General features: G+C 71.5%; 45 protein-coding genes (2 of these 45 running past the window's edge). 23 read left to right on the top strand and 22 right to left on the bottom strand.

Going from position 1 to position 57,285, the window contains the following annotated elements:
* On the bottom strand, nucleotides 1–412 hold the 5' portion of the coding sequence (locus ACH4G3_RS28590) for a biliverdin-producing heme oxygenase (protein WP_397627195.1). 236 nt of this gene lie to the left of the window's left edge; only the first 412 of its 648 coding nucleotides appear in the window; it begins with the start codon at nucleotides 410–412; the stop codon falls past the left edge of the window.
* A gap of 108 nt (nucleotides 413–520) precedes the next feature.
* Entirely contained in the window at nucleotides 521–1,378 is an 858-nt protein-coding gene (map, locus tag ACH4G3_RS28585) for a type I methionyl aminopeptidase (protein WP_243380913.1), read from the bottom strand.
* A gap of 58 nt (nucleotides 1,379–1,436) precedes the next feature.
* Between map and ACH4G3_RS28580 the strand changes: the two genes are divergently transcribed.
* Nucleotides 1,437–1,667: a hypothetical protein gene (locus tag ACH4G3_RS28580; protein ID WP_020269684.1), complete on the top strand. Its 231-nt coding sequence runs from the start codon at nucleotides 1,437–1,439 to the stop codon at nucleotides 1,665–1,667.
* A gap of 69 nt (nucleotides 1,668–1,736) precedes the next feature.
* Here the strand turns inward: ACH4G3_RS28580 and ACH4G3_RS28575 are convergent, their stop codons facing one another.
* Nucleotides 1,737–2,339, bottom strand: coding sequence for a hypothetical protein (locus tag ACH4G3_RS28575; protein WP_397627194.1), 603 nt, complete (start codon nucleotides 2,337–2,339; stop codon nucleotides 1,737–1,739).
* 118 nt (nucleotides 2,340–2,457) lie between these two features.
* On the opposite strand from ACH4G3_RS28575, the gene ACH4G3_RS28570 reads away from it, so the two are divergent.
* Genes ACH4G3_RS28570 through ACH4G3_RS28560 form a run of 3 tightly spaced genes read left to right on the top strand, consistent with a single transcriptional unit; the run spans nucleotide 2,458 to nucleotide 4,528 of the window.
* Entirely contained in the window at nucleotides 2,458–3,531 is a 1,074-nt protein-coding gene (locus ACH4G3_RS28570; RefSeq protein WP_397627193.1) for a sialidase family protein, read from the top strand.
* A 33-nt stretch (nucleotides 3,532–3,564) separates the two neighbouring features.
* Entirely contained in the window at nucleotides 3,565–4,284 is a 720-nt protein-coding gene (npdG, locus tag ACH4G3_RS28565) for an NADPH-dependent F420 reductase (RefSeq protein WP_010036956.1), read from the top strand.
* A gap of 4 nt (nucleotides 4,285–4,288) precedes the next feature.
* Nucleotides 4,289–4,528, top strand: a complete 240-nt coding sequence (locus ACH4G3_RS28560; protein WP_397627192.1) for a hypothetical protein — start codon at nucleotides 4,289–4,291, stop codon at nucleotides 4,526–4,528.
* Nucleotides 4,529–4,532: 4 nt separating this feature from the next.
* Here the strand turns inward: ACH4G3_RS28560 and ACH4G3_RS28555 are convergent, their stop codons facing one another.
* A complete protein-coding gene (locus ACH4G3_RS28555; RefSeq protein WP_397627191.1) occupies nucleotides 4,533–5,333 on the bottom strand; it encodes a site-2 protease family protein in 801 nt (266 codons plus the stop codon).
* Nucleotides 5,334–5,435: 102 nt separating this feature from the next.
* On the opposite strand from ACH4G3_RS28555, the gene ACH4G3_RS28550 reads away from it, so the two are divergent.
* Together ACH4G3_RS28550 and ACH4G3_RS28545 are read left to right on the top strand one after the other, a co-directional pair.
* Complete coding sequence (locus ACH4G3_RS28550) at nucleotides 5,436–6,170, top strand: DUF6578 domain-containing protein (protein WP_397627190.1); 735 nt, start codon at nucleotides 5,436–5,438, stop codon at nucleotides 6,168–6,170.
* Between the two features lie 279 nt (nucleotides 6,171–6,449).
* Entirely contained in the window at nucleotides 6,450–9,734 is a 3,285-nt protein-coding gene (locus ACH4G3_RS28545; RefSeq protein WP_397627189.1) for an AfsR/SARP family transcriptional regulator, read from the top strand.
* A 21-nt stretch (nucleotides 9,735–9,755) separates the two neighbouring features.
* Here the strand turns inward: ACH4G3_RS28545 and ACH4G3_RS28540 are convergent, their stop codons facing one another.
* From ACH4G3_RS28540 to panB, 5 genes are all read right to left on the bottom strand, one after another.
* Nucleotides 9,756–10,571 (bottom strand): ABC transporter permease, encoded by an 816-nt coding sequence (locus tag ACH4G3_RS28540; protein WP_397627188.1) that lies wholly within the window; start codon nucleotides 10,569–10,571, stop codon nucleotides 9,756–9,758.
* Complete coding sequence (locus tag ACH4G3_RS28535) at nucleotides 10,568–11,587, bottom strand: ATP-binding cassette domain-containing protein (RefSeq protein WP_397627187.1); 1,020 nt, start codon at nucleotides 11,585–11,587, stop codon at nucleotides 10,568–10,570. The genes ACH4G3_RS28540 and ACH4G3_RS28535 overlap by 4 nt, the downstream gene beginning before the upstream one ends.
* An 84-nt stretch (nucleotides 11,588–11,671) precedes the next feature.
* The gene (locus tag ACH4G3_RS28530) at nucleotides 11,672–15,418 is read right to left on the bottom strand and encodes an AAA family ATPase (RefSeq protein ID WP_397627186.1); all 3,747 of its coding nucleotides are present in this window, start codon (nucleotides 15,416–15,418) and stop codon (nucleotides 11,672–11,674) included.
* Between the two features lie 16 nt (nucleotides 15,419–15,434).
* A complete protein-coding gene (locus ACH4G3_RS28525; RefSeq protein WP_397627185.1) occupies nucleotides 15,435–15,803 on the bottom strand; it encodes a hypothetical protein in 369 nt (122 codons plus the stop codon).
* Between the two features lie 171 nt (nucleotides 15,804–15,974).
* Entirely contained in the window at nucleotides 15,975–16,850 is an 876-nt protein-coding gene (panB, locus tag ACH4G3_RS28520) for a 3-methyl-2-oxobutanoate hydroxymethyltransferase (RefSeq protein ID WP_354745895.1), read from the bottom strand.
* 202 nt (nucleotides 16,851–17,052) lie between these two features.
* Here panB and ACH4G3_RS28515 point away from each other — a divergent pair, with 202 nt between their 5' ends.
* The 5 genes from ACH4G3_RS28515 to ACH4G3_RS28495 all read left to right on the top strand — a co-directional run bounded on the left by ACH4G3_RS28515 (nucleotide 17,053) and on the right by ACH4G3_RS28495 (nucleotide 23,103).
* The gene (locus ACH4G3_RS28515; protein ID WP_397627184.1) at nucleotides 17,053–18,654 is read left to right on the top strand and encodes an MFS transporter; all 1,602 of its coding nucleotides are present in this window, start codon (nucleotides 17,053–17,055) and stop codon (nucleotides 18,652–18,654) included.
* A gap of 47 nt (nucleotides 18,655–18,701) precedes the next feature.
* Nucleotides 18,702–19,337 carry a TetR/AcrR family transcriptional regulator gene (locus ACH4G3_RS28510; protein ID WP_397627183.1) on the top strand — a complete coding sequence of 212 codons (636 nt, stop codon included), beginning with the start codon at nucleotides 18,702–18,704 and terminating at the stop codon, nucleotides 19,335–19,337.
* Between the two features lie 176 nt (nucleotides 19,338–19,513).
* The gene (locus ACH4G3_RS28505; protein ID WP_397627182.1) at nucleotides 19,514–20,575 is read left to right on the top strand and encodes an endonuclease/exonuclease/phosphatase family protein; all 1,062 of its coding nucleotides are present in this window, start codon (nucleotides 19,514–19,516) and stop codon (nucleotides 20,573–20,575) included.
* A 156-nt stretch (nucleotides 20,576–20,731) separates the two neighbouring features.
* The gene (locus ACH4G3_RS28500) at nucleotides 20,732–21,949 is read left to right on the top strand and encodes an MFS transporter (protein WP_397627181.1); all 1,218 of its coding nucleotides are present in this window, start codon (nucleotides 20,732–20,734) and stop codon (nucleotides 21,947–21,949) included.
* Nucleotides 21,950–22,179: 230 nt separating this feature from the next.
* Entirely contained in the window at nucleotides 22,180–23,103 is a 924-nt protein-coding gene (locus ACH4G3_RS28495; protein ID WP_397627180.1) for an NADP-dependent oxidoreductase, read from the top strand.
* 19 nt (nucleotides 23,104–23,122) lie between these two features.
* On the opposite strand, the gene ACH4G3_RS28490 is transcribed toward ACH4G3_RS28495, so the two are convergent.
* From ACH4G3_RS28490 to ACH4G3_RS28465, 6 genes are all read right to left on the bottom strand, one after another.
* Nucleotides 23,123–23,689, bottom strand: coding sequence for an O-methyltransferase (locus ACH4G3_RS28490; protein ID WP_397627179.1), 567 nt, complete (start codon nucleotides 23,687–23,689; stop codon nucleotides 23,123–23,125).
* Between the two features lie 19 nt (nucleotides 23,690–23,708).
* The gene (locus ACH4G3_RS28485) at nucleotides 23,709–24,419 is read right to left on the bottom strand and encodes a haloacid dehalogenase type II (RefSeq protein WP_397627178.1); all 711 of its coding nucleotides are present in this window, start codon (nucleotides 24,417–24,419) and stop codon (nucleotides 23,709–23,711) included.
* 128 nt (nucleotides 24,420–24,547) lie between these two features.
* The gene (locus ACH4G3_RS28480) at nucleotides 24,548–26,302 is read right to left on the bottom strand and encodes an NAD+ synthase (RefSeq protein ID WP_397627177.1); all 1,755 of its coding nucleotides are present in this window, start codon (nucleotides 26,300–26,302) and stop codon (nucleotides 24,548–24,550) included.
* 91 nt (nucleotides 26,303–26,393) lie between these two features.
* Entirely contained in the window at nucleotides 26,394–28,337 is a 1,944-nt protein-coding gene (locus ACH4G3_RS28475; protein ID WP_397627176.1) for a S53 family peptidase, read from the bottom strand.
* 158 nt (nucleotides 28,338–28,495) lie between these two features.
* Entirely contained in the window at nucleotides 28,496–29,116 is a 621-nt protein-coding gene (locus ACH4G3_RS28470; protein ID WP_397627175.1) for a DUF305 domain-containing protein, read from the bottom strand.
* Nucleotides 29,113–29,778: a DUF3105 domain-containing protein gene (locus ACH4G3_RS28465; RefSeq protein ID WP_397627174.1), complete on the bottom strand. Its 666-nt coding sequence runs from the start codon at nucleotides 29,776–29,778 to the stop codon at nucleotides 29,113–29,115. Before ACH4G3_RS28465 ends, ACH4G3_RS28470 begins: the two co-directional genes overlap by 4 nt.
* Before the next feature lie 174 nt (nucleotides 29,779–29,952).
* On the opposite strand from ACH4G3_RS28465, the gene ACH4G3_RS28460 reads away from it, so the two are divergent.
* On the top strand, nucleotides 29,953–30,402 hold the full coding sequence (locus ACH4G3_RS28460; protein WP_397627173.1) for an RrF2 family transcriptional regulator: 450 nt from the start codon (nucleotides 29,953–29,955) through the stop codon (nucleotides 30,400–30,402).
* Here ACH4G3_RS28460 and ACH4G3_RS28455 read toward each other — a convergent pair.
* Nucleotides 30,399–31,589, bottom strand: coding sequence for a globin domain-containing protein (locus tag ACH4G3_RS28455; protein WP_397627172.1), 1,191 nt, complete (start codon nucleotides 31,587–31,589; stop codon nucleotides 30,399–30,401). The two genes, ACH4G3_RS28460 and ACH4G3_RS28455, sit on opposite strands and share 4 nt — an antisense overlap.
* A gap of 295 nt (nucleotides 31,590–31,884) precedes the next feature.
* On the opposite strand from ACH4G3_RS28455, the gene glnA reads away from it, so the two are divergent.
* Together glnA and ACH4G3_RS28445 are read left to right on the top strand one after the other, a co-directional pair.
* Nucleotides 31,885–33,246 (top strand): type I glutamate--ammonia ligase, encoded by a 1,362-nt coding sequence (glnA, locus tag ACH4G3_RS28450; protein WP_010037011.1) that lies wholly within the window; start codon nucleotides 31,885–31,887, stop codon nucleotides 33,244–33,246.
* A 260-nt stretch (nucleotides 33,247–33,506) separates the two neighbouring features.
* Nucleotides 33,507–34,526, top strand: a complete 1,020-nt coding sequence (locus tag ACH4G3_RS28445) for a hypothetical protein (protein WP_397627171.1) — start codon at nucleotides 33,507–33,509, stop codon at nucleotides 34,524–34,526.
* Between the two features lie 82 nt (nucleotides 34,527–34,608).
* Here the strand turns inward: ACH4G3_RS28445 and ACH4G3_RS28440 are convergent, their stop codons facing one another.
* From ACH4G3_RS28440 to ACH4G3_RS28430, 3 genes are all read right to left on the bottom strand, one after another.
* Nucleotides 34,609–35,034, bottom strand: a complete 426-nt coding sequence (locus tag ACH4G3_RS28440) for a hypothetical protein (RefSeq protein WP_397627170.1) — start codon at nucleotides 35,032–35,034, stop codon at nucleotides 34,609–34,611.
* Between the two features lie 61 nt (nucleotides 35,035–35,095).
* Entirely contained in the window at nucleotides 35,096–35,542 is a 447-nt protein-coding gene (locus ACH4G3_RS28435; protein WP_397627169.1) for a VOC family protein, read from the bottom strand.
* A 22-nt stretch (nucleotides 35,543–35,564) separates the two neighbouring features.
* The gene (locus tag ACH4G3_RS28430; protein ID WP_397627168.1) at nucleotides 35,565–36,077 is read right to left on the bottom strand and encodes a pyridoxamine 5'-phosphate oxidase family protein; all 513 of its coding nucleotides are present in this window, start codon (nucleotides 36,075–36,077) and stop codon (nucleotides 35,565–35,567) included.
* 167 nt (nucleotides 36,078–36,244) lie between these two features.
* Here ACH4G3_RS28430 and ACH4G3_RS28425 point away from each other — a divergent pair, with 167 nt between their 5' ends.
* Nucleotides 36,245–39,253 carry a bifunctional [glutamine synthetase] adenylyltransferase/[glutamine synthetase]-adenylyl-L-tyrosine phosphorylase gene (locus tag ACH4G3_RS28425; RefSeq protein WP_397627167.1) on the top strand — a complete coding sequence of 1,003 codons (3,009 nt, stop codon included), beginning with the start codon at nucleotides 36,245–36,247 and terminating at the stop codon, nucleotides 39,251–39,253.
* Nucleotides 39,254–39,271: 18 nt separating this feature from the next.
* Here the strand turns inward: ACH4G3_RS28425 and ACH4G3_RS28420 are convergent, their stop codons facing one another.
* Nucleotides 39,272–39,889: a TetR/AcrR family transcriptional regulator gene (locus tag ACH4G3_RS28420; RefSeq protein ID WP_397627166.1), complete on the bottom strand. Its 618-nt coding sequence runs from the start codon at nucleotides 39,887–39,889 to the stop codon at nucleotides 39,272–39,274.
* Nucleotides 39,890–40,042: 153 nt separating this feature from the next.
* Between ACH4G3_RS28420 and ACH4G3_RS28415 the strand changes: the two genes are divergently transcribed.
* Nucleotides 40,043–41,494: an APC family permease gene (locus ACH4G3_RS28415; protein WP_397627165.1), complete on the top strand. Its 1,452-nt coding sequence runs from the start codon at nucleotides 40,043–40,045 to the stop codon at nucleotides 41,492–41,494.
* 26 nt (nucleotides 41,495–41,520) lie between these two features.
* The gene (locus ACH4G3_RS28410) at nucleotides 41,521–43,092 is read left to right on the top strand and encodes an amidohydrolase (RefSeq protein ID WP_397627164.1); all 1,572 of its coding nucleotides are present in this window, start codon (nucleotides 41,521–41,523) and stop codon (nucleotides 43,090–43,092) included.
* Nucleotides 43,093–43,813: 721 nt separating this feature from the next.
* Here the strand turns inward: ACH4G3_RS28410 and ACH4G3_RS28405 are convergent.
* Nucleotides 43,814–44,692 carry a phosphatase PAP2 family protein gene (locus tag ACH4G3_RS28405; RefSeq protein WP_397627163.1) on the bottom strand — a complete coding sequence of 293 codons (879 nt, stop codon included), beginning with the start codon at nucleotides 44,690–44,692 and terminating at the stop codon, nucleotides 43,814–43,816.
* A 93-nt stretch (nucleotides 44,693–44,785) separates the two neighbouring features.
* Nucleotides 44,786–45,820 (bottom strand): LacI family DNA-binding transcriptional regulator, encoded by a 1,035-nt coding sequence (locus ACH4G3_RS28400; RefSeq protein ID WP_397627162.1) that lies wholly within the window; start codon nucleotides 45,818–45,820, stop codon nucleotides 44,786–44,788.
* Nucleotides 45,821–46,223: 403 nt separating this feature from the next.
* Between ACH4G3_RS28400 and ACH4G3_RS28395 the strand changes: the two genes are divergently transcribed.
* From ACH4G3_RS28395 to pulA, 6 genes are all read left to right on the top strand, one after another.
* A complete protein-coding gene (locus ACH4G3_RS28395; protein ID WP_397627161.1) occupies nucleotides 46,224–47,492 on the top strand; it encodes an extracellular solute-binding protein in 1,269 nt (422 codons plus the stop codon).
* A gap of 118 nt (nucleotides 47,493–47,610) precedes the next feature.
* Nucleotides 47,611–48,615 (top strand): carbohydrate ABC transporter permease, encoded by a 1,005-nt coding sequence (locus ACH4G3_RS28390; protein WP_397627160.1) that lies wholly within the window; start codon nucleotides 47,611–47,613, stop codon nucleotides 48,613–48,615.
* Nucleotides 48,616–48,629: 14 nt separating this feature from the next.
* Nucleotides 48,630–49,481 (top strand): sugar ABC transporter permease, encoded by an 852-nt coding sequence (locus ACH4G3_RS28385; protein WP_397627159.1) that lies wholly within the window; start codon nucleotides 48,630–48,632, stop codon nucleotides 49,479–49,481.
* 145 nt (nucleotides 49,482–49,626) lie between these two features.
* Nucleotides 49,627–51,294, top strand: a complete 1,668-nt coding sequence (locus tag ACH4G3_RS28380) for a glycoside hydrolase family 13 protein (protein ID WP_397627158.1) — start codon at nucleotides 49,627–49,629, stop codon at nucleotides 51,292–51,294.
* Between the two features lie 120 nt (nucleotides 51,295–51,414).
* Entirely contained in the window at nucleotides 51,415–52,788 is a 1,374-nt protein-coding gene (locus ACH4G3_RS28375; protein WP_397627157.1) for an alpha-amylase, read from the top strand.
* Between the two features lie 129 nt (nucleotides 52,789–52,917).
* Nucleotides 52,918–57,285, top strand: partial view of a pullulanase-type alpha-1,6-glucosidase gene (gene pulA / locus ACH4G3_RS28370; RefSeq protein WP_397627156.1) — the 5' portion only. 1,035 nt of this gene lie beyond the right edge of the window; only the first 4,368 of its 5,403 coding nucleotides appear in the window; it begins with the start codon at nucleotides 52,918–52,920; the stop codon falls past the right edge of the window.

Raw genomic sequence — 57,285 nt, 5'->3', positions numbered from 1 at the left:
GGATGATCTGCCCGCCGGAGAGGTCGCCGAGGTAGCGGGTGTAGTGGTGGGCGACGTAACCGGCCGGCCAGGTGCGGGCGCAGTCGGAGATACGTCGCGCGTACTCCAGGGTGGCGGGCAGCGCGCTGATGCCGGCTCGCCAGCCGGGGCCGCGCAGGTACTCCAGGTCCTGCTCCAGCGCGGGCATCCGGAACAGCTCCGGGCGGACGAAGGGGCCGGCCACCGGGTCCCCGGCCAGGCGCTCGGCGCCGGACTCCAGTGCCCCGTACACGAACCACAGCTGCTCCGTGTAGCGGGCGAACGCGTCGACCCCCAGCCTGTGCCCCAGCAGGTCGCTCATGAACGTCGAGCCCCTGACCTCCTCGTGCTGCTCTCGGGAAGCGGTCCGGATGAGGGTCGAGAAGGATTCCATGGGCCCACTCCCTGTTCCCGACACTGTGTCGGTAAAAACCATACTCCGGAGCCATGGAAAAAGCCCGCCCTCCGAGGAGAGCGGGCCATCAGCCGTGGGGCGTGGGTGCTACGGCAGCGTGAGGATCTCCGCGCCCGACTCCGTCACCACCAGCGTGTGCTCGAACTGGGCCGTCCGCTTGCGGTCCTTCGTCACGACCGTCCAGCCGTCGTCCCACATGTCGTACTCGTGCGTCCCGAGCGTCAGCATCGGCTCGATCGTGAACGTCATTCCGGGCTGGATCACCGTCGTCGCGTGCGGGCTGTCGTAGTGCGGGATGATCAGGCCCGAGTGGAACGAGCTGTTGATGCCGTGGCCGGTGAAGTCCCGGACCACGCCGTAGCCGAAGCGCTTGGCGTACGACTCGATGACCCGGCCGATGATGTTGATCTGCCGGCCCGGCTTGACCGCCTTGATCGCCCGGTCGAGGGACTCCCGGGTCCGCTCCACCAGCAGCCGCGACTCCTCGTCGACGTCACCGACCAGGTAGGTCGCGTTGTTGTCGCCGTGCACACCGCCGATGTACGCCGTCACATCCAGGTTGACGATGTCGCCGTCGCGCAGGACGGTGGAGTCCGGGATGCCGTGGCAGATGACCTCGTTGACCGAGGTGCACAGCGACTTCGGGAAGCCCCGGTAGCCGAGCGTGGAGGGGTATGCGCCGTGGTCGCACATGTACTCGTGCGCCACCCTGTCCAGCTCGTCGGTGGTCACCCCGGGGGCGATCAGCTTCGCGGCCTCCGCCATCGCCCGGGCGGCGATCCGGCCGGCGAGCCGCATCGCCTCGATCGTCTCGGGCGTCTGCACCTCCGGTCCGGTGTACGGCGTCGGCGCGGGCTTGCCGACGTACTCGGGGCGGCGGATGTTTCCGGGCACGGGACGGGTGGGGGACAGCTCCCCCGGTACGAGCAGCGACTGGCCAGACATGCCAGCGAGTCTAACCAGCGGCCATGGGGGAACATGACGGTGGCGAGAGGAGCTGGTCATGGCCCTGTTCAAGAAGCGGACGGTCGGCAAGCCGGGTGAGTGGTACTACTGCCTGGAACACAAGAAGGTCGAGGAGGGGCCGGAGTGCCCCAACAAGGACCGGTTCGGGCCGTACGCCTCCCGTCCGGAAGCCGAGCACGCGATGGAGACCGCCCGCGCACGCAACCTCCAGTGGGAGAACGACCCCAAGTGGCACGACGCTCCGGCGGGCGGCCGCAACGACGAGTAGGCGCACCCCGGCGGCTGCGCGGCCGGTCGCGCAGCCGCACCACCGGCACACCCGGTCCGGGACGTGTTCCTACCAGCGTGCCGGCGGAGGCGCCGTCAGGTGTTCCGCCAGTCTCGCCACCCTGTCCCGGAACCGGCGGCGGCCGCGTGGCGTCGGCAGCGCGTTCTCCCCGGCCGCCGCGCTGACCAGGTGCTGGACCGTGTCCAGGTCCAGCTCCGAGCCGTCGGGGACGGCCAGGGCCTCGTGGGCCATCGCCGGCAGCTCGCCCTCACCCGGGCCGAGGGACAGCACCGTCGCCCCGGCGCGCCGGGCGTCGGACACCCGTTCAAGGAGGGGTGAGGCAGGGACCTCGGGGGACACCACCAGCAGCGTCTCGCCCCGCCGGGCCGCCTCCAGCCGCCCGAGGCCCACCGCCAGATGCGCCGGATCCGAGGGGCGCGCGTCATGCCGAACCAGGGTCGGGGCCAGCTCGGGCGTGCCCGACCACGCCGCCTCGTCCACCAGGTGGGCCGCCAGGTGCCACGGCTCGTACTCCGGCGTGCCGACGAGCAGCAGCCCGCCGCCGTGCGGCACCACCGACCCCCGCAGCGCACCGGCGAACCGCCGCGTGGCGCCCAGCCACTCCGTCCCGACGAGCACTTCCCGCAACAGCGCGACCCGAACGGCATCCATACGACCGCATCCTGCCCCAACCGGTCAGTCGTGACGTGGAATTCACCACGCATTAGCCCGGCCTGGGCAGAGGGACCGGTCATCCGTACCCTCGTCGAACATCCGGAGGAAGCCGCCGATGACCGAGACCAGCGTCCCCTTCCGCGCCGGCCGGGAGGGGTACGCCAGCTTCCGCATCCCCGCCGTCGTCGCCACACTCGACGCCACCCTGCTCGCCTTCTGCGAGGGCCGCGTCGGCTCCCGGGACGACTTCGGGAACATCGACATCGTCCTCAAACGCTCCACGGACGGCGGCCGCACCTGGAGCCCGCTGCAGGTCGTCGCGGAGAACGGCGACGCCCTCGCCGGCAACCCGGCACCCGTGGTCCTCGACACCGGCCGCGTCCTCCTCGTACACGTACGCAACGCCGCGCTCGCCACCGAGGACGCCATCCGGCGCGGCAAGGTGAGCGCGGCCGACGGGCGCCGGGTCTGGGTGCGGCACAGCGACGACGACGGCCTCACCTGGTCCGCGCCGAGGGAGATCACCCGGGAGACCAAGGAGCCGCACTGGCGCTGGTACGCCACCACACCCGGCCACGCCCTCCAGTTGAGCACCGGACGGATCGTCGTCCCCGCCAACCACTCCCTGCCGCCCACCGGCACGGACAACGGCACGGAAGGCAGGTACAACGGCGGCCACTGCCTGCTCAGCGACGACCGGGGCGCGACCTGGCGGATCGGCTACGTCGACGACAACACCGACGGCTACATCAACGCCAACGAGACCACCGCCGCCGAACTCCCCGACGGCCGCGTCTACTTCAACACCCGCAACGACTCCCCGTCGCCCGGCACCCGCGCCGACGCCCACTCGGCCGACGGCGGCCAGAGCCTGGTGAAACCCTTCCGTCCGCAGGCCGGCCTGTCCGCTCCCGTGTGCCAGGCGAGCGTCCTCCAGCTCCGCGACCCGGACGTGCTGCTCTACTCCGGCCCCGCCGACCCGGGCTTCCGCGCGCTGATGACGATCCGCGCCTCCACCGACGGCGGCACCACCTGGCGCCCGGCCCACACGGTGGACGGCCTGCCCGCCGCCTACTCCGACCTCGTGCGCGTCGACGCGGACACCGTGGGTCTGCTGTACGAGACCGGTGACTTCGGCGCCTACGAGACCATCACCTTCCGCCGGGTGCCAGTGACGGAGCTGACCTGAGCCGACGGCTGCGGCGGACGTAGAGTCGGGGCCATGACCTCTACCGACAGTGCTGCCACCGACAACGCCCAGAAGGCCCCCGCCAAGGACCCCTGGGACCTGCCCGACGTCTCCGGACTGGTCGTCGGGGTGCTCGGCGGGACCGGGCCGCAGGGCAAGGGCCTCGCCTACCGGCTCGCCCGGGCCGGCCAGAAGGTGATCATCGGCTCGCGGGCGGCCGAGCGCGCCCGGGCCGCCGCGGAGGAGCTCGGCCACGGCGTCGAGGGCGCCGACAACGCCGAGACCGCGCGCCGCAGCGACATCGTGATCGTCGCCGTGCCGTGGGACGGCCACGGCAAGACGCTGGAGTCCCTGCGCGAGGAGCTGGCCGGCAAGCTCGTCGTCGACTGCGTCAACCCGCTCGGCTTCGACAAGAAGGGCGCCTACGCCCTCAAGCCCGAGGAGGGCAGCGCCGCCGAGCAGGCCGCCGCCCTGCTGCCGGACTCCCGGGTCACGGCCGCCTTCCACCACCTGTCGGCCGTGCTGCTCCAGGACCCGGAGATCGACGAGATCGACACCGACGTGATGGTGCTCGGCGAGGTCCGCGCCGACGTCGAGATCGTGCAGGCCCTCGCCGGGCGCATCCCGGGCATGCGCGGCATCTTCGCGGGGCGGCTGCGCAACGCCCACCAGGTGGAGTCGCTGGTGGCGAACCTGATCTCCGTGAACCGCCGGTACAAGGCGCACGCGGGGCTCCGCGTCACGGACGTCTGACGGCATGGGGGACACTGGACGGCACCAGCAGTGCCCGCAGTGTCCCCCGACAGGAGTCGACCGAATGCCCCGCCTCGCCCTCTACGCCCTGATCGTCTGCGTCCTCGCCGTGGCCGCGGCCGTGGTCTCCTTCACGCGGGGCAGCTGGCTGGGCATCGTCTGGGTGCTGCTGGCGGGCCTGTCGTCCAACATGTGCTGGTACTACGTGAAGCGCGGCAAGCAGGAGAAGTCCGTCACGGGCTGACGCCTCAGGGAGCGGCCGAGCAGAACTCGTTCGAGCCCTGCCAGAAGCGGTACAGCTCCTGACCGCAGTACGTCTCGAAGTCGCTGATCCCGAGCGACTTCAGGAGCGAGTCGACGACGTCGAAGAACACGCCGTTGACCGCCGGCAGCCACAGCAGCGCGAACACGAACAGCAGGCCGAACGGCGCGAACGGCTCCACCTGCCGCCGGATGCCGTACGACAGCCAGGGCTCGATGACGCCGTAGCCGTCCAGGCCCGGCACCGGCAGGAAGTTCAGCAGCGCGGCCGTCACCTGAAGCAGCGCGAGGAAGGCCAGGGCGAACCGGAAGTCGGCCGGCACGCCGTCCAGCGCGTCCAGCCAGAACGGGGCCGTGCACACGAGTGCGAACAGCACGTTCGTCAACGGACCGGCAGCCGAGATCAGACTGTGCTTCCAGCGCCCCTGGATCCGCCCCCGCTCGATGAACACGGCACCGCCGGGCAGGCCGATCCCGCCCATGATCACGAAGATCACCGGGAGGACGATGCTGAGCAGGGCGTGCGTGTACTTCAGCGGGTTCAGGGTGAGGTACCCCTTCGCGCCGACCGAGATGTCGCCGCTGTGCAGGGCGGTGCGCGCGTGCGCGTACTCGTGCAGACACAGCGAGACGATCCAGGCCGCCGTCACGAAGAGGAACACGGCGACCCCGGGCTGCTGCGCGAACCCGGTCCAGGTGGCCCACCCCGTGACCGCCGTCACGGCCAGAATCCCGACGAAGACGGGACTGATCCGCCGTTCACTGTGGCGGCTGGTGGCGGTGGTCATGGGACTCCCTGCACTCTCGAACACGCGATGGGACGCCCGACGGTACCGGGCGCAGGGGGAAAACGTCTCGCGCGGGGCGGTCGGTTCCGGGAGGGTGGGGGCATGGGGCTCTGGCACGTGATCTACGAGGACTGGCAGATGGAGTGCTGCGGCACGCCGTTCTCGGTGGGGGACGAGGTGAGCTGGCCGCTGCTGCTCCTGGACGCGGACGATGTGTTCGGCGGCGGCTGGCACGACCAGCTCACGAAGGTCGCCGGACCGGTCGAGGACGTGGGCGGCGTCCGGGTCGTGCGCGAGGAGACGGGCCTCACCGTCGCCCTGGGCGCGGACCCCGACGACGAGGAGGACCGGCGGCCGAAACCGGGGGACCGGGCCCGGTCGGTCGGGCTGCTGTCCGTCGAGCGGCACGGTGCGAGGTGGCCCCACGTCAGCGGTCGGGTGCGGGCCGTGCAGGTGCTGGTCCAGTCGTACGCCGAGAGCGCGCCAGGCTCGCGCTCCTGGGAGCCGGTCGCGGGCAGGCGGCGGCTGCGGAGGGTGGAGCGGTGCCCCGAGTGGTTCTCCGACGGCGAGGTGGAGCAGGAGTCCGACGGCCGGGCACTGCGGCGCAGGGAGTCGGGAGTGGTGGTGGCCCTGGAGGTCCCGGGCACCGACTCGTGGCTCTCGCACGCCGTCCGTGAGGCCCGGGGCATCCCACAGGAGGGTGCCGAGCCGGGCGCGGAGACGCAGGGCATCACGGCGGCCGCGCTGACGGACCTGCTGGAGACGCTGAGCACGGTCGCGGCCCCGCCGGGGAGCCACGACCGGTCCGGCACCACCCGGGCCCGCCGGCATGCCTGAGCACCGCCCCGCCGGACCACGGGGCCGGAAGACCGTGTCCGCCGGCGCCCGTCGCCTGCGGCTCGCTGCCCGGCGGTTCCCTCACGACCGGCCGCCGCAGTCGCCTCCCCCGACGCCGGGCGTCATGACCCGGCACCGGCCCTCATGACCGGGCGCCGGCCCTCACAACTCGGCACCGGCCCGCATGACCTGGCGCCCCGGCCACCGGTGGCCACACACCGGCCCCGCCGCCCGCCGCGCCGCCCGATGCCGTGCCCCGCCCTCGTACCACCGGAGACAATGGACCCCGTGCGCTACCGCATCCTCGGCACCACGCAGGCGCTCCGCACCGACGGCACGGTCGTCCCGGTGGGCGGGGCGCGGCTGCGTGCGCTGCTGACCGTGCTGGCCCTGCGGGCCGGCCGTACCGTGCCCGTGGGGCTGCTGGTCGAGGAGGTGTGGGGCGGTGACCCGCCCGCTGACGCCCCGGGGGCGCTCCAGGCGCTGGTCGGGCGGCTGCGGCGGGCGCTCGGGGCGGACGCGGTCGCCTCCGACGAGGGCGGGTACCGGCTCACGGCCGCGCCCGACGACGTCGACCTGCACCGGTTCGAGCGGCTGGCCGGAGAAGGACTGCGGGCCCTGGCCGACGCAGACCCCGCCAAGGCGGCCGCGGTCCTGGACGATGCCCTCGCCCTGTGGCACGGCCCGGCCCTCGCCGACCTCCCCGACCGCGCCGCAGAGGCGGCCCGCCGGGACACCCGACGCCTGGACGTGCTGCGCGCCCGCCACAGCGCCGCCCTCGCCCTCGGCCAGGCCGAACAGTCCCTGCCCGAACTGACCGCCCTGTGCGACAGCCACCCTCTGGACGAGCCCCTCCAGACCCTGCGCCTGCGCGCCCTGCGCGACGCCGGCCGCACGGCGGAGGCGCTGGACGCTTACGAGGACGTGCGGCGGCTGCTCGCCGACCGGCTCGGGACCGACCCGGGGCCGGAACTGCGCTCCCTGCACGCGGAGTTGCTGCAGCTGGGAGACGGCGGCCCCGGCTCCGCGCCCGTCGCGGACACCCCGGCCGTCGGCAACCTGCGCGCCCGCCTCACCTCCTTCATCGGCCGCGAGAGCGACATCGAGACCATCCGGGGCGATCTCACAGCGGCCCGCCTGGTCACGCTGCTCGGACCCGGCGGGGCCGGCAAGACCCGGCTGTCGCAGGAGGCCGCCGAGACCCTGCGGCACGCCATGCCGGGTGGCGTGTGGCTGGCCGAACTCGCCCCGGTCGACGACCCCGCCGCCGTACCGGAGGCCGTGCTCACCGCCGTCGGCGCCCGCGAGACCGTGCTGTACGGCGCCGGCGCCGAGGGCATCCGGGCCGCCGTGGCCGACCGGCTCGACGACCCCGTCGCACGGCTCGCCGAGCACTGCTCCCGGTCCCGCATGCTGCTGATCCTCGACAACTGCGAGCACGTCGCCGACGCCGCGGCCCGGCTCACCGAGGAACTGCTGGAGCGCTGCCCCGGCCTGACCGTCCTCGCCACCAGCCGCGAACCCCTCGGCGTGCCCGGCGAGTTGCTGCGGCCCGTGGATCCGCTGCCCGAGCCGGTCGCACTGCGGCTGCTCGCCGACCGGGGCGCGGCGGCCCGGCCCGGCTTCCGGACCGAGGACGACCCCGAGGCGTGCGCGGAGATCTGCCGGCGCCTCGACGGCCTGCCGCTGGCCATCGAACTGGCCGCCGCCCGGCTGCGGATACTGACGCCACGCCAGATCGCCGACAGGCTCGACGACCGCTTCCGTCTCCTCACTTCCGGGAGCCGGACCGTCCTGCCCCGCCAGCAGACCCTCAGAGCCGTCGTCGACTGGTCCTGGGACCTGCTCGACGAGGACGAACGGGACGTCCTGCGACGGCTGTCGGTGTTCGCGGGCGGCTGCGACCTGCCCGCCGCCGAGGCCGTGTGCGGGCCGGTCGCCCTGGAGACGCTCGGCTCGCTCGTCGACCGCTCCCTGGTCGTCGCCACACCGCCCGGCGAGTCCGCCGACGGCGAGATGCGCTACCGGCTGCTGGAGACCGTCGCCGAGTACGCCGCCGAGCGGCTGGACGAGTCCGGGCAGCGCGCCGAGGCCGAGCGCGCCCACCTGACGTACTTCCGCGAACTCGCCCGCACCACCGACCCGTTGCTGCGCGGTCCGGGCCAGCTCGCCGCGATCCGCCGGCTGGAGCGGGAGTACGAGAACCTGCGCACCGCCCTGCGCCACGCCGTCGCCCTGCGCGACGAGCAGGAGGCGCTGTGCCTGGCGCTGTCCCTCGTCTGGTACTGGCAGATGCGCGACCTGCGCATCGAGGCCCGCAACTGGTGCCGCGAGGTCATGGCGCTGGGCCCCGACCCCTTCACCGAGCCCGTCCGCCGCGCCGCCCCGGTCTGGCAGCGCTGCACCGACGCCCCGCCCCCGATGACCGGCGAGGTCCTCCAGGAGGCCCGGCGCGGCATCCACCTGGCCCATCTGGCCTGCATGGACACCGAACTGGACGCCTGGCAGAACCCGCGCTCCCAGGAGAAGCTGCGGATCATCTCCCGGACCTACGAGCCCGGCCTCCCGCAGAACTGCCGGCTCCCCGGCCTGCTCTGGTTCTTCGCCGTGATGCTGACCGGCGACATGGAACGGCTGCGCGTCATCATCGACGCGTCCATCCGCACCTGCCGGGAGACCCCCGGCTTCGACTGGGAGCTGGCCGCCGGCCTCCAGATGCGGGCCAACTTCCTCGCCAACCGCACCGACTGGGCGGGCGACGCCGCCCGCGACGCCGACGAGTCGCTGGCGATCTACCAGCGCCTCGGTGACACCTGGGGCACCGCCGATGCCCTGGCCGCGCGCGCCGAGGCCCGCGAACGCAAGGGCGACTACGCGAGGGCCGCCGCCGACTACGAGGCGGCCATCGGGCACGCCGAACGGCTCGGAGCCCGCGCCCAGGCGGCCGTCCTCAGCGCCCGGCTGGCCAGCGCGCTGCTGGAGGCGGGCGAGGGCGAACGCGGCGAGCGGCTGCTGCGCGAGGTGATCGCCCAGCACGAGGACTCGCACAGCGAGGCCATGCCCGCAGCCCGCCTCTTCCTGGCCGGCTGGCTCGGCATGACGGACCGCGCCCCCGAGGCACGCGAGCAACTGCGGCGGCTGCGCCAGGACTTCCGCATCGCCCACTTCATCGTCTTCGACGCGTTCATCCTCGGCACGGAGGCCTGGCTGGACGCCACGGAGGGACGGTACGAGGAGTGCCTGGACCGGATCCGCAAGGCGATGGAGCGGGCCGCCGACCCGCTGACCGAGGCCATCGCGCCCCATATGCGCTCGGGCTACCTGATCATCGGTGCCTCGGCCCTGGCCGCCCTCGACGGCGGGCGGCGCGCCGTGGACGCGGCCCGCTGCCTGGGCGCCTTCGACGCCCTGCTGCCGTCCGGCCACGTCGCCCAGCGGCAGGAGCGCCAGACCCGCGAGTGGGCGGAGCGGCAGGCCCGTGCGCTGCTCGGCGACCAGGCGTACGAGACCGCGTACGCGGAGGGCGGCGGCCTCTCCCTGGAGGAGGCCGCCGCCCTGCTCTGAGGCGGACCAGGGCGCGCCCGGTCAGCTCTTCGTGCGGAACTTGTGGATCGCGACCGGCGCCATCACGGCCGTGATCGCCACCGACCAGCCGAGCGTCACCCACAGGTCGTGCGCGACCGGCCCGCCCACCATGAGACCGCGCGCGGCGTCCGCCAGCGTCGACAGCGGGTTGTAGTCGGTGAACGCCTGCAGCCAGCCCGGCATCGACGTCGTCGGTGCGAAGATCGACGAGCCGAACTGGAGCGGGAACAGCACCAGGAAGCCCATCGCCTGCACGGACTGCGCGTTCTTCAGGATCACGCCCAGGGTGAGGAACACCCACATGATCGACGAGGCGAACGCCGTGGACAGCGCCACGGTCGCGAGCAGCCCCGGCCAGTTGGTGATCTCGAACCCGACCGCGACGGCGACGATCATCAGCACGGCGGTCGCGAACAGCATCCGCAGCAGCTCCACCGAGATCTTCGCGAACAGCACCGAGCCGCGCCCGATCGGCAGGGACCGGAAACGGTCCATGACACCGGAGTTGAAGTCCTGGCTGAAGCCGGTGCCGACGCCCTGGGACAGCGTCATGCTCATCATCGCGATCATGCCGGGGATCACGTACTGCACATACCGGTCCTGCCCGCCGCCCAGCGCCTGCCCGATCGAGCCGCCGAACACGAACACGAACAGCAGGGTGAAGATGACCGGCATCAGCAGCGCGTCGGCCATCGACTCCGGGTCCTTGCGGATCCACAGCAGGTTGCGGCGGATCAGGGCCCCGGTGTGGCGCAGGTGGCCGCGCAGCGAGATACGGGCGTCCGCCTCGGCGTCGTGGACGGTGACGGCGCTCATACGGCGGCCTCCTGAAGGTCTTCGGCGGGCATGGCGTCCTGCGGGGCACTGGCGCGGTGGCCGGTGAGGGACAGGAACACCTCGTCCAGGCTGGGCAGTTCGGTGGTGATGGAGGAGAGCGTGATCCCGCGCGCGGTGACCGCGCCGACCACGGCCGTCAGCTGCTCGTCGCTGAGGATCGGCACGAGGACGTCACCCCGGTCGGTGTCCACGGTCGTGGTGGCGAGCCCGGTGATCCCCAGCTCGTCCAGCGCGGCGGCCAGCGGCCGCAGCTGCGCCGGATCGGCCGGGCGGACCCGCAGCGCCCGGCCGCCGACCTTCGCCTTCAGCTCCTCGATGGCGCCGCCGGCGATGACCTGGCCGCGGTCGACGACCGTCAGCTCGGAGGCGAGCTGTTCGGCCTCCTCCATGTACTGGGTGGTGAGCAGCACGGTGACCCCGTCACCGACCATGCGCTTCACCTCGTCCCACACCTCGTTGCGGGTGCGCGGGTCGAGCCCGGTGGTCGGCTCGTCCAGGAAGAGCACGGCCGGCCGTCCGATCATGGACGCGGCCAGGTCCAGCCGGCGCCGCATGCCCCCGGAGTACGTCGCCGCGGGCCGCTTGGCCGCCTCGGTCAGCGAGAAGCGCTCCAGCAGCCCGTCGGCCCGGGTGCGGGCGTCCTTGCGGGGCAGGTCGAGCAGCCGCCCGATCATGTACAGGTTCTCCCAGCCGGAGAGCTTCTCGTCCACGGACGCGTACTGGCCCGTGAGCCCGATCACCCGCCGCAGCTGCCGGGGCTGCCGTACGACGTCGTAGCCGGCCACGGTGGCCTGGCCCGTGTCGGGGGCGAGCAGGGTGGACAGGATCCGTACGAGGGTCGTCTTCCCGGCCCCGTTCGGCCCGAGCACCCCCATCACGGTGCCCTCTCGCACATCCAGGTCGACCCCGTCCAGCGCCTTGGTCTCGCCGTAGTGCTTCACCAGCCCCCGCACGGTCACAGCGGCGCCGCTGGTGTTCTTGTCGATTCGCGTCATGCCCCTGACGGTGTCAGCTCCCACCGACAAACCGCCGACAGACCGCCGACAGCCGCCTGCGGGCCGCCGACACCCTTCCACGACCTACGTCACGTCCAGCGGCTCCCACAGGAGTACGGTGCGGTCGTTTCCGCCGGTGGCGATCAGTGTGCGTCCGTCGACGTCCGGGACCGTGCACACCGCGCCGACCCGGGTGTCGCCGTGGCCGCTCAGCGGTTCACCGAGTGGTTCGCGAGTGACCGGGTCCCAGAGCCGGAGCAGCCCGTCCCCGCCGACGGTGACGAGCCGCACGCCGTCGGCGCCCGGCAGGGCACACATGCCGGTCACCCAGCCTCTGTGGGCGCGCAGCGGGTCGCCGACGGGTTCGCAGGTGACAGGGTCCCACAGCCACACGAGGCCGTCATCGCATCCGGTCGCCAGCAGGGTGCGGCCCTCGACGCCGGGCAGGGCGCACAAGGCGTGGACCGGGCTGTGGCCGGGGTCGCTGCCGGGCCGCATGGCCTTGCCGACCTGGCAGCGCCTGTCCGGGTCGTACAGCCGTACGGACGTCTTGCCGGTGATCGCGGCGACGAGGGTGCGGCCCTCGACACCGGGCACCGCGCATATCTCGTCGTAGCCCGTCCCGCCGTCACCGGCGAGCGGTTCACCCAGCGGCTCCCGCGTCTCCGGGTCCCACAGCAGTACCCACCTCCCGGACTCGGACATGGCGAGCAACGGGCGCCCGGCCACGCCCGGCACGACACACATCCTGGACACGCTCCGCCAGTCGACCCCGACCGCGCTCCCGATCTGCTCGCCGGTCACCGGGTCCCAGCGCCGTACGTGATGGTCCTCGTGGGCGCTGACGACGACGGGGCGTCCGTCGGTCCCCGTGATCGCGGATACCGCCAGTGTCCAGTTGTGGCGCGGGAAATCCTCAAGGGGCACGTGATAGGCACGCGGGATGTCGACCCAGGCCTGGACGAGGTCGCCGGTGGCCGGGTCCCACAGCCGGATCGACGCGTCCTGGCCGGCGCTGGCGACCAGGGTCCTGCCCTCGACGTCCGGGACGGGACACAGTGCCCTGACCGGTCCGGTGTGACCTTCCGGTGCGGGGTCGGTCAGATCGTCGTGCGACAGATCCCAAAGCCGTAGCGAAGAGTCCTCGCCGCCTTGCGCGACGCTCGCCAGCTGAACGCCGCCATCGCCCGAGGGCACCGCGCACAGGGACGCCACCTCATCGGTGTGCCCGGTCAGCGCGGGTCCCCACGGCCCTCCCGTCGCGGTGTCCCACAGCCGGATGGTCCCGTCCCGGCTGCCTGCGGCGAGCAAGGAGCGGCCTGCGGGGCCGGGGACCGCGCACAGGGCCCTCACGGAGCCGGTCTGTCCCGTCAGTTCCGGACCGACCCGCTCACCGGTGGCCGGATCCCACAGAGTGATCGGCCCGGCGTAGCCGGCGGCCGCGAGCAGCGTGCGGCCGTGACCGACGGGTACGGCACACAGCGTCGACCAGCCGCCGGTCGCCATCTCGCCGACCGGCCGATCACGGCCTGGCTTCCAGAGTCGCAGGCGTGAGCCGTCGGCGGTCGCCAGTACCGGGCTGCCACCGGGGCCCGGGACCACATATATCTTGACCCACCTGCTGTGCAGGGCCGCGGGCAGCGTGCCGACCTGCTGCCCGGTGTCCGGGTCCCACCACCGCACCGACCCGCTGTGGTTCACGGTCACCAACAGGTCCCGGCCGTCGGTGTCGGGCACGGCGCACACCTGTTCCACGGCAGCGTCGCGGCCGTCCTCCGCCGCGTTGTCGTGGCCGGTCGACAGCACACGGATCGGCTGTCCGGCCAACGGGTCCCAGATCACCACCGACCCGTCCTCACGCCCGGCTGCCAACAGCGTCTGGCCGTCCCCGACGCGCACGGTGCACACGTCGTTGACCCACCGGAAAGGGAGCAACGACGGCACATCCTGATCGCCCTCGGGGCGGTCCTCCCGATCGCCCTGAGGGCCGGACAGGACGGTGAGCAGGTCACCGGAGACCGGGTCCCACAGCATCACGGCCCCGTCGAAGCGGCCGACAGCGAGCAGGGGCGGCCCGCCGCCGACCCGCACGGTGCACACGCCCCGCGGAGCGGAGGTCGTGAGCACCCGGTGCGGGACCCCGGACCACCACGCGGCCCGCAGCCGCCACGGCCAGCTCTGTCCGTCCGCACACGCCTCCGCCAGTTCGCCGCAGCGGTTCTTGCGCGCCTGTACGTGCAGCCACCACAGCCGGCGTTCGGTCGCGGGTTCCTCGCGCCAGTCGTGGAGGGCCAGTTCGTAGGCGCCGAGGGCGCGCCGCCCGGTGGTCGTGGCGAGGTCGGACCGGTGGCGCAGCAGCGACGGGGGATCGACCGCCAGCAGGAACCCGGGCACGACCACCAGTTCGTCGAGCCGGTCGGCCGCGGCCGCGTGCTGCGGCAGCGAGAAGCGCCCGTACTCGCCGAGGTGCGACCAGTCGCCGTCGACCGGCACGAGCCAGTCGGCGAGACGACGGTGTGCCGTCCGCAGCGCCGCACGCAGCGGGCGGCGTACGCCCGCGTCCAGTTGGTCGTCGGGCTCGGTCGCGAAGAGGTCGCGCAGGCTCTGGTGGCGGATGGCGTACCGGCCGTCCTCGCCTCTGAGGAAGGGGCGGAAGACGGTGTCCAGCCACCGGCCCGTGGCCCTGGCGTCGGTGTCCGCCACTTCGGCCAGTACGTCCGGCGCGGCCGGGCCCTGCACGGCGGCGAGCAGGGCGAGCAGCGGCTCTCCGACGCCGTCCCAGTCCGGACCGTCCTGCCAGCGGGCGATCTGTTCCTCGTAGTAGCCGACGAGTCCGTCCGGCAGGCGGCGCACCTCGTGCGGCGAGCGGGTGCCCTGGGCGATCTCGTCGAGCACGTACTGCGCGTAGATCCACACTCCGGCGCAGCGTTCGGCCAGTTCGGCCGCGAACAGGGCCGGGGGAGTGCCCTGCGCGCGGACGGCCTCGTGCAGGGGGGTGCCGGTCTCGCCGGCCCGCAGAGTGAGGTAGGCGAGCAGGTCCCGGCGGTTCTCCGCGCCGTCCACCTGGATCTCCAGCACATCCGTCCGCCCTCTGAGGGCCGACAGGTTGGTGCCGAACCGGCTGGTCGTCAGGATGTGCACACCGCGGGGCAGGTGCTGGGGCCTCGGCAGGCCGAGAGGTACACCGGTGTCGCCGGCGGACGTGGAGGGTTCGGCCTCGTCGAGGCCGTCCACGACGAGGACCAGCGGTGTCGCCGGCGCCTCCTGGTCCCGTCGGGCGGCGGCCGCGTGCAGCACGGTCAGCAGCCAGTCCGGGCGGTCCGCGTTCTCGGGCAGCAGCCCGCCCGGGCGGCACAACCGGTCCTCCAGGCGCCACTGCCGCAGGAGCTGGGCGGCCAGGTTCTTGCGGGCGATCTCGGGGTTGCGGCCGCCGTAGAGCGCGGTGAAGTGCCGTGGCCAGCCCCTGGCCTGCGCGAGGTGCGCGGCCAGGCTCGTCTTGCCGATCCCGGCCTCGGACAGGACGAGCACATAGCCCTTGTCCTGGCGTGCGAGTGCCCTGTCCACCCGCTCGACGAGCCACTCCCGTCCGGTGAAGCGCTCCAGGCCGAGGGAGCCGACGAGCGGCGCCGGGTCGAGGAGCGCGTCCGTGAGCCGTTCGGACGATCCGTACTGGATCGACACCGTCACCGGGGCGTTGATGTCGCGCGCCGTCACCGAACCCGCGCCGGTGGCCGCCGCCGCGTCCGGGGGCAGGCCGCTGACGTGGGTCGACACCGCGGCCTTGATGTCGCGGCCGGCGTGGACCGAGCCGGGTCCGAGCTCGTAGTTCATCGCTCCGGAACCACGCTCATCGCTCCGGATCCGCGGGCGGCGGGGCGAAGTCCACGTGCGTGGAGACTTCGCCCGCGATGTCCCTGCCCGCCTGCACCGCACCCGCCCCTTCGGCAGCCTCGGGGCTGTCCGGCAGTCCGGACGCCCGGGTGGACACCGCGGCCGTGATGTCTCGCCCCGCGTGGACGCCACCAGGGCCGGGGCGCGACGGCTGCTGGCGAAGCGTCAGAAAGGCCGCCAGTCCGGCCGAGAGGGCGACGACGGCTGCGAGAGCGACCCACCAGCCCCAGCCCGCCCCCACCTCGTCGAGCACCACCGAGGTGACCACACCCAGTACCACCGTCGCCGCGGCACCCCCGGCGGCGATGATCCGCCCACTCGCCATCAGACCCCCTCGGTTCCCGGACGCGCCCACGGGGAGGATAGCGATCCGGAGGCGCCGGGGCCTCGTCGACGGACGGCACCGGCTCAGGCGCTAAGGCGGACAGCCCGTCGACGGGGGAAGATCGACGGGCTGTCCGTGGTACCGCTGTGGCTTCCAGTGGACCGAGTGCTCCTAGTGGACCGAGTGCTCCTCCAGCGGGAACGTTCCGCCCACCACGTCCTCCGCGAACGCCTTCACCGCGTTCCCCATGACCTCACGCAGGTTCGCGTACTGCTTCACGAACTTCGGCATCCGCCCGCCGGTCAGGCCGAGCATGTCGGTCCACACCAGCACCTGGGCGTCCGTCTCGGCCCCCGCCCCGATCCCGACGGTCGGGATGTGCAGCACCCGCGTCACCTCGGCCGCCAGCTCCGCCGGAACCAGTTCCAGCACCACGGCGAACGCGCCCGCGTCCTGCACGGCCTTGGCGTCCCGCAGCAACTGCTGGGCCGCCTCCTCGCCCCGGCCCTGCACGCGGTAGCCCATCGCGTTGACGGACTGCGGGGTCAGGCCGATGTGCGCCATGACCGGGATGCCGGACTCGACGAGCAGCCGGATCTGCTCGTGCGACCGCTCGCCCCCCTCCAGCTTCACGGCCTGCACGCCCGCCTCCTTCACCAGCCGGGTCGCCGAGCGCAGCGCCTGCACCGGACCCTCCTGGTAGGAGCCGAAGGGCAGGTCGCCGACGATCAGGGCACGCGAGGTGCCCCGTACGACCGCCGCCGACAGCATGGTCATCTCGTCGAGGGTGACGGGCACGGTCGTCTCGTACCCGAGGTGGCAGTTGCCCGCCGAGTCGCCGACGAGCATGACCGGGATCCCGGCCTCGTCGAAGACGGAGGCGGTCATCGCGTCGTAGGCGGTGAGCATGGGCCACTTCTCGCCGCGCTCCTTGGCGGCGGCGATGTCCCGCACGGTGATGCGGCGGGTGCCCTTGCCTCCGTACAGCGTCTTGCCGCCGTCGGAGGACTTCGTCTGAGCAGTCTGGGCAGCCGGAAGCTGCGTCATGGCACGGCTCCTAACACGTCATCTCGAGGCGCCCTGACGGCGTCCCCGGACCACGTCCATGGTGGCACCTCGTGCCATCCAGGGCTAGGGGAGCCCCTGTGAGTTCCACTCCGGTGGGCTGAAGCACAGTGTGCGTAAGGGCTCGGTAAAGGTATTCCAATACGAGACGGTCTCGTATCGAAACGGCTCTAGGGTCCACGGCATGACTTCTCCTGCCGACCGTGCCGCCCCCACCGGCCCCCGCATACCGGAAGCGGTGCACCGGCGCCGCTGGGCGATCCTCGGCGTGCTGATGCTCAGCCTGCTGATCGTCGTCCTCGACAACTCGATCCTGAACGTCGCCATCAAGACGATCTCCACCCCCGCCCCGACCGGCCTGGGGGCCACGCAGAGCGAGCTGGAGTGGGCGATCAACGCCTACACCCTCGTCTTCGCCGGCCTGCTGTTCAGCGCCGGCCTGCTGGGTGACCGGCTGGGCCGCAAGAAGGTGCTGCTCGGCGGTCTGGCCGTGTTCGGGGCCGGCTCCGCGCTCGCCGCCTTCTCCGGCTCGCCGGGGGAGCTGATCGCCTTCCGCGCCGTGATGGGCCTGGGCGCCGCGTTCGTCATGCCGGCCACGCTCGCCGTCCTCATGAACGTCTTCGAGCGCGAGGAGCAGCCGAAGGCCATCGGCATCTGGGCGGGCGGCGTCGGCCTCGCCATCGCCATCGGCCCGATCACCGGCGGGGTGCTCCTCGACCACTTCTGGTGGGGCTCGGTCTTCCTCATCAACGTGCCGATCGTGCTGCTCGCACTCGCGCTGATGCTGTGGCTGGTGCCCGACTCCCGCGACCCGCACCCCGGCCGCCTCGACCCCGTCGGAGTCGCGCTTTCCGTCGTCGGCCTGGTGCTGCTCGTCTACGGCATCATCAAGGGCGGCCAGCTCGCCGACTTCACCGACGCCACCGTGCTGTCGACGATCGGCGCCGGGCTCGCGGTCCTCGTCGCCTTCGTGGTGTTCGAGAAGCGCAGCGACCACCCGTCCATCGACGTCACGTACTTCAAGAACAAGGTCTTCTCGGCCGCCATCGCCGCCATCGCGCTGGTCTTCTTCGCGCTGATGGGCGTGACCTTCTTCTCGGTCTTCTACACACAGAGCGTGCGCGGCTACTCGCCGCTGCAGACCGGTCTGCTGATGCTGCCGCTGGCCGCCGCCCAGATGATCTTCGCGCCGCGCGCCCGGCTGCTGGTCGACCGCTTCGGCAACAAGGCCACCACGACCGCCGGAATGCTGGTCATCGCCGCGATGCTGGCCGCCTTCGCCACGCTGGACGCCGACACCCCCATCTGGATCCTGGAAGTCATCTTCTTCCTGATGGGCACCGGCATGGCGCACATCATGACGCCGGTCAGCGTCGTCATCATGCAGGCCCTGCCCCGCGAGAAGGCCGGCTCGGCCTCCGCCCTCAGCAACACCTTCCGGCAGGTCGGCGGCGCCCTGGGCATCGCCGTCCTCGGTTCCGTGCTGTCCACGGCCTACCGCACGGGCATCGAGGACGAGCTCGACCGGCTGCCGTCGGCCGCCCGGCACACCGCGGGGGAGTCCATCGAGGCCACCCTCGGCGTCGCCGCGAAGCTGGGCCCGCAGGGCAAGGCCCTGGTCACCCCCGCCTACGACGCGTTCCTGCACGCGATGCACGTCACCGCCCTGTGGGGAGCGGGCGTCGCACTGATCGGCACGGTCGTCGTGGCGCTGTTCCTGCCCGGCAGGCAGCCGGCTCCCCAGGAGGGGGATGAGGAGCGGGCGTTGTCGGACGCGCGGCCGTAGGGCTGCGTGAGAATCATCCTCGACAGCTCAGGAAAGGACGGAGCGACGTGAGCCTCGCCGAACGGCAACCCCGGCACGACGGCCCCGCGAGGGGCCGCCCCAGAAGCGAGGCCGTCGAGCGCGCCATCATCGAGGGCCTGATGAGGCTCCTGGAGGAGGGCGTGTCCCTCGCGGAGCTGTCCATCGAGCGGGTCGCCCGGACCGCCGGCGTCGGCAAGGCCACCATCTACCGCCGCTGGAGCGGCAAGGAGGAACTCTTCGTCGACGTCCTGCGCGCCGTCGAACCCCCCGAACCCCCGCTCCCCGGCACCTCCATGCGCGACGACCTCGTGGCCCTGCTGGAACAGGCGCGGCTGCGCGGCCTGGCCAAGCGCTCCTCGGCGATCCTGACCAATGTGCACGCCCAGATGAAGACCAGCCCCAGGATCTGGGCGGCGTACGAGGCCACCGTCCTCGCACCGCGCCGCCGGCTCGGCCAGGAGATCCTGCGCCGGGGGCAGGAGAACGGCGAACTGCGCACGGACGTCGACCTCGAACTTCTGGGCGACATGTTCATCGCGCCCGTGCTCGTGCGCTCCGTCCTGCGCCCGGACGCCGAACTCCCCGACGACCTCGCCGCCCAGGTCGTCGACACACTCCTCGAAGGCCTACGCCCCGTCAGTTCCGCAGCTCGCACCCCCTAGTGTGCGCGTTTCGTCACAGACGGCGCTTACTGAGGGCCTGGTCGGAACTCGTCGCGCGGGCTCGGACGTCATCGCCCCCGTACGGCCGTCGAAGGACGGCGGGAACGGAACGGATCATCCCCTAGGGTCGTAGACACGGGGGCGATGGTGTGCACGGCAGGCAGTGAGGCGACGGTATGGCGCAGCAGGCGTACATGACGGAGACGGACAACGGCGGCTCGGGGCCCGAGCCCCGGGGAGACCGGCTTCGGCGCCTGTTCGACCGGCTGCTCGGCGGCCGGCTCGGCGACCGGCTCCGCGACCGGCGGATCTGGCGGCGCGGCGTCGTCCTGGCCGCCTGCGCGGTGCTACTGGCCGTGGTCATGATGCTGCACTCGCGCATCCCGAACACGATCGGGAACCTGGGCAGCCTCGTGGAGACGTTCCTGCCCTGGCTCGGTCTCCTCATTCCGGTGCTGCTCCTGCTCGCCGTGGTCCGCAAGTCCGCGACCGCGCTGATCGCGGTGCTGCTGCCGGCGCTGGTCTGGCTGAACCTCTTCGGCGGCCAGGTCAGCGACAAGACCGCCACCGGCGGCGACCTCACCGTGGCCACGCACAACGTCAACGCGGACAACCCCGACCCGGCCGGCACCGCCCGTGACGTGGCCGCCTCCGGCGCGGACGTGGTGGCCCTCGAGGAGCTGACGGCGTCCGCGGTCCCGACGTACGAGAAGACGCTGGACCCGACGTACCCGTACCACTCGGTGCAGGGCACCGTCGGCGTGTGGAGCAAGTACCCGCTGACCGGCGTGCGGGCCGTCGACATCGACCTGGGCTGGACGCGGGCGATGCGCGCCACCGTGACCGCCCCGTCCGGGCAGGTCGCGGTCTACGTCGCCCATCTGCCCTCGGTGCGCGTGAAGATGGAGGCCGGGTTCACGGCCCGGCAGCGCGACCGGAGCGCCGACTTCCTGGGCGAGGCCATCGCCCATGAACCGCTGGAGAACGTCGTCCTGCTCGGCGACCTGAACGGCACCATGAACGACCGCGCGCTCAACGCCGTCACCTCCCAGATGCGCTCCACGCAGGGCGCCGCCGGCAACGGCTTCGGGTTCAGCTGGCCGGCGTCGTTCCCGATGGCGCGCATCGACCAGATCATGGTCAGGGGCCTGAAGCCGGAGAGCTCGTGGACCCTCCCGCAGACGGGCAGCGACCATCTGCCCATCGCGGCCCGTGTGAGTGTCACCACAGGCGGCTGAGGAAAACACCAGCTCAGGGCCTGTTCGGCAGGATCCGGCAACCGCGGATTCACCTCTCGGCGACCTCGCGGAATAGTGGGCCTGCGAGACTTTGTTCCGTACTTGAACATACGAAGTCGCAAGTACGAACCCCCGTAAGTCTCGAAAGGCTCCCTCATGCCCCTGGCCCTGCTCGCCCTCGCCGTGGGCGCCTTCGGCATCGGTACCACCGAGTTCGTGATGATGGGGCTGCTGCCCGACGTCGCGAACGACCTGAACATCTCGATACCCAGCGCCGGCCACCTGGTGTCGGCGTACGCGCTGGGCGTCGTCATCGGCGCCCCGCTGCTGGCCGCCGTCACCGCCCGGATGTCCCGCCGTACGGTCCTGATGGGCCTGATGGGGCTGTTCGTCGCGGGCAACGCGCTGTCGGCCCTCGCTCCCGACAACGGCTGGCTGCTGGCGGCCCGCTTCCTGAGCGGTCTGCCGCACGGCGCCTTCTTCGGCGTGGGCGCCGTCGTCGCGACGAACATGGTCGCGCCCGAACGCAAGGCCCGTTCGGTCTCCCTGATGTTCCTCGGCCTGACGGTCGCGAACGTCGTGGGTGTGCCCGTCGCGACCCTCATGGGCCAGCAGCTCGGCTGGCGGGCGACCTTCCTCGGCGTCAGCGCCATCGGCCTGGCGGCGATCGCCGCGCTCGCGTTCCTGATCCCGCACGACCACGAGCACGCCACCGCCAAGGGCCTGCGCGGCGAACTGGCCGCTCTGCGCTCCGTCCCGGTCTGGCTGTCGCTCGGCACCACGGTCGCGGGCTTCGGCGCCCTCTTCGCGGCCTACAGCTACATCACGCCCATGCTCACGGACGCCGCCGGCTACGCCGGCGCCAGCGTGACCCTGCTGCTGGCCCTGTTCGGTGTCGGCGCGACCGCCGGCAACCTGCTGGGCGGCCGCCTGGCCGACCACTCCCTGCGGGGCACGCTGTTCGGCGGCCTCGGCGCTCTGACGGCGGTGCTGGCACTGTTCCCGCTGCTGATGCGCACGGAGGTCACCGCCGCCGTCGCCGTGATCCTGCTCGGCATGGCGGCCTTCGCCACCGGCTCCCCGCTCCAGCTGATGGTCATGGACAAGGCCGCGTCCGCCCCGTCCTTGGCCTCCTCCGCCAACCAGGCGGCCTTCAACCTGGCCAACGCCGGCGGCGCCTGGATCGGCGGCCTCGCCCTGGCCGCGGGCTTCGGCGTCACCTCCCCGGCCCTCGCCGGCGCTGCCCTGGCCGTGCTCGGCCTCGGCGTGGCGTCGCTGGCGTACGCGGTGGACCGGCGCAGTGCGCCGGCCGGCGGACGCGAGCGGGTCGTGGCGAGCCATGTCCCGCAGGAGGCGGAAGCGGTGCACCACTGACGAAAGGCCGGTGCGCCGGCGCTGTGACTCGGGCGGCAGCTCGCGGGTGTGTTCCGCGGGCTGCCGCTCTGCGTGTACGGGACCGTCGCGCCTGCTTCTTCCTCAGCGACCGCCGCGTACGGCAACCGAGAGGGCGCGGCCGGTCGGTCTCTCACTTCGGCGCACGGGGAACACCCCACCGGTTCCGGGAAGTTCTCCGTGAACCACTCCCGGACATACGGAGGTTGCCAGTGCTGGGTGCGCGCTACCACCGCTACGGCGGTCCAGAGGTCCTCTCCGTCGAGGAGGCCGAGGAACCCCACGCCGGCCCGGGGCAGCTCCGCATCTCGGTGCGTGCCACGGGCGTCACGCCCGCCGACTGGTACCTGCGCTCGGGGATGTTGAAGGAGATGGCCTCCCTGCGGTTCCCCCACATCCCCGGGATGGACGCCGCCGGAGTCGTCGACGAGGTGGGCGAAGGCGTGACCGGCACCGCCGTGGGAGACGCCGTGTTCGGCCTCGTCCCCGTGGCCCGGCTGGGCGGGGCCTGCGCTCAGTACGCGGTGCTGGAGGCATGGGCTCACATGCCCCGGGCCTGGTCCTTCGAGACGGCGGGCGGTGCCGCGGGCAACGTCGAGACGGCCACCCGTGTGCTGGACGCCCTCGGGGCCGTCGGGGGGATGACCCTCCTCATCGAGGGTGCGGCCGGCGGGGTCGGCACGATGACCGCGCAGCTGGCCAGGGCCCGCGGGCTGACCGTGATCGGCACCGCGAGCGAACGCAACCACGACTTCCTCGACGGACTCGGCGTCACCCCGGTCACCTACGGTCCCGGCCTGGCCGGTCGCCTGGCTCCGCTCGCTCCGCAGGGCGTCGACGTGGTGCTGGACGCGGCGGGCAAGGGCTCCCTCCCCGACCTGGTGGCCATCGCCGAAGACCCGCACCGGGTGGTGACGATCGCCGACTTCGACGCCGCCCGCCACGGAGTCCGGCTCTCCCGCTCCGGGGCGGGGGAGCCCGGCTGGTCAGGGCTGCCGTACGCCGCGTCCCTCGCCGAGGAAGGCCGCCTCACCGTGCCGGTGCACAGGGTGTTCCCGCTGAAGGACATCGCCGCGGCGCACGAGGAGAGCGCCACCGGTCACGCGCGCGGCAAGATCGTCGTCACCGTGCCCTGAGGCACAGAACCTCTCGTGGTCAGACGCGACGTGCCGCGACGACCGCCGAACTGGACGGTGTGGTGAGGACTTCGGTGGCGTCCAGGGCCGGGTGGGTGAGGTAGAAGAGGCGGAGCTCGTCCACCTCCCCCTCGAACCGGGGCGGCCAGTCGGCCGAGGGGGTGAAGTCGTCCAGGACGAGGATGCCGCCGGGTGCCAGCAGCTCGACGACCCGTTCGGGGGCGTCCCGCTTGCCGCCGCCGTCGCAGAAGAAGACGTCGAAGGGGGCGTGTTGCTCAAGGAGCCGCCAGTCGCCGGTCAGCACACTGACGCGGTCGTCGTCCGCGAAGACGCCCGCCGCTCGCCGGGCCAGCTCCTCGTCACGCTCGACGGTGACGAGACGCGCCCCGGCCCCCAGGCCACTGTGCAGCCAGGCGGTTCCCACCCCCGAGCCGGTGCCGCTCTCGGCGACGACCCCACCGGGCTTGGCGGCGGCTGCCAGTTTGAGGAGCCTGCCCACTTCGGGGATGCAGCTCTTCTCGAACCCCGCCTCGGCGGCGATCCGTTCGGCGACCACCACGCGGTCCGGCACCCCACGCTCCGCCATCATCAGCCCCCTGTCCGTGTCAGCCGGACGCTACCTGACCCCTGGTCAGCGAGGCCACCAGCTGGCCGAGTTCGTCGAACCGCCAGTCGAAGGCGTCGTCGCTCGCCGGCGGATCTCCGGCCGGCCGCCGGACGTAGGCGGTCCGCATACCGACCGCCTGCGCCCCGCGGAGGTCCCAGGCGTGGGCGGCCACCATCAGTACGCGTTCCGGTGGGCAGCCGGCGGTGTCGAGAGCGAGCCGGTAGACCTCCGGCGCCGGCTTGTACGCCTGGACGGCTTCGGCGGACAGGGCCTGGTGCCAGCGCAGCCCGGCGTGCGCGTTGAGGCGCAGCAGCGCCGTACGGCCGGCGTTGGAGAGCCCGATCAGGGGGAACCGCCGCGCGAGCTGTTCGAGACCGGCGACGGAGTCGGGCCAGGGCGGCAGCCGCCGGCCCGCGGTGGCCAGCCGGGCGATGGCCGCGGGGTCGCAGAGCCCGGCCCGCCCGGCGACGAGCCGCGCGGCCTCCGCGTCGAGGGCCTCGGTGCCGGCGTACGGGCGGAGCCCCTGCCGGATGCGTCGCTGTTCGGCCTCGCCGTGCTGCTGCCACAAGGCGAGCAGGTGGTCGACGGCCGCCGCCTCGTCGGACGCGGGTACGGCTTCGCGTATCGCCGCTCGAAGCCCCCGGGGCTCATCGACGAGTGTGCCGAGGACGTCGAAGACGACGACCTCGATGTCGCGGATCCCGGTCACGTGCCCCGCCTTTCGCGCTGCCGCCGTCACCACCTGAACCGGTGACGATGCTGTCACCGCCTCCGTCACCGGTCAAGGTGGTGACGGAGGTTGTCGTGTGGTGAGCGGCAACGCGGCGCGACGGGCTGTCAGAGCGACTCCCGCCACCCGTTCGTGATCGGCAGGCGGCGGTCCTTCCCGAAGCCCTTCGCCGAGATCTTCGTGCCCGGCGGGTACTGGCGTCGCTTGTACTCCGCCGTGTCGACCATGCGCAGGGTCTTCGTGACCAGCTCCCGGTCGAAACCGGCCGCGACGATCTCGTCGGCGCCCCGGTCCTGGTCGACGTAGAGGTCGAGGATCGCGTCCAGCACCGGGTAGTCGGGGAGCGAGTCCGTGTCGACCTGGCCCGGTCGGAGTTCCGCGCTCGGGGGCTTGGTGATGGAGTTCTCGGGGATCGGCGGGGTCTGGCCGCGTTCGCGGGCGGCCCGGTTGCGCCACTCGGCCAGGCGGAAGATCGACGTCTTGTAGACGTCCTTGATGGGGCCGTAGGCGCCGACCGAGTCGCCGTAGAGCGTGGAGTAGCCGACCGCGAGTTCCGACTTGTTTCCCGGGGCCAGCACGATGTGGCCCTCCTGGTTGGAGATGGCCATGAGCAGCGTGCCGCGCAGGCGCGACTGGAGGTTCTCCTCGGCCAGGCCCGTCAGGCCCAGCGCGCCCATGTACGCGTCGAACATCGGCTCGATGGCGACCGTGCGGTAGTTCAGGCCGGTCCGCCGGGCCATTTCCGCCGCGTCGTCCTTGGAGTGGTCCGAGGAGTACTTCGACGGCATCGACACGCCGTACACGTTCTGCGCGCCCACCGCGTCGCACGCGATCGCCGCGACCAGCGACGAGTCGATGCCGCCCGACAGACCGATCAGGACCGACTTGAAGCCGTTCTTCGCGACGTACGCCCGCAGGCCCACGACCAGCGCCGAGTAGACCTCCTCGTCGTCGTCCAGGCGGTCCGCGTAGCCGCCCGTGAGCTCCGGCTCGTAGCGGGGCAGCGGGTCCTCCGACAGCACGACCCGGTCGATGCGCAGGCCGTCGTCCACCACGCCCGTCGGGGCGTCCGCCGACGCCGCCGGCAGGTCCAGGTCCAGGACCACGCAGCCCTCGGAGAACTGCGGCGCCCGCGCCACGACCTCGCCGTCCTTGTCCACGACGATCGAGTCGCCGTCGAACACCAGCTCGTCCTGGCCGCCGATCATGGCGAGGTAGGCCGTCGTGCAGCCGGCCTCCTGGGCCCGCTTGCGGACCAGCTCCAGGCGCGTGTCGTCCTTGTTGCGCTCGTAGGGCGAGGCGTTGATCGAGACCAGCAGGCCGGCCCGCGCCGAGCGCGCCGCCGGGACCCGGCCGCCGTCCTGCCAGAGGTCCTCGCAGATGGCCAGGGCGACATCCACGCCGTGGACCCGCAGGACCGGCATGCTGTCGCCGGGCACGAAGTAGCGGAACTCGTCGAAGACGCCGTAGTTCGGCAGGTGGTGCTTGGCGAAGTTCAAGACCACCTCGCCGCCGTACAGCACCGCTCCCGCGTTCTGCGGCGCGCCGGCGGGCTGGCCGTACTTCGGCTGGGCGGTCGGGCAGCGGTCGAGGTAGCCGACGATCACCGGCAGTTCGCCGAAGCCCTCGTCGGCCAGGCGGGCGGCCAGGCTGCGCAAGGCCGCCCGGGAGGCCTCCACGAAGGACGACCTGAGGGCCAGGTCCTCGACGGGATACCCGGTCAGCGCCATCTCGGGGAACGCCACGAGATGCGCTCCCTGCTCGGCGGAGTGCCGGGTCCAGCGGACGATCGACTCGGCGTTCTGGGCGAGGTCGCCGACGCTCGAGTCGATCTGGTTCAGGGCGAGACGTAGTTGAGGCACGGGCCCAGTGTAATCGTCAGAGCGACGCAATGGGGTGGTGTGGGTCACCCCACACCACCCCTGTCCCCTTGCGGAGGTCGGCCGACGGATGTCAGCGGCGCCGGTACGACTCCACGTAACCGCTCGCGGGCGTGCCCACGCCGGTGACGTCGTCGTAGCCCTTCACGGCGGACAGCGAGCTGTCCTTGCCCAGGCTGCGCACGGACGTGGCCAGGCCGCCCGTGGCGTCGTAGCCGTTCACGAAGTCGACGCGGGCCACGGCCAGGCCGGAGCCCGTCGGGTTGTCGGTGACGTCGTGGTAGGCCTTCGAACCGGCCTTCGCGTAGATCGCCGGGTTGGCGAAGCCGATCGCCTTGCCGCCGCGGGCCTCCTGGGCCAGCGCCTGGATGGCCGCGATGGTCGGCGCGGCGAGCGAGGTGCCGCCGATGCGGTACTCGCTGTACGCCTGCGTCTTCCCGTCGGGCATCGTCTGGGTCTGGCCGACCAGGAAGCCGGTGTTCGGGTCGGCGATCGCCGCGATGTCCGGGACGACGCGGTTGCCGCCCGCGCTGTTGGCCTTCGCCAGCGCGTCCGGTACGACGCCCTTCTGGTACGAGGGCTCGGCGACCGTCCTGCTGGTGCCGCCGCCCGCGCCGGAGGTGAAGGCGCCGGGGAAGTCCGTCCAGCTCTTGCGGTCGGCCGACAGGCTCGCCTTGTCGGTGCCCCAGCCGGTCTCCCAGAGGTACGTGTCGTTCTTGCCGACGGCCAGCGAGGTGCCGCCGACGGCGGTGACCCACGCCGAGTTGGCCGGGGAGTCGACCTGCTTCGTCCCGGAGCTCGCGACCTCGTCGCCGTCGTCCCCGGAGGAGAAGTAGAAGCCGATGCCCTCGACCGCGCCCAGCTGGAAGACCTGGTCGTAGGCGGCCGCGAGGTCGGGCGTCTGCGCGGCCTCGACCTCGCCCCAGGAGTTGGAGACGATGTCGGCCAGGTGGTGGTCGACGACCTTGCCGAGCGCGTCGAGCAGGTCGGCGTCGGTGCAGGACGCGGCGCCCACGTAGGTGACGTCCGCGGCCGGCGCGACCGCGTGCACGGCCTCGACGTCCAGGGTCTCCTCGCCGTACCAGCCGGAGGCCGAGCAGTCCTTGGTGTTCGTGTACTTCTTCGGCAGCACCTGGTGCAGCTGGCCGGTCTTCCAGGCCGCGTCGCCGTGCTTGCCGGCGTAGGTGGCCGCGTCGTAGGCGATCGTCGGCGAGGCGTACGCGTCCGTGATGGCCACCCGGACGCCCTTGCCGGTGCGCGTGCCCGCGCCGTAGGCGGCCCGCAGCTGCTTGCCCGTGTAGCCCTTGACCGCGTACGGGATCTTCGTGCCGTACGCGTCCGGCAGCGTGCTCGCGGTGTTCGAGCCGTAGTACGAGGAGAACGGCCCGGCGTTGCGGAAGACGGTGTCCGGCGGCGGCAGTGTGTCGTCGTGCGTGACCATGTGCGGGGCGTTGTCCAGGCCGGTGACGGTCAGCACGGCGCCGGCCAGGCTCGCGGGCACGGAGGCGGTGCTCGCCGGGGCGCGGTAGGTCCTGGAGCCCTTGGCGAAGTTGTGCAGCTGGGCGCCGAACGCCTTCTCCGCGGCGGCCACGTCACCGGTGACGGAGACGTAGTGCGCCGTGACGCCCGTGACCTTCAGCCCGGCCGCCGTCAGCCAGGCCTTCACGGCCGCCACCTGGGCCTTGGTCGCACCGAAGCGGGCCCGCGCCTGCTGGGCGGTCAGGTACTTGCCGTACGAGGCCGACGTCGGGTCGGAGACGGCCTTGGCGTACGCCGCGAGGCCGGCCGCGTCGCGCCCCCGGAGATAGACCCGGGCCGACACCCCGGCGCCGTCGGAGACGGCACCCTTGTCGGCCTTGGGTGTGGCCCACGCGGGCTTGGTCCCGGCGAGCAGGTCGCGGAGCGGGTGGTCGGCGGCGTGCGCCGCGGGTATGCCGAGCGCCAGCGCACCGGCGAGCATCGGCAGTGTCGCCGCCATGCTCAGCCCAGCGCGCACCTTGGCGCGGTTGGATCTCATGGAACCCCCTGTGCGGTTCGTCGCGAGTGGATCACTCGACGGTCGCCACTCTCGCGACGAACCCTTCATGCCAGGGGAATGCGCACCCCAAGAAGCGCCCTACGGAGGCCAAGAAGAGCCCAAGAAGCAGCAACGGAGGGCGATTTGAGGCTTACGCCCTACGAGCGCGGTGCGGCGCCCCGCTCCTTCAGCAGGTCCGCCATCAGGCCGATCTCCGACTGCTGCGCGTCCACCATGCCCTGCGCGAGCCGCTTCTCCACGCCCACCGTGCACTTCTCGACACAGCCCTCGGCCATGTGGATGCCGCCCTTGTGATGGTCCGTCATCAGCTGGAGGTAGAAGATCTCCGCCTGCTTCCCGCTGAGCCGGCCGAGCTTCTTCAGCTCGGTGTTGGTCGCCATGCCCGGCATCAGCGCGCCGTCCTTGCCGGAGGCCATGCCGCCCATGTCCATCCAGGTCATCGGCGGCTCGGAGGACACCTTGGGCAGGCCCCACAGGTCGAGCCAGCCGAGCATCATGCCGCGCTGGTTGGCCTGCGTCTGCGCGATGTCGTACGCGAGGCGCCGCACCTCCTCGTCCTTCGTGCGGTCGCGCACGATGTACGACATCTCCACGGCCTGCTGGTGGTGCACCGCCATGTCCCGCGCGAACCCGGCGTCCGCGGACTCGGCGGACGGGGTCCGGCCGCTGCCGTCGTCCCCGGCGACGGCGTAGGTGATCGCGCCGGCCGCGACGAGCGCCGTCGCCGCGGCCCCCGCGATCAGACCGACCTGCCTCACTGCGACAGCCCGTTCGTGCAGGCGGCACCCGGCTCGGGGGTCTGCCGGCCCTGGACGAACTTCTCGAAGAACTTGTCGACGTTCGGGTCGCTCGCGCCCGTCACCGTGCGCTGGTGCCCCCACGCCGAGAGCATGATCGGGTCCTTCTGCTCGTCCAGCGGGCTCATCAGCGTGTACGGCGTCTTCTTCACCTTCGCCGCGAGCGCGTCGACGTCGGCCTTCTTCGCGTCGGCGTTGTACGTCACCCACACCGCGCCGTGCTCCAGCGAGTGCACGGCGTTGGTGTTCTTGATCTCCTTGGTGTAGACGTCGCCGTTGCAGTTCATCCAGACCTGGTTGTGGTCGCCGCCGACCGGCGGCACGGAGGCGTACTTCACCGCCTTGCTGACGTGGTTGCGGGCCAGCTCGCCTTCCCAGGTCTTCACGCCGTCCTTGCCCGTGACGAACTTGCCCTTGGCCGAGGAGTCGCTCGCGGCGGTGTCGCTGCCGCCGTCGGACTGGGACCGCACGAGCACGACACCGCCGGCGACGAGACCGCAGACGATCACGACGCTGGCCCCGATGGTGAGGATCCGGTTGCGGCGCTCACGGGCCTGCTCGGCGCGCCGCATCTCCTCTATCCGCGCCTTGCGGTCCGTGTTGCTCTTCTTGGCGGAGCCCATGGGGTGTCCTTCGTGGGGAAAGTGGGACGGTCGGGTGAGCTGATCGTAATGGGGGAGACCGGGCCTCTCGTAGGGCGGCCGCGGGAATGGGCTGAATCGATACAGCACCGACAGGTGTCCGACAGCTTCTCAGGATTATTTGAACCTCAGATACCGATTACCTACGCTGCGGGTATGCGGCTGCTGCGTTCCACCGACCTCGCCCTGCGGGTCCTGATGCGGCTCGCCGTCGCCGGCGAGTCGACTCCGACGACCCGGGATGTCGCCGCCGGCATGGACGTGCCGTACACCCACCTGGCGAAGGTCGTCGCCGAGCTCCAGCACATGGGCCTGCTGGCCGCCCGGCGCGGCCGCGGCGGCGGCCTCACACTCACCGAGCGGGGCCGCACGGCGTCGGTGGGCGCCGTGGTGCGCGCCTTCGAGGGCGACGGCGACGTCGTCGACTGCGAGGGCCCCACCCCCTGCCCCCTGAACTCCGCCTGCCGTCTGCGCGGCGCCCTGCGCCGGGCCCAGGAGGCGTTCTTCGCCTCCCTGGACCCGATCACGGTGGCGGACATCGTGGCGGAACCGACCGGGGCCCTGCTGCTGGAGATCTCGCGGGGCGCCGACCCCCGTGACGTCTAGGAGGTCTGCCCCGCCAGCCACAGGTCCGGCCCGAACACCTCGTAGTGGATGTCGGCCGGCGCCACGCCCTTGCCGATCAGCTGGGCCCGTACCGCCCGCATGAAGGGCAGCGGTCCGCACAGGTACGCGCGCGTGCCCGGCTCGACCGGGACGCCGGCGAGGTCGACCAGGCCGGAGCGGGCGCCCGCCGGGGCATGCTGCTCGTACCAGAAGTGCACGGCCGTCTCGGGCAGCTTGGCGGCGTAGGCCTCGTGGTCGGCGCGCAGGGCGTGGGTGGCGGGTGAGCGGTCGCCGTGCACGACGGTGACCGGGGCGCGGTGTCCCGAGCCGGCGAGGTGCGCCAGCATCGCGGTCATGGGGGTCACGCCGATGCCCGCCGAGGCCAGCAGCAGCGGTGTGTCGGGGCCGGCGTCCAGGACGAGGTCGCCGCAGGGCTCGGACAGCTCCAGGACGTCACCCACCTCCACGCGCGCGTGGAGGTGGTTCGAGACCTCGCCGTCGGGGGAGCCCTCGCCGCGCACGCGCTTCACGCTGATCTGCCTCAGGTCGGGGGCGGGCGCCCCGGAGAGGCTGTACTGCCGTATCTGCCGGGCGCCGTCGGAGAGGGCGACCCGGACGGAGACGTACTGGCCAGCGAGGAAGTCCCGCACCGGACCGCCGTCGGCGGGCCGCAGCCGGAACGTGACGACGTCGTCGGTCTCGGCGACACGCTCGACGACCTCCCAGGCCCGCCAGACGTGCCCGCCCCGCTCCTGACGGAGCCGCTTCTCGACGGCGATGAGGGCGTTCGCCATCAGCCAGTAGACCTCGTCCCAGGCGGCGGCGACCTCGGGCGTGACGGCGTCACCGAGCACCTCGGCGATGGCGGCGAACAGGTGCTCGTGGACGACGTCGTACTGCTCGGGCGTGACGCCGAGGGAGGCGTGCTTGTGGGCGATGCGATGCAGCATCGCGTCCGGCCGCTGCTCCGGGTGGTCGAGCAGGTGCGTCGCGAAGGCGGCGATGGATCCGGCGAGCGCCTGGCGCTGGGTGCCGGCGGCCTGGTTGCCCCGGTTGAACAGGTCGTTCAGCAGCTCGGGGTGGGCCGCGAACAGCCCGGCGTAGAAGCGCTCGGTGATCGTGCCGAGGGCCGCGCCGACGGCGGGGAGGGTGGCGCGGACGGTGGCGGCGGACTGCTCGGACAGCATCGGGACTCCTCAGGACTCGACTGCCGAGCACGCTATTTAAAGTTGTATCTGAAATGCAAATTAAGTGGGTGGGGTTGCGGGACGGACCGGCCGTTACGGATGCCGGTGCGAGCAGGCACTATGGGCGGAAGAGCAGTTCACCCGCCGTACGGGAGGCGTTCGGTCCCGGGCCGGCCGGGCGATCATGGTGCGCAACGCGTACGAAATGCTCGTGTGGTGGGATGCTCAGGTGCCCGACCGCCTCCCGTGGTACGGAAGACAGGCGGCCTGACCAGCAAGGATGGGGAAGCGGAAGATGGACAAGCAGCAGGAGTTCGTGCTCCGGACGTTGGAGGAGCGCGACATCCGGTTCGTACGCCTGTGGTTCACGGACGTGCTGGGCTTCCTCAAGTCCGTCGCCGTGGCCCCGGCCGAGCTGGAACAGGCCTTCGACGAGGGCATCGGCTTCGACGGCTCCGCCATCGAGGGCTTCGCCCGGGTCTACGAGTCCGACATGATCGCCAAGCCGGACCCGTCGACCTTCCAGATCCTGCCCTGGCGCGCGGAGGCCCCGGGCACGGCCCGGATGTTCTGCGACATCCTCATGCCGGACGGCTCCCCGTCCTTCGCGGACCCGCGCTACGTGCTCAAGCGCGCCCTGGCCCGCGCCTCCGACCTGGGCTTCACGTTCTACACGCACCCGGAGATCGAGTTCTTCCTCCTGAAGGACCGCCCGCTGGACGGCAGCCGCCCCACCCCGGCCGACAACTCCGGCTACTTCGACCACACCCCGACCAACGTCGGCATGGACTTCCGCCGCCAGGCGATCACCATGCTGGAGTCGATGGGCATCTCCGTCGAGTTCTCCCACCACGAGGGCGCACCGGGCCAGCAGGAGATCGACCTGCGCTACGCCGACGCGCTCTCCACGGCCGACAACGTCATGACGTTCCGCCTGGTCATGAAGCAGGTGGCGCTGGAGCAGGGCGTCCAGGCGACCTTCATGCCGAAGCCGTTCTCCGAGCACCCGGGCAGCGGCATGCACACGCACCTCTCCCTCTTCGAGGGCGACCGCAATGCCTTCTACGAGTCGGGCTCGGAGTACCAGCTCTCGAAGGTGGGCCGCTCCTTCATCGCCGGCCTGCTGCGGCACGCGGCGGAGATCTCCGCGGTCACGAACCAGTGGGTCAACTCCTACAAGCGCATCTGGGGCGGCGCGGAGCGCACGGCCGGCGCGGGCGGCGAGGCCCCGTCGTACATCTGCTGGGGCCACAACAACCGCTCGGCGCTCGTCCGCGTCCCGATGTACAAGCCCGGCAAGACGGGCTCGGCCCGCGTCGAGGTCCGCTCCCTGGACTCCGGCGCGAACCCGTACCTGTCCTACGCCGTCCTCCTCGCCGCCGGCCTGAAGGGCATCGAGGAGGGCTACGAGCTCCCGCCGGGCGCCGAGGACGACGTCTGGGCCCTCTCCGACGCGGAACGCCGCGCGATGGGCATCGAGCCGCTCCCGCAGAACCTCGGCGAGGCCCTGACCCTGATGGAACGCAGCGACCTGGTCGCCGAGACCCTCGGCGAGCACGTCTTCGACTTCTTCCTGCGCAACAAGCGGCAGGAGTGGGAGGAGTACCGCAGCGAGGTCACGGCGTTCGAGCTGCGGAAGAACCTTCCGGCGCTGTAGGGGCGGTCAGGGAGCGGGTTTTCCGCTGATGCGGCGGATGGGGCCGACGGTCGTGAACCGTCGGCCCCGTGTCGTCTCACTGTGGCGGCGCCCGCAATGGCGCACCGGAAGCGCAAGGAACAAGATGGAATTGACAACCGGAGGGCAGATCCGCGCACCGCATCGGCGGAACCGGTGTGCAGCACAGGCGGCATCTGGTGTCTCAGTTGGTTGCTGGTCTCTGCTCTCGTGACATCCGCACGGGGGAGAGGAGCCAGGGGATGGATCCGACATCGGCGGCCTTGCCGGCGGCGCTGGCCGGGGCGTCGTTCACCACTCATACTCAGCCCTCGCCGCAGGAGCGGGCGGCCGTGCGGAGCGCGATCGACCTGTCCTACGAGCGCCTCGATCCCCCGCACGCGCGATTGTTCCGGCTGTTGTCGCTCAATGCAGGCCCTGACATATCCACCAGCGCCGCGACCCACCTGGCCGGCATCGACCGGGACGAGGCCGAGAAACTGCTGCAGGATCTGGCCCGTGCCCATCTCATCGAGCCCGGGGATACCCGGGGCCGCTGGCGTCTGCACGATCTGGTGCGCCTGTATGCCGATGAGACCGGAAAGATCCACGCCGACACCGACGACCGCGAGACGGCCCGCAGACGCCTCTACGCCCACTACATTGCCATGGCGTCGGCAGCCAGTTATGCCTCGCTGCCCTTGGTGATCTTCCAGGAACCCTTCCGCCCGCCCAAGGTTGGCGACGTCAGGTTCAGCAGCCGGGGGCAGGCTGCAGCATGGCTCGATGGCGAACATTCGAATCTGGTGGCCGCGGTCACCGCTCCACAGGCGGATGGCCGTCCCGGCCTGAGGGTGGCGCTCGCCTGGATCATTGGCCCGTACCTCGGCGCCAGGTGGCACTACGACGACTTGGTCACCGTTACCGAAACCGTGCTGGCCATATCGCACGACCCGAACCGGTCGACAGTCCCAGTTGCAAGGGTTCTGGGGTACCTCGGCCGTGAGCTTGAGCACTACGAACATGAAAAGCACGGTCTATTGGCTTGTGCTTTCAAGGCCCAGGCCAGGGCCTTGGCCATCTTCCGCGAGCACCACGACCGCACACGCGAAGCCTGGGCGCTGTTCAACCTCAGCCGCACACACCATGCAGACCGTCAGCTCCACAGGGCGAGTGAGGCACTGGCTCAAGCCGCAGCGATCTTCCGCGAGGTGGGCGATCAAGACGGCGTGGACGCGGCGTGCTCAAGAAGGCGCCGCCTGTATCTCAGTGACCAGGTCTGACCCGACGCCTGGAAGGACCTGTCTCCCGGACGGCATGGGGAGGGGGCCGGCGGGCGATGATCGCCGGCCCCCTCGTCCGTTTCTACGGCTTCGCGGCCTCCCTGAGCAGCCGCCGCAACTCCGCCACCTCCGGCTCCAGACGCTCCACGCACGAGTCCAGGTACGCGTTGCCCGCAGCCGTGCCCCGAACGGACACCGACAGCTGGTGATGGGTGTCGATCTCGTGGAACAGCCTGCCGATGGCGAAGGGCATCTCGATCATGCTGATCCGGCCGCGCTCGCTCGCCACCGAGGTGCGGCCGCCGAACAGCAGGTCCCCGTTGTCCCGGATCACCTCGAGCACCGTCCGCAGCGACGTGTCGACGATGTCCCAGCGCGTCGGCCCGTCGGCTCCGGGTGCGGGCGCGGCGGGGAGCAACGGCAGCAGGCGGGCGGCCAGGGCTCGTTCCCCGTCGCTCACCGGCCATTCGCCCTCCAGGCCGATCTCGGGCAAGTTGACGTAGACCATGGCGGCGAGCGTAGGGGTGTCCGGCCGGGACCCTTCCCAGGCCAGCGGGACCCCGGCCCGGTCAGCCCTCCTGCCGCTTCAGGTCCGCCAGCAACTGGTGCAGCGGCTCCGTCGCCCGGCGGCGGTACTCCTGGATCGCCCACCCATTGCCGTCCGGGTCCTGGAAGTGCATGAACGTGGCGCCGTCGTCGGGGGCGTACTGGACCGGCTCCGAGACGTCGAGGCCGCGTTCCACGAGCTCCGCGTGGGCCGCCTTGATGTCGGCGACGCACAGTTGCAGGCCCTGGTAGGAGCCGGGGGCCGGGGTGGGGCCCGGGGTCATCTCCCAGATCGAGTCGCCGAGGGCGATCGAACAGCCGGAGCCGGGAGGCGTCAGCTGGACGATGCGCATCCCGGGCATGACCTCCTGGTCGATGTCCACGTGGAAGCCGACCTTGTCCCGGTAGAAGTCCCGGGCACGGTCGATGTCGGTCACGGGCAGCGGGATGACTTCGAGCGTGAAGTCCATGGCGTGACTCCTTCGTCAGGCATCAGGCGAACCGCCACCTCGTCTGGCTGAACGGCTCCCCCTTACCGAAGCCGAAAACCGTGCGCGGCGCCACCGCGTAGACGGCCGCGTGTCCCGCGCCGTGGCGGAAATACCCCTCCCGTACCTCGAAGTGCCAGAAACTGCCGTACTTCGCCTCCCACGCGGCGGCCAGTTCGCGTAGCCGCCCGTCGTCGGTCACGCGCGTCGCCTCGCCCTCGACCACCAGGTCGAAGCCCTTGTTCCAGGTATTCGTGCCGGTGGTCAGCACGACGTGCGGGTTCTCCGCGAGATTCCTCGCCTTGCGTTCCTCCGGGCCCGTGCAGAAGTGCAGGGCGCCGTCCGACCAGACCGCCGGCAGCGGCGTGACGTGCGGGCGGCCGTCGGGGCGCACCGTCGTGATCCAGAACAGTTCGGCGGCCGTGAGCCGCGCCTCGGCCTCCTGCCAGTCGGTCGCGGTGGCCGTCTCGTCGCTGTAGCGGCGGTCCAGACGGGTCTCCGGGCGCATGGTGGTCATGAGCGTCCTCCCGGGCTGTGATGTCAGTCCTTGCGGCCTGTTCCTCACAGGTGCAGACCCCGTCCGCCCACCGAACTCATCGGAGCTTCCCCCGGCCTCTGCGGTTAGGCTCAAGCCGTAGACCTTGATCCGATGCAGGTCCGAGGAAGAGTGCGAGGGAGGCCCGGATGACGGCGGCGCCGGGGCGCAGGAGCAGTACCTTCACGCGGCTGCTGCGGCACGGCTTCACCGACGCCTCCGCCGCCGAGCGGCTCCTGGACAGCGCCGAGCTCGCGCCCCTGCGCGACGACCCGGTGCTGCTGGACGCGCTGGGCGCGACCGCCGACCCCGATCTCGCGCTGCTCGGACTGGTCCGGCTGCTGGAGGCCCAGTCCGGGCCCGGCGCCCGCCGGGAGCTGCTCGACACGCTGATCTCGTCCAAGCCCCTGCGCGACCGGCTGCTCGGTGTGCTCGGCGCCTCCACCGCCCTCGCCGACCACCTGGTCCGGCACCCGGACGACTGGCAGGCTCTCGTCATGTACGAGGCGCACGACCTGCACCCCGGGGTGGAGGAGTTCGAGGCCGGACTCGCGGAGGCCACCGACCCCGTCTCCCTGCGCGTCGCCTACCGGCGCTGCCTGCTGTCGATCGCCGCCCGGGACGTGTGCGGCACCACCGGTGTCGCCGAGTCCGCCGCGGAGCTCGCCGACCTGGCCACCGCCACCCTGCGTGCCGCCCTCGGTCTCGCCGGGGCGGCCGCGCCCGAGGACGCCGCCCTGTGCCGGCTCGCGGTCGTCGCGATGGGCAAGTGCGGCGGCCACGAGCTGAACTACGTCTCCGACGTGGACGTCATCTTCGTGGGGGAGGCCGTCGAGGGCGCCGACGAGACCAAGGCCCTCCGGGCCGCGACCCGGCTCGCCTCGCACATGATGCGGATCTGCTCGGAGACGACGGTCGAGGGGTCCATCTGGCCCGTGGACGCCAACCTCCGGCCCGAGGGCAGGAACGGTCCGCTCGTGCGGACCCTCTCCAGCCACCTCGCCTACTACCAGCGCTGGGCCAAGACGTGGGAGTTCCAGGCCCTGCTCAAGGCCCGGCCGGTGGCCGGTGACCTCGACCTCGGCGCGGAGTACGTCGCCGCCGTCCAGCCACTGGTGTGGAAGGCCGCCGAGCGCGAGAACTTCGTCCCCGACGTGCAGAAGATGCGCCGCCGGGTCGTGGAGAACATCCCCGTCGCCGAGGTCGACCGCCAGCTGAAGCTGGGCCCCGGCGGTCTCAGGGACGTCGAGTTCGCCGTGCAGCTCCTCCAGTTGGTGCACGGCCGGACCGACACCTCGCTGCGCAGCGGCACCACCCTCGACGCGCTGAAGGCCCTCGCCACCGGCGGGTATGTCGGCCGGGCCGACGCCGCCCAGCTCGACGAGGCCTACCGCTTCCTGCGTTCCATGGAGCACCGGATCCAGCTGTTCCGGCTGCGGCGCACCCACCTCGTGCCCGAGGACGAGGCCGAGCTGCGGCGCATCGGCCGCTCCCTCGGACTGCGCACCGACCCGGTCGCCGAGCTGCTGCGCGAGTGGAAGCGGCACGCCACCGTCGTACGCCGTCTGCACGAGAAGCTGTTCTACCGGCCGCTGCTCGACGCGGTCGCCCAACTCGCCACCGGTGAGGCCCGGTTGAGCGCCGAGGCGGCCCGGGAGCGCATGGTCGCCCTCGGCTACGCCGACCCGGCGTCCGCCCTGCGCCACCTGGAGGCACTGGCCTCCGGCGTCACCCGCAAGGCCGCCATCCAGCGCACCCTGCTGCCCGTGCTGCTGGGCTGGTTCGCCGACTCGGCCGACCCGGACGCGGGTCTGCTCAACTTCCGCAAGGTGTCGGACGCGCTCGGCAAGACGCCCTGGTACCTGCGGCTGCTGCGGGACGAGGGCGCCGCCGCGCAGAACCTCGCCCGCGTGCTGTCGGCCGGCCGGCTCGCGCCCGATCTGCTGATGCGGGCCCCCGAGGCGGTGGCGCTGCTCGGCGACGGGGACGGCGGCGGCCTCGAGCCGCGCTCCCGCACCCATCTGGAGCAGGAGATACTCGCCGCGGTGAACCGGGCCGACGGCGCCACCCAGGCGGTCACGGCCGCCCGCGGTGTGCGCCGCCGCGAGCTGTTCCGTACGGCCGCCGCGGACATCGTCGGCTCCTACGGCACCGAGGAGCAGGCCGCCGAGGCCGACCAGGGCGCCTTGGTGGACCGGGTCGGCGGCGCGGTGTCGGACCTGACGGCCGCGACCCTGGCCGGCACGCTCCGCGCGGTCGTGCGCGACGGATGGGGCGACAGCCTCCCCACCCGGTTCGCGATCATAGGCATGGGACGCTTCGGCGGGCACGAACTGGGCTACGGCTCCGACGCGGACGTGCTGTTCGTGCACGAGCCGCGCGACGGCGTCGACGAGCGGGAGGCCTCGCAGGCCGCCAACAAGGTCGTCTCGGAGATGCGCCGGCTGCTCCAGATCCCCAGCGCCGACCCGCCCCTCCTCATCGACGCCGACCTGCGCCCGGAGGGCAAGTCCGGCCCGCTCGTGCGGACCCTCACCTCGTACGCGGCCTACTACCGCCGGTGGGCCCTGACCTGGGAGTCGCACGCGCTGCTGCGGGCCGAGCCGGTGGCCGGGGACGAGGGTCTGGGCCGCCGGTTCATGGAGTTGGTCGACCCGCTGCGCTACCCGGCGGACGGGCTCGCCGACGAGGCCGTGCGCGAGATCCGGCGGCTGAAGGCCCGTATGGAGTCCGAGCGGCTGCCGCGCGGCGCCGATCCCAAGCTGCACGCCAAGCTCGGGCCGGGCGGTCTGTCCGACGTGGAGTGGACGGTGCAGCTGCTGCAACTGCGGCACGGCGCGGCCGAGCCGGGTCTGCGCACGACCCGGACGCGCCAGGCGCTGGCCGCCGCCCGTACGGCCGGTCTCATCGGGGAGGAGGACGCGGCGATCCTGGACGAGGCCTGGGTGCTCGCGACCCGCGTCCGCAACGCGGTCATGCTGGTACGCGGCCGGGCCGGTGACACCTTCCCCACGGAGCCCCGTGAACTCGCCGCCGTCGGCCGCTATCTGGGCTACGGACCCGGCCACGCCGGCGACATGCTCGACGCGTACCGGCGGACGGCCCGCCGGGCCCGGAGCGTGGTGGACGAGCTGTTCTACGGGGCGACCGAGCGTTAGGGACTCCGCCGACCGTCCCTAGGGGGTGTCGGTACCGGCCCGCACTTCCCTGGCGTGGTTCATGAACCCCGTCAGCCCCACCTCGAACGCCCGGTCCGCCCGGCCCTCGCTCGCCGCCGACAGCGCCTCGGCCAGCCGTGGGGTCGGTGACGAGGCGGTCAGTTCCCACATCGCCTCGGGGGCCGCGAGGTCGAGGGCCGAGCCGAGGACCAGGTTCTCCAGGGCGGTGAGCAGGGGCATCACATCGGCCGGGGCGAAGCCCGCGTCGAGCAGCAGCGTCACCGCCCGCTCGTACTGGTCCAGCACGCGCGGTGCCCGCACGGGGGACGTCATCAGCAGCGGGATCGCCCTGGGGTGCGCGGCGAATGCGGCGCGGTAGGAGCGGGCCCAGGCCTCCACGGCCGTGTCCCAGGGGCGCAGATCCAGGGTCCCCGGGTCGATCGCCGCCGCCACCCGCTCGCGCAGCAGCTCCACGATGCCGTCCCGGCCTTCCACGTGGTGGTACACCGAGCCGGTCTGCGCGCCGAGCCGCTTGGCCACCTGCGGCACGCTGAAGTCACCGCGCTCGTCGACGATTTCGAGCGCCGTCGTCGCGATGCGTTCGCGGTCGAGGAGCGGTGTGCGCGGCCGTCCCATGGTCGGTGGTCCCCCTGAGGTCTTCCCGGATGCCGGGCAAGAGGCTACATTGCCGAAACCGAAAGCCTTTAGATTAACCCGCGGCGATCCCGCATGCCCGGATTCCCTCCACGCCCGGATTCCCTCCCCGTCCGCCGCTCGAAGGGCTTGCCCATGTCCGTCACCACCTCAGGGGAGCGCACCCCGCCCGCCACGGCGACCCTGCGCTCCGGCTCCCTCGGCACCGCCGACATCGCCTTCTTCGTCGTCTCCGCCGCCGCCCCGCTCACCGTCATGGCCGGCGTCGCCCCCCTCGCCATCCTCCTGGGCGGCGTCGGTGCCCCCGTCGGCTACCTCCTGGCCGGTCTGACGCTCACCGTCTTCGCCGTCGGCTTCACCACCATGAGCCGCCACGTCCGCAGCGGCGGCGCCTTCTACGCGTTCATCACCCGCGGACTCGGCCGCTCCGTCGGTATCGGCGCCGCCCTGCTCGCCCTGGTCGGCTACAACGGCATGGAGATCGGCGTCTACGGCCTCCTCGGCTCCGCCGGCCAGGACACCGCACACGCCCTGTTCGGCACCGACGTCCCCTGGCTGCCGATCTCCCTGGCCGGTCTGCTGCTCATCGGCTACGGCGGCTACCGCTCCATCGACTTCGGCGCCAAGGTGCTCGGCGTCCTGCTCGTCGCCGAGACCGGCATCCTCGTGCTCCTCGCGGGCGGGGTCCTGATCAGGGGCGGCGCCCACGGGCTGTCCCTCGCCTCCTTCGAGCCCGGCAACGTCCTCGTCCCGGGCACGGCGGCCGTGCTCGCCTTCGCCTTCGCCGCGTTCACCGGCTTCGAGTCGACCGTCATCTACCGGCGCGAGGCCCGCGACCCGCAGCGCACGGTGCCACGCGCGACCTACGTGGCCGTCGGATTCCTCGGCCTGTTCTACGCCTTCATCGTCTGGACCGTCATCCAGGCCTTCGGCGACGCCGAGATCGCCGGAGCCGCCGGCAAGAACCCCGGCGAGCTGTTCTTCACCGCCATCACCACCTACGTGGGCGGCTGGGCGGCCGACCTGATGCACGTCTTCATCGTCACCAGCGTCCTCGCCTCGCTGCTCGCCTTCCACAACGCCATCAACCGGTACGCCCTCGCCCTCGCCGAGGAGGGCGTACTGCCCAAGGCGCTGGGCCGCATCCACCCGCGGCACGGCTCCCCGTACGTGGCCGGCCTCGCCCAGACGGTCCTCGGCGCGGTCGTCGTCCTGGCCTTCGCGGCAGCGGGCGCCGATCCGTACGGGCAGCTGCTGCTGTGGGTCAACACCCCCGGGATGATGGGCCTGTTCCTGCTCCAGCTGCTCGCCGCGATCGCCGTGCCCTGCTACTTCCGCCGGGTGCGCCACCAGGAGGGCGCGCTGCGGACGGTCGTGGCGCCCGTCGCCGCCGCCGTGCTGCTCGCCACGGCCATCGTGCTGGTGGTGAACCACATCGACCTGTTCACCGGGGCGTCCCCGACCGTGAACACCGTCCTGATCGTCACGGCACCCACCGTCTTCGCAGCGGGCCTCGCACTCGCCTGGTGGCTGCGTCGGCAACGCCCGGACGTGTACGCCGACTTCGCCGCCGAACCGACCGAATAGCAAAGCCCCACAAGGGAGTTCCTCACATGCCCACCGCCCATCTGGTCCTCTCCGGCGCCAAAGTCCGCACCCTCGACCCGGACCGCCCGTACGCCACGTCCGTCGCCGTACGCGACGGGCTGATCGCGGCGGTCGGCGACGAGACGGACGTACGCGACTGGTGCGGCCCGGGCACCGAGGTCGTCCACCTGGACGGCGCGCACCTGGTGCCCGGCCTCGTCGACGCGCACAGCCATCCCGTGTGGGGGCTGGACATGGCGACCGGGACGGACCTGTCGGGCGTGACGGACCTGGCGGGGCTGCGGGCCGCCCTCGCGGACGCGGAGCGCACGGACGGGTGGGTGACCGGCTTCGGCCTGGACCACAACGCCTTCGAGGGCCGCACCGTCGACCGGGACCTGATCGAGGACGTCCTGGACGGCACCCCCGCCTTCCTGCGCCTCTACGACGGCCACTCCGCCCTCGTGACCGGCCCGGCCCTCACCGCGGCCGGCGTGCACGGCCCCCGGGACTTCGCCCAGCGCTCGGAGGTCGTCTGCGACGCCTCGGGCCGGCCCACCGGGCACCTCGTCGAACACGCGGCGATGGACCTGGTGGCCGCGATCGCACCGCGCCCGTCCTGCGCCGCACGCCGGGCACGCCTGGTGGAGCTGCTGTCCGCCATGGCCGCGACCGGGCTGACCGGGGCGCACGTCATGGACGCCGGCGACCCGGAGCTGGTCGACTCCGTGGCCCGGGAGACGGTGCTGCCGGTGCGGCTGCGGTTCGCGCCCTGGTGCATGCCGGGCGCGGACCGGACCGCCCTGGACGAGCTGGTCGCCGTACAGGGCCGGGGCGGCCGGCACTGGCGGACCGGCGGGGTCAAGTTCTTCATGGACGGCACCGTCGAGGGCGGCACGGCCTGGCTGGAGCACGCGGACTGCCACGGCCAGGGCACGGACGCGTTCTGGCCCGACCCGGAGGCGTACGCCGCCGCCGTACGGCACCTGCACGCGGCCGGCGTGCGCACGGCCACGCACGCCATCGGGGACGCGGCGGTACGGCACGTCCTGGACGTGGTCGAAGGGCTGGGGCCGGGCGGGCGCGGGGCGCACCGCATCGAGCACATCGAGACCGTGCCGGACGAGCTGCTGCCGCGGTTCGCGCGGCTGGGAGTGGCGGCGTCCATGCAGCCGCCGCACACCGCGTACACCCGGGCCGACGGCACCGACGAGTGGTCCCGGCGGCTGGGCACCGGACGGGCCGGCCGCGCCTGGCGGCTGCGGGACCTGCGGGACGCGGGCGCGGTCGTGGCCCTCGGCTCGGACTGGCCGATCGCGCACTACGACGCCCGCGCCGTCCTCGCCACGGCCCGCACCCCCAGGGGCGCGGCCTCGACACGAGCCGGTCTCACCGGCCTCGAGGCCCTGGAGGGCTGCACCACCCACGCGGCGCTGGCAGCGGGCGAGTCCGCCACGACCGGCCGCATCACTCCCGGCCTCCGGGCCGACCTGACGGCCCTGGGCCTGGACCCGGTAACCGCTCCGGCGGACGAGGTGACCCAGGCGCCGGTACGACTGACGGTGACCGGGGGGCACGTGGTGTATCGAGGGACGTGAGGCCAGGACGTCTCGGCGGCCCCGGCCGGGTGTGCCGGCGGTGTGGGCGGTGGAGCTGTCGGGTCGGGCGACTTAGTGGTGGCCGGGGCGGTCGGGCACTGCTGTGGGCGGTGGATGTCAGGCAGTGTCGGGTAGCTGCTCCGCCGGAGCAGCCCGGCCGGGCTGCCTGTCGCCGATGTTGGTCGGGCTGCCGGTGTGCCGGGTCGGGCGCGTTAGTGCTGATCGTGCTGGTTGGGCACTGCTATGGCCGGTGGGGGGGCAGGCCGGCACGGGCGGTTCCGCCGGGAGCAGCGCGGTCGGTCGCCAGCCGCCGTGTCCGGGGAAGGTCAGACCGGATCGCGTGGCTCCGCCCGAGTGGCGCGGCTGGGCCGCCCGTCGGCGGTGGCGGTTCGTCGCGCGCAGGCTGCGGTCCGCGGCCAGGTGTGGCGCCGGTGCCGGGCAGGGGGACGGTGGCCCACCCGGGTCGGGCGCGTCCGGTGATGGCCGGGCGGGTCGGGCGCCTGCCGTGGCCGGGGGAGGCCAGGTCGGATCGGGTGGCTCCGCCCGAGTGGCGCGGCCGGGCCGCCCCGCGGTGGTGGCGGTCCCGTCGCCGTGCGGGCCGGTGCGGCCCGGCGTGCCGGCCGGGCGCCACCCGCCCGCCCGGCGTGTCGGCCGGGCGGACGGTGGCGCGCTCGGGTCGGGCACTCCGCGGTGGCAGTGGCACCGCCGTGGTGGGAGGGGGTCAGGTCCTGGTGGAGGCCACCGGTTCGCGTGGCCTCCGCGGTGTGCCGGTGTCTCGCCTCGGCGTGTCCCTCGGCAGTGCGTATGGATGCCGTCCGTACCAGACCCCCGCTACCGCGAACCCGAAGGCCAGGCAGAGCATGCCACCGACCGCATCCAGCCAGAAGTGGTTCGCCGTGGCGACGATGACGACCAGTGTCAGCGCCGGGTACAGCAGCCCCAGCACCCGCACCCAGGGGACCGTCGCCAGGGCGAAGATCGTCAGGCCGCACCACACCGACCAGCCGATGTGCATCGACGGCATCGCGGCGTACTGGTTGGACATGTGTTTAAGGTCGCCGGACGCCATCGACCCCCAGGTCTGGTGAACCATGACGGTGTCGATGAAATCGCCGCCGTTCATCAGCCGTGGCGGCGCCAGCGGATACAGGTAGTAACCGACCAGGGCGACGGCGGTCGTCGCGAACAGCACCAGGCGGGTCGCCGCGTACCGGCCGGGATGGCGACGGTACAGCCACACGAGCACACCCAGCGTCACCACGAAGTGCAGCGTCGCGTAGTAGTAGTTCATGCCGATGATCAGCCAAGTCACCGAGTTGGCGGCGTGGTTGACCGACTCCTCGACGGCGATGCCCAGAGCGTGCTCGGCCCGCCAGATCCAGTCGGCGTTGTGCAGCGCCTCGGCCTTCTGCTCGGGCACGGCGTTGCGGATGAGCGAGTACGTCCAGTAACTCACCGCGATCAGCAGGAACTCGAACCAGAACCGGGGCCGGCGGGGGGCGCGCAGCCGGGGGAGGAGGCCCCGTCCCGGATCGGCCGCGACCGGGTCCGGAACGGCCGCTTTCCGGCCGTCCAGCGTCGTCACGGTCGTGTCACCCATAGGCACAGAGTCTGCCAGAAAAGCCCTGTCTCCCCGATCATCCCCCGCGCTGGTGAGACCCGCATGTTCTACGGCGAAATCCAGCCAAGAACCTCAGGGGCGAGCACGGTCCCCGGGCGCCGAAGCGGTCGAGCCGCGCACCACCAGCTCCGGCATGAACACGAACTCGCTGTGGGGAGCGGGCGTCCCGCCGATCTCCTCCAGCAGCGTGCGGACCGCCGCCTGGCCCATCGCCGGGACCGGCTTGCGGATCGTGGTCAGCGGCGGGTCGGTGAAGGCGATCAGCGGAGAGTCGTCGAAGCCGACCACGGAGACGTCCTTCGGAACGTCCAGGCCACGCTGCCGCGCCGCCCTGATCGCGCCCAGCGCCATCATGTCGCTGGCGCACACCACGGCCGTGCAGTTCCGCTCGATCAGCGCCGTGGCCGCGGCCTGACCGCCCTCCAGGGTGTAGAGGGAGTGCTGGACCAGCTCCCTCTCGACGGTCTCGGCGCCCAGGCCCAACTGCTCCTGCACGGTGCGCACGAACCCCTCGATCTTGCGCTGCACGGGCACGAACCGCTTGGGCCCCAGGGCCAGACCGATCCGCGTGTGCCCCAGGGACACCAGGTGCGTCACCGCGAGGTTCATCGCCGCGCGGTCGTCGGGGGAGATGAACGGCGCCTGCACCTTGGGCGAGAAGCCGTCGACCAGCACGTAGGGCACGCCCTGCGCGCGCAGCCGGTCGTAGCGCTGCATGTCGGCGGTGGTGTCCGCGTGCAGCCCGGAGACGTAGATGATGCCGGCGACCCCGCGGTCCACGAGCATCTCCGTGAGCTCGTCCTCGGTGGAGCCGCCCGGCGTCTGGGTGGCCAGCACCGGCGTGTAGCCCTGCCGTGTCAGCGCCTGGCCGATGACCTGGGCCAGGGCCGGGAAGATCGGGTTCTCCAGCTCCGGGGTGATCAGGCCCACCAGGCCCTCGCTGCGCTGCCGCAGCCGCACGGGGCGTTCGTAGCCCAGCACGTCGAGGGCGGCCAGCACGGACTGGCGGGTGGTGGCGGCGACGCCCGGCTTCCCGTTGAGGACGCGGCTGACGGTCGCTTCGCTCACCCCCGCCTGAGCAGCGATGTCGGCAAGCCGTGTGGTCACAGGAGTGGACTGTAGCGGCCGGGGTTCCGCTTGCACACCGACGGGACGCCTGGCGCGGGCCGGCGCACGGCCCGCTGGGGGTTGCTTGGTCATCGCGGTCCCTCGAAGTCGTGGTCGGCGTCCGCTCCGCAAGGGATGATTCCCTCCGGCGGCAACGGATGGCAAGTGCTTGCAGAGTCTTGCACAACTGCCCCACTCCCCGCCGATCAGCCGGAAATCCCCGCTCCACAACGGTCAGGAGTAGGCCCGGAAGAGGTCACGGGGGGATAACCATCCGCACCCCTTGCAACTTTTTGCTGCAAGGTCTTTCGCAACTCCTTCCAGCGCGGCTAATCTCACCGACGCCCGGCGGCCAACGGCGCAGTCGGCAGCACGAAACGGGCATCACCCTCAAGGAGAACTCATGCGGCGTGGCATAGCGGCCACCGCGCTGGTGGCGTCCCTCGCCCTGGCGGCGACGGCGTGCGGCGGAAGCGACAGCGGCGACGAGGCCGACGGCCCGGTCACCATCACCTGGTGGGACACCTCCAACGCGACCAACGAGGCGCCGACGTACCAGGCCCTGGTCAAGGAGTTCGAGGCCGCCAACAAGGACATCAAGGTCAACTACGTCAACGTCCCCTTCGACCAGGCGCAGAACAAGTTCGACACCGCCGCCGGATCCAAGGGCGCCCCCGACGTGCTGCGCTCCGAGGTCGGCTGGACCCCGGCCTTCGCCAAGAAGGGCTTCTTCGCGCCGCTGGACGGCACCGAGGCCCTCGCCGAGCAGGACAAGTTCCAGCCCAGCCTGATCGAGCAGGCCAAGTACGACGGCAAGACCTACGGCGTCCCCTTCATCACGGACACCCTCGCTCTCGTCTACAACAAGGAACTGTTCGAGAAGGCCGGCGTCGAGGCCCCCAAGACCTGGGACGACCTGAAGAAGGCCGCCGCCACCATCAAGGACAAGACCGGCGTCGACGGCTACTGGGGCTCCACCCAGGCCTACTACGCCCAGTCCTTCCTCTACGGCGAGGGCACCGACACCGTCGACGTCGACGCCAAGAAGATCACCGTCACCTCGCCCGAGGCGAAGAAGGCCTACGGCACCTGGCAGGGCCTGTTCAAGGGCAAGGGTCTGCACAAGGCCGACACCACGGCCGACGCCTACGCCCACATCCAGGAGGCGTTCGTCAGCGGCAAGGTCGCCTCGATCGTCCAGGGCCCGTGGGAGATCACGAACTTCTACAAGGGCTCGGCCTTCAAGGACAAGAACAACCTCGGCATCGCCACCGTCCCGGCCGGCTCCACCGGCAAGGCGGGCGCCCCGACCGGCGGCCACAACCTCTCGGTGTACGCGGGCTCGGACAAGGCCCACCAGGAGGCCTCGCTGAAGTTCGTGAAGTTCATGACCTCGGCGAAGGCCCAGGAGACCATCGCGCTGAAGAACTCCACGCTGCCCACGCGCGAGGACGCCTACACCGCGAAGGTCAAGGCCGACCCGGGCATCGCCGGCTACCAGAGCGTGCTCTCCGCCGCGCAGCCGCGCCCGGCGCTGCCCGAGTACAGCTCCCTGTGGACCCCGCTCGACGACGAGCTGCTCAAGATCGCGAGCGGCAAGGTGTCCCTGGACAAGGGCCTCGGCAGCGCCGAGACCGCCATCGCCAAGCTGGTGCCGGACTACAGCAAGTGACCGCCGTGTGGCCGCCGGATCCCCCGGTCATGGGGGAGGGGGTCCGGCGGCCACCGGCCGCGCCCGCGTCCGGGCAGCTCCCCTCCGAACTCCTTGAACCTCCAGAAGGTGCCCAACCATGACAGTCGTCATCGACCGAGCGACCGGCAAGCGGCGCGGTGAGCGGGAACCGCGGCCCGGGCCGGGCAGCCGGCTGAAGAACGGCTTCCACAAGCACTGGTACGCCTACGCGATGATCGCGCCGGTGGCGGTCGTCCTCGGCGTCCTCGTGCTGTACCCGCTGGCGTACGGCCTGTACCTCACCCTCACCGACGCCACCAGCCTGAACACCGCCCGCACGATCGGCGTCAACGAGATCGACGCCACCTACAAGTTCATCGGCCTGGACAACTACGCCGACATCCTGTGGGGCCCGACGGCGTACGACCGCTTCTGGTCGCACGTCCTGTGGACGGTCTTCTGGACGGCGGCCTGTGTCGCCCTGCACTACGGCATCGGTCTCGGCCTCGCCCTGCTGCTCAACCAGAAACTGCGCGGCCGCACCTTCTACCGGATGATCCTCGTCCTGCCCTGGGCCGTGCCGACCTTCGTCACCGTGTTCGGCTGGCGGTTCATGCTCGCCGACGGCGGGATCATCAACTCCGGCCTTGACTTCCTGCACCTGCCGACGCCGCTGTGGCTGGAGGACACCACCTGGCAGCGGTTCGCCGCGATCATGGTCAACACCTGGTGCGGCGTGCCGTTCATGATGGTCTCGCTGCTCGGCGGACTCCAGTCGATCGACGCGAGCCTGTACGAGGCGTCCGAGATGGACGGCGCGAACGCCTGGCAGCGGTTCCGGTACGTCACGCTGCCCGGCCTGAGGTCCGTCAGCACCACGGTCGTGCTCCTCGGCGTGATCTGGACCTTCAACCAGTTCACCATCATCTTCCTGCTGTTCGGCAACACCGCCCCGGACGCCCAGATCCTCGTGACCTGGGCCTACCAGCTGGGCTTCGGACAGCAGCCGCGCGACTACGCCCAGTCCGCCGCCTACGGAATCCTGCTCCTGTCCATCCTGATCGTCTTCACCTCCTTCTACCGCCGCTGGCTGAACCGCAACGAGCAGCAGCTCGCGATCTGAGGCAGGAGTCCGACATGAGTACGACCACCCGCCGCCGCGGTGAGCACAGCCGCACGGCCTCCCTCGTCTCGCACAGCATCCTGATCGGTGCGAGCCTGACCGCGCTCTTCCCGATCGCCTGGCTGGTCTTCCTGTCCCTCGGCCCGGACAAGGACGACTACCTCCACCCCGGACGCATCTGGGGCAAGATGGCGCTCGACAACTACACGTTCGTCCTGCAGGACACCAATTTCTTCCACTGGCTGAAGAGCACGCTGATCGTGGGGCTGGGCACGACGCTCATCGGCGTCGTCGTCGCCGCGTCCACCGGCTACGCGGTCTCCCGCATGCGGTTCCCCGGCTACCGGAAGCTGATGTGGGTGCTGCTCGTCACCCAGATGTTCCCCATCGCGGTACTGATCGTGCCGATGTACCAGATCCTCTCGGATCTGCAGCTCATCGACAGCTACCTTGGTCTCATCCTTGTCAACTGCACCACGATCGTTCCGTACTGCGCCTGGCTGATGAAGGGCTATTTCGACACCATCCCGTTCGAGATCGACGAGGCCGGGCGGGTCGACGGGCTGACCCCCTTCGGCACGTTCGCGCGGCTGATCCTGCCGCTGGCCAAGCCGGGCCTCGCGGTCGCGGCGTTCTACAGCTTCCTCACGGCCTTCGGTGAGGTCGCCTTCGCCTCGACGTTCATGCTGAGCGACGACAACTACACGTTCGCCGTCGGTCTGCAGACATTCGTCAGCGAGCACGACGCGCAGCGGAACCTGATGGCCGCGACGGCCGTGCTGATCGCGATACCGGCCGCCATCTTCTTCTACCTCGTGCAGAAGAACCTGGTGACCGGGCTCACCGCCGGTGGCACGAAGGGGTGACCCGGTGCCCTCCGGGGCGCTGTTCGAACGGCACGTCACAAACCCGAGGCGGCCGCGGTGCCCATCCGACCCCGCTGTGCCGCGGCCGCCTCGTCACCACCCCACGTCTCACATGACCACACCCCAGTTACGCATCAAGGACGACATGAGCCAGCACTCAGCTGCACCTGCCCCCACCTCCACGTCCGCCGTGGCCGTCGCCAAGCGTCGCGACTGGTGGCGGGACGCGGTGATCTACCAGGTGTACCCGCGCAGCTTCGCCGACAGCAACGGCGACGGCATGGGCGACCTGGAAGGTGTCCGCACCCGCCTGCCGTACCTGCGCGACCTCGGCGTGGACGCCGTGTGGCTCAGCCCCTTCTACGCCTCGCCGCAGGCCGACGCCGGCTACGACGTCGCCGACTACCGGGCCGTCGACCCGATGTTCGGCAACCTCCTGGACGCCGACGCGCTGATCCGCGACGCCCACGAGCTGGGCCTCAGGATCATCGTCGACCTCGTCCCCAACCACTCCTCCGACCAGCACGAGTGGTTCAAGCGGGCCGTCGCCGAGGGGCCGGGCTCCCCCCTGCGGGACCGCTACCACTTCCGTCCCGGCAAGGGGGAGAACGGCGAGCTCCCGCCCAACGACTGGGAGTCGATCTTCGGCGGCCCGGCGTGGACCCAGGTCCCGGACGGTGAGTGGTACCTGCACCTCTTCGCCCCCGAGCAGCCCGACTTCAACTGGGAGCACCCGGCGGTCGGCGACGAGTTCCGTTCCATCCTGCGCTTCTGGCTGGACATGGGCGTCGACGGCTTCCGGATCGATGTCGCCCACGGTCTGGTGAAGGCGGAGGGGCTTCCCGACCTTGGATCCCACGACCAGGTGAAGCTGCTGGGCAACGATGTCATGCCGTTCTTCGACCAGGACGGGGTGCACGAGATCTACCGGCAGTGGCGGCTGATCCTCGACGAGTACCCGGGGGACCGGATCTTCGTCGCCGAGGCGTGGACGCCGACCATCGAGCGCACCGCCCACTACGTCCGCCCGGACGAGCTGCACCAGGCCTTCAACTTCCAGTACCTCAGCACCCACTGGGACGCCGCGGAGATGCGTGAGGTCATCGACCGCACCCTGGACGCCATGCGCCCGGTCGGTGCCCCCGCCACCTGGGTCCTGTCCAACCACGACGTGACCCGGCACGCCACCCGCTTCGCCAACCCGCCCGGCCTCGGCACCCAGATCCGCCTGGCCGGCGACCGGGACCTGGGCCTGCGCAGGGCCCGGGCCGCGACCCTGCTGATGCTCGCGCTGCCCGGCTCGGCCTACGTCTACCAGGGCGAGGAGCTGGGCCTTCCGGACGTCGTGGACCTGCCCGACGAGGTGCGCCAGGACCCGGCGTACTTCCGGGGCGCGGGCCAGGACGGCTTCCGTGACGGGTGCCGGGTGCCGATCCCGTGGACCCGGACCGGGTCGTCGTACGGCTTCGGAGACGGGGGCAGCTGGCTGCCGCAGCCGGAGGGATGGGGCGAGCTGAGCGTCGAGGCGCAGACGGGCGAGCCCGGCTCGACCCTGGAGCTGTACCGGGCCGCGCTCGCCGTGCGCCGCGAGCAGCCCGACCTCGGCGCCGGCTCCCGTGTGGAGTGGCTGCGGGCGCCCGAGGGTGTGCTCGCCTTCCGGCGCGGGGAGTTCGTGTGCGTCGCGAACACCACCGGCGAGTCGGTGGCGATGCCGGCGTACGGCCGGGTGCTGGTCGCGAGCGGGGAGATCGTCCAGGTCGACGACGAGTCGAAGGTGCCCGCCGACACCACGGTGTGGTGGACCACCGCCTGATTTTCCGTTGAATTTGGCACGGCCCGCTGCCCTTCGGGGCGGCGGGCCTTTAACATCTGCGTCACCGCAAGGGTTTCTGAACCTTGCAGCAAGAACCTTCAACGAAGAAGGAAACCCCACATGGCACGCAGACACCTCTCCGCCGCCGTCGCACTCGCCGCGGCTGCGGTTGTCATGAACCCGACTGGCGCCCAGGCCTCCCCACCTGGCACCAAGGACGTCACCGCCGTCCTCTTCGAGTGGAAGTACGCCTCCGTCGCCCGCGAGTGCACCGACACCCTCGGCCCTGCCGGATACGGCTACGTCCAGGTCTCCCCGCCCGCCGAGCACATACAGGGCCCGCAGTGGTGGACCTCGTACCAGCCGGTCAGCTACCGGATCGCCGGCCGGCTCGGCGACCGCGCGGCCTTCCAGAGCATGGTGAACACCTGCCACGCCGCCGGTGTGAAGGTCGTCGTCGACACGGTGATCAACCACATGTCGGCGGGCAGCGGCACCGGCACGGGCGGCTCGTCGTACAGCAAGTACGACTACCCCGGCCTGTACTCGTCGTACGACTTCGACGACTGCACGAGCCGGATCGGCAACTACCAGGACCGCTGGAACGTCCAGCACTGCGAACTGGTCGGCCTCGCCGACCTCGACACCGGCGAGGACTACGTCCGCAGGGCGATCGCCGGGCACATGAACGACCTGCTCTCCCTCGGCGTGGACGGCTTCCGCATAGACGCGGCCAAGCACATGGACGCCGCCGACCTGGCGAACATCAAGTCCCGGCTGAGCAATCCGAACGTCTACTGGAAGCAGGAAGTCATCTACGGCAGCGGAGAGGCCGTGCAGCCGACCGAGTACACCGGCAACGGCGACGTCCAGGAGTTCCGCTACGCCTACGACCTCAAGCGGGTCTTCAACAACGAGAACCTCGCCTACCTGAAGAACTACGGCGAGGGCTGGGGCTACATGAACAGCAACGTCTCCGGCGTCTTCGTCGACAACCACGACACCGAGCGCAACGGCTCGACCCTCAGCTACAAGGACAACGCCAACTACACCCTGGCCAACGTCTTCATGCTGGCCTGGCCCTACGGCGCCCCGGACATCAACTCCGGCTACGAGTTCACCGACCACGACGCCGGCCCGCCGAACGGCGGCCAGGTCAACGCCTGCTGGCAGGACGGCTGGAAGTGCCAGCACAAGTGGCCGGAGATCAAGTCGATGGTCGGCTTCCGCAACGCCACCCGGGGCCAGGCCGTCACCAACTGGTGGGACAACGGCGGCGACGCCATCGCCTTCGGTCGGGGCAGCAAGGGCTTCGTGGCCATCAACCACGAGTCCGCCTCCCTGACCCGGACGTACCAGACCTCGCTGCCCGCGGGGACGTACTGCAATGTGCAGAACAACACCACGGTGAGCGTGAGTTCCGCCGGCCAGTTCACGGCGACGCTCGGCGCGAACACGGCTCTCGCCCTCCATGCGGGCAGGCCGAACTGCTGAGGACGTGACGGAAAGCCCTGCTGAAATTTCTTTCCAGCAGTTGCAGGACTCTTGCTGTAAGCGTTTCGGCGGCGATACGTTCGCGCGGGGTCGGACCCGAGAGAGCCGCAACGCAAGGAGTCCACGTCAGTGATACCGAGATGGCCGGTGCCGTCCAGGCGCCGAACCTCCCGTGCCGGACGGGTCGCTGCGGTCACCGCGACCGCGCTGGCCGCAGCACTCGTCCAGCCTCTCGCCGCCGGCGCGGCCACCCCGCCGGCGCCCCCGTCCGACGCGAAGCTCGCCGCCGAGCCCGCCCGCCACGACGCCACCCGTGAGCAGTTCTACTTCGTCCTGCCGGATCGTTTCGCCAACGGCGACCCGCGCAACGACAAGGGCGGCCTGACCGGCTCCCGCCTCGCGACCGGCTACGACCCCACAGACAAGGGCTTCTACCAGGGCGGCGACCTCAAGGGCCTGACCAAGAAGCTCGACTACATCAAGGGCCTCGGCACCACCGCCCTCTGGATGGCCCCGATCTTCAAGAACCAGCCCGTGCAGGGAACGGGGGCGAGCGCCTCTGCCGGCTACCACGGGTACTGGATCACCGACTTCACCCAGGTCGACCCGCACTTCGGTACCAACAAGGACCTCGAAACCCTCATCGACAAGGCCCACGACAAGGGCATGAAGGTCTTCTTCGACGTCATCACCAACCACACCGCGGACGTCGTCGACTACGAGGAGAAGTCCTACGACTACCTCGCCAAGGGCGCCTTCCCGTACCTGACGAAGGACGGCAGGCCCTTCGACGACGCGGACTACGCGGACGGCAAGCGGGACTTCCCGGAGGTCGACGGCGACTCCTTCCCGCGGACGCCGACCGTCCCCGCGGCGAAGAAGAACGTCAAGGTCCCGTCGTGGCTCAACGACCCGACGATGTACCACAACCGCGGTGACTCCACCTTCGCCGGGGAGAGCTCCACCCACGGCGACTTCTCCGGGCTCGACGACCTGTGGACCGAGCGCCCCGAGGTCGTGCGGGGCATGGAGAAGATCTACCAGCGCTGGGTGCGGGACTTCGACATCGACGGCTTCCGGATCGACACCGTGAAGCACGTCAACATGGAGTTCTGGACGCAGTGGGCCACCGCCCTGGACGCGTACGCCGCCAGGCAGGGCCGCGACGACTTCTTCATGTTCGGCGAGGTCTACTCGGCCGACACGGACGTCACCGCCCCCTACGTCACCCGGGGCCGCCTCGACGCCACGCTGGACTTCCCCTTCCAGGAGGCGGCCCGGCAGTACGCCTCCCAGGGCGGCAGCGCGCAGCAGCTCGCGAACGTCTTCGGCGACGACTACAAGTACACGACCGGCAAGGCCAACGCGTACGAGCAGGTCACCTTCCTCGGCAACCACGACATGGGCCGGATCGGGCACTTCCTGAAGCAGGACGACCCGAAGGCCACCGACGCCGAGCTGCTGAAGAAGGACAGGCTCGCCAACGAGCTGATGTTCCTCAGCCGTGGCAACCCGGTCGTCTACTACGGCGACGAGCAGGGCTTCACCGGCGCGGGCGGCGACAAGGACGCCCGGCAGAGCATGTTCGCCTCCCGCACCGCCGACTACCTCGACGACGACCGGATCGGCACCGACCGCACCCACGCCGAGGACGCCTACGACACGAGAGCACCGCTCTACCGGCAGATCAGTGCTCTCGCGGGGCTCCGCAAGGCCCACCCCGCCCTGGCCGACGGCGTCCAGCAGCAGCGGTACGCGGCCGACGGCCCGGGCGTGTACGCCTTCTCCCGCACCGACGCGAGGAGCGGCATCGAGTACGTCGTCGCCGTCAACAACGCGGACGAGGCGAGGACGGCGACCTTCGCGACCGGTTCGGCCGGCATGGCCTTCAAAGGCGTCTACGGCACCGACGCCGCCCTGAAGAGCGACGGCGACAGGAAGCTCACCGTCACCGTCCCGCCCGGCTCGGCGATCGTCCTCAAGGCGGCCGGCAGACTCGCCGCGCCCGTCACCGAGCCGACGATCACCCTGAAGGCCCCGGCGGCCGGCGCCACCGGAACCGTGGAGCTCTCCGCCGATGTCGACGGCGGCCGGCTCAACCGAGTCGTCTTCGCGGCCCAGGTCGGCAACGGCAGATGGCAGACCCTCGGCTCCGCCGACCACGCCCCGTACAAGGTCACCCAGACCATCGCCGACGACGTACCGCCCGGCACGGCCCTGCGCTACAAGGCGGTCGTGGTCGACGCGGCCGGCCGCACCGCCGGCGCCCTGGCCGCCTCCACCACCGGCACCCCGCCCACCGAGGAGCCGCCCAGCGCCTCCTCCCGCGACTACGCGATCGTCCACTACAAGCGCGCCGACGGCGACTACGCCGACTGGGGCCTGTACGCCTGGGGCGACCTCGCCGACGGCGAGGCCACCCAGTGGCCCGACAGCCACCCCTTCACCGGCCGGGACGCCTACGGTGCCTTCGCCTACGTCAAGCTCAAGCCCGGCGCCTCGACCGTCGGCTTCCTCGTCATCGACAAGGACGGCGACAAGGACGTCGCCACCGACCGCACGATCGACGTCACGAAGACCGGCGAGGTCTGGATCGAGCAGGGCAAGGAGACCGTCACCACCGAGCGCCCCGACCACCCGGCGCCCGACAGGACCAAGGCCGTCCTGCACTACCACCGCGCCGACGGGAATTACGACGGCTGGGGCCTGCACGTCTGGACGGGCGCCGCGCACCCCACCGAGTGGTCGAACCCCCTGAAGCCGGTCAAGACTGATACCTATGGTGCGGTCTTCGAGGTACCGCTCAGCGACGGTGCCACCAGCCTCAGCTACATCATCCACAAGGGCGACGAGAAGGACCTGCCCGCCGACCAGTCGCTCGACCTCAAGGCGAACGGCCACGAGGTGTGGCTGTTGAGCGGCCAGGAGAAGTACCTGCTCCCGCAGCCGGCGGGCACCTCGGCCGCGCTCGACCTGACCACGTCCAAGGCGGTCTGGATCGACCGGAACACCCTCGCCTGGAACGGCTCCGAGGCCGCCGCGTCCACGCAGCTGCTGTACAGCCGGGACGGCTCGATCGCGGTGCGGGACGGCGCGCTGACCGGCGACGCCAAGTGGCTGCGCCTGTCGAAGAGCGAGCTCACCGACGCCCAGAAGGCGAAGTTCCCGCATCTGAAGGAGTACGACGCCTGGACCGTCGACCCGCGCGACCGCGACCGGGTCCGCGAGGCCCTGCGCGGCCAGGTCGTCGCCACGCAGCACGCGGTGAACGGGGCCGTGCTCGCGGCGACCGGCGTCCAGATCGCCGGTGTCCTGGACGAGCTGTACGACGCGACGAAGGCCGACCTGGGGCCGACGTTCCCCAAGGGCCGCCCCACGCTGTCCGTGTGGGCGCCGACCGCACAGCAGGTGTCCCTGGAGATCGGTGACTCCACCGTCCCGATGCGCCGCGACGACACCACGGGCGTCTGGTCCGTCACCGGCCCTGCGTCCTGGGAGGGCAAGCCCTACCGGTACGTCGTGAAGGTCTGGGCGCCCAGCGTCGGCAAGGTCGTCACCAACAAGGTCACCGACCCCTACGCTCTCGCCCTCACCGCCGACTCCGAGCGCAGCCTCGTCGTCGACCTGGACGACAAGGCGCTGAAGCCCTCCGGCTGGTCGACGTACACCAAGCCCGAGGCCGTGCCGCTGCGGGACGCCCAGATCCAGGAGCTGCACATCCGCGACTTCTCCGTCGCGGACCGCACGGCGAAGCACCCGGGGACCTACCTCGCCTTCACCGACAAGGCGAGCGACGGCTCGAAACACCTGCGCGGGCTGGCGAGGGCGGGCACCTCGTACGTCCACCTCCTGCCCGCCTTCGACATCGCCACGATCCCGGAGCGCAAGGCCGACCAGGCGAGCGTCGACTGTGACCTGGCCTCCTACCCGGCCGACTCCGACAAGCAGCAGGAGTGCGTCGGGAAGATCGCCGCGAAGGACGCCTACAACTGGGGCTACGACCCGTACCACTACACGGTCCCCGAGGGCTCCTACGCCACCGACCCGGACGGCACGGCCCGCACGGTCGAGTTCCGCAGGATGGTGAAGGCGCTGAACGACGACGGCCTGCGGGTCGTGATGGACGTCGTCTACAACCACACCGCGGCCGCCGGCCAGGAGCGGACGAGCGTCCTCGACCGGATCGTGCCCGGCTACTACCAGCGGCTGCTGGCCGACGGCTCGGTGGCGAACAGCACCTGCTGTGCCAACACCGCCCCCGAGAACGCCATGATGGGCAAGCTGGTCGTCGACTCGGTCGTCACTTGGGCCAGGCAGTACAAGGTCGACGGCTTCCGCTTCGACCTCATGGGCCACCACCCGAAGGCCAACATCCTCGCGGTCAGGAAGGCCCTCGACGCGCTCACCCCGGAGAAGGACGGCGTCGACGGCAAGAAGATCATCCTCTACGGCGAGGGCTGGAACTTCGGCGAGGTCGCCGACGACGCCCGGTTCGTG

This window comes from Streptomyces afghaniensis (assembly GCF_044327915.1).
Taxonomy (GTDB): domain Bacteria; phylum Actinomycetota; class Actinomycetes; order Streptomycetales; family Streptomycetaceae; genus Streptomyces; species Streptomyces afghaniensis.
Note: the sequence above shows the minus strand (reverse complement) of the source record. Positions and strands in the feature narration are given on the sequence as shown.

Excerpts from the sequence above, each read along its gene's own strand:
- map (WP_243380913.1), bottom strand. The coding sequence starts at position 1,378 with ATGTCTGGCCAGTCGCTGCTCGTACCGGGGGAGCTGTCCCCCACCCGT.
- ACH4G3_RS28580 (WP_020269684.1), top strand. The coding sequence starts at position 1,437 with ATGGCCCTGTTCAAGAAGCGGACGGTCGGCAAGCCGGGTGAGTGGTAC.
- ACH4G3_RS28575 (WP_397627194.1), bottom strand. The coding sequence starts at position 2,339 with ATGGATGCCGTTCGGGTCGCGCTGTTGCGGGAAGTGCTCGTCGGGACG.
- ACH4G3_RS28570 (WP_397627193.1), top strand. The coding sequence starts at position 2,458 with ATGACCGAGACCAGCGTCCCCTTCCGCGCCGGCCGGGAGGGGTACGCC.
- npdG (WP_010036956.1), top strand. The coding sequence starts at position 3,565 with ATGACCTCTACCGACAGTGCTGCCACCGACAACGCCCAGAAGGCCCCC.
- ACH4G3_RS28560 (WP_397627192.1), top strand. The coding sequence starts at position 4,289 with ATGGGGGACACTGGACGGCACCAGCAGTGCCCGCAGTGTCCCCCGACA.
- ACH4G3_RS28555 (WP_397627191.1), bottom strand. The coding sequence starts at position 5,333 with ATGACCACCGCCACCAGCCGCCACAGTGAACGGCGGATCAGTCCCGTC.
- ACH4G3_RS28550 (WP_397627190.1), top strand. The coding sequence starts at position 5,436 with ATGGGGCTCTGGCACGTGATCTACGAGGACTGGCAGATGGAGTGCTGC.
- ACH4G3_RS28545 (WP_397627189.1), top strand. The coding sequence starts at position 6,450 with ATGGACCCCGTGCGCTACCGCATCCTCGGCACCACGCAGGCGCTCCGC.
- ACH4G3_RS28540 (WP_397627188.1), bottom strand. The coding sequence starts at position 10,571 with ATGAGCGCCGTCACCGTCCACGACGCCGAGGCGGACGCCCGTATCTCG.
- ACH4G3_RS28535 (WP_397627187.1), bottom strand. The coding sequence starts at position 11,587 with ATGACGCGAATCGACAAGAACACCAGCGGCGCCGCTGTGACCGTGCGG.
- ACH4G3_RS28530 (WP_397627186.1), bottom strand. The coding sequence starts at position 15,418 with ATGAACTACGAGCTCGGACCCGGCTCGGTCCACGCCGGCCGCGACATC.
- ACH4G3_RS28525 (WP_397627185.1), bottom strand. The coding sequence starts at position 15,803 with ATGGCGAGTGGGCGGATCATCGCCGCCGGGGGTGCCGCGGCGACGGTG.
- panB (WP_354745895.1), bottom strand. The coding sequence starts at position 16,850 with ATGACGCAGCTTCCGGCTGCCCAGACTGCTCAGACGAAGTCCTCCGAC.
- ACH4G3_RS28515 (WP_397627184.1), top strand. The coding sequence starts at position 17,053 with ATGACTTCTCCTGCCGACCGTGCCGCCCCCACCGGCCCCCGCATACCG.
- ACH4G3_RS28505 (WP_397627182.1), top strand. The coding sequence starts at position 19,514 with ATGGCGCAGCAGGCGTACATGACGGAGACGGACAACGGCGGCTCGGGG.
- ACH4G3_RS28500 (WP_397627181.1), top strand. The coding sequence starts at position 20,732 with ATGCCCCTGGCCCTGCTCGCCCTCGCCGTGGGCGCCTTCGGCATCGGT.
- ACH4G3_RS28490 (WP_397627179.1), bottom strand. The coding sequence starts at position 23,689 with ATGGCGGAGCGTGGGGTGCCGGACCGCGTGGTGGTCGCCGAACGGATC.
- ACH4G3_RS28475 (WP_397627176.1), bottom strand. The coding sequence starts at position 28,337 with ATGAGATCCAACCGCGCCAAGGTGCGCGCTGGGCTGAGCATGGCGGCG.
- ACH4G3_RS28465 (WP_397627174.1), bottom strand. The coding sequence starts at position 29,778 with ATGGGCTCCGCCAAGAAGAGCAACACGGACCGCAAGGCGCGGATAGAG.
- ACH4G3_RS28460 (WP_397627173.1), top strand. The coding sequence starts at position 29,953 with ATGCGGCTGCTGCGTTCCACCGACCTCGCCCTGCGGGTCCTGATGCGG.
- ACH4G3_RS28455 (WP_397627172.1), bottom strand. The coding sequence starts at position 31,589 with ATGCTGTCCGAGCAGTCCGCCGCCACCGTCCGCGCCACCCTCCCCGCC.
- glnA (WP_010037011.1), top strand. The coding sequence starts at position 31,885 with ATGGACAAGCAGCAGGAGTTCGTGCTCCGGACGTTGGAGGAGCGCGAC.
- ACH4G3_RS28445 (WP_397627171.1), top strand. The coding sequence starts at position 33,507 with ATGGATCCGACATCGGCGGCCTTGCCGGCGGCGCTGGCCGGGGCGTCG.
- ACH4G3_RS28440 (WP_397627170.1), bottom strand. The coding sequence starts at position 35,034 with ATGGTCTACGTCAACTTGCCCGAGATCGGCCTGGAGGGCGAATGGCCG.
- ACH4G3_RS28435 (WP_397627169.1), bottom strand. The coding sequence starts at position 35,542 with ATGGACTTCACGCTCGAAGTCATCCCGCTGCCCGTGACCGACATCGAC.
- ACH4G3_RS28430 (WP_397627168.1), bottom strand. The coding sequence starts at position 36,077 with ATGACCACCATGCGCCCGGAGACCCGTCTGGACCGCCGCTACAGCGAC.
- ACH4G3_RS28425 (WP_397627167.1), top strand. The coding sequence starts at position 36,245 with ATGACGGCGGCGCCGGGGCGCAGGAGCAGTACCTTCACGCGGCTGCTG.
- ACH4G3_RS28420 (WP_397627166.1), bottom strand. The coding sequence starts at position 39,889 with ATGGGACGGCCGCGCACACCGCTCCTCGACCGCGAACGCATCGCGACG.
- ACH4G3_RS28415 (WP_397627165.1), top strand. The coding sequence starts at position 40,043 with ATGTCCGTCACCACCTCAGGGGAGCGCACCCCGCCCGCCACGGCGACC.
- ACH4G3_RS28410 (WP_397627164.1), top strand. The coding sequence starts at position 41,521 with ATGCCCACCGCCCATCTGGTCCTCTCCGGCGCCAAAGTCCGCACCCTC.
- ACH4G3_RS28405 (WP_397627163.1), bottom strand. The coding sequence starts at position 44,692 with ATGGGTGACACGACCGTGACGACGCTGGACGGCCGGAAAGCGGCCGTT.
- ACH4G3_RS28395 (WP_397627161.1), top strand. The coding sequence starts at position 46,224 with ATGCGGCGTGGCATAGCGGCCACCGCGCTGGTGGCGTCCCTCGCCCTG.
- ACH4G3_RS28390 (WP_397627160.1), top strand. The coding sequence starts at position 47,611 with ATGACAGTCGTCATCGACCGAGCGACCGGCAAGCGGCGCGGTGAGCGG.
- ACH4G3_RS28385 (WP_397627159.1), top strand. The coding sequence starts at position 48,630 with ATGAGTACGACCACCCGCCGCCGCGGTGAGCACAGCCGCACGGCCTCC.
- ACH4G3_RS28380 (WP_397627158.1), top strand. The coding sequence starts at position 49,627 with ATGAGCCAGCACTCAGCTGCACCTGCCCCCACCTCCACGTCCGCCGTG.
- ACH4G3_RS28375 (WP_397627157.1), top strand. The coding sequence starts at position 51,415 with ATGGCACGCAGACACCTCTCCGCCGCCGTCGCACTCGCCGCGGCTGCG.